The following is a 56,705-nucleotide window of genomic DNA, read 5'->3' on the forward strand; positions in this document are numbered from 1 at the left end:
GGATGAGCAGGAACAGCAGCGCGAGCGGGACGAACGCGATGACCGCGGCCAGTCCGTTCTGCAGAGCGGCGGGGAGATCCATGGGGGAGCCTTTCGGGCACGGTCCGGAGCAGGACGGGTGGGTGGTGCAGGAGGTCGTGCGGAGTGGAGCGGGTGCGGCGGCCGGTGGGCGGTGCTGCTCACCGGCCGCCGCGGGGATCGCTAGGAGCGCGCGTCGCGGTCGGCGACGGTCTCCTCGGCGGAGGTGCGGGTGCCGGTGCGGACGGCCTCGGGCTGGACGAGCTCGATCTCCTCGTGCGAGACGTCGGCGTCGACGGTGCGCTGCTCGGTCACGGTCTCGGTGCCGAGCGACACGCGCTCGACGGGGACCGTCTCCTTCGCGGTGACGACGCGCTCCTCGGTGAGGATCACCTCGTGCTCCTCCTCGCTGAGGTCGGGACCGGCGAGCGCGTCGCCGGCGTTCGCCTCGGTGATCGGCTCACGGGTGAGGGTGACCTCGTCGTGGCTGACCGGGACCGTCTTCGAGACCTGCTCGGTGACGATGTGCTTGCGCAGGCGGGCGCGGCCGGCCTCGACCCGCTCGGTGCCGACGCGCAGGCGCTCCTCGGAGCGGGTCATCGCGTCGTCGGTCGTCGGGCCCGAGGTGTCGTGGCCTTCGGTGCCGCGGTCGCGGTCGGCGGCGCTGTCGGCAGTGCGGTCGACGCCGCTGTCCGTGCCGGCACCTCGGTCGGCGTCCTGGTCGTAGAGGGGCGCCTCGGTCGGCGCCGCGTCGGTGCCGCCGAGCCCGTAGTAGGAGTAGAGGGCCTGCTCCTCGTCGGCGGAGAGCTGTCCGTCGTCCTCGATGCGCGGGGCGTCCTTGACGAAGGCCTTCTCGTAGCCGACGCGGAGGACGCCGCCCTCGTAGCTCGCGTCCGCGAGGGGCGCGAACGACTCCGAGGAGCCGAACAGGCCGGTGCGGACGGTGACCCAGGTCGGGGTCTGCGTGCTGTCCTCGACGTAGACCTGGCCGACGGTGCCGATCTTGGCGTCGTCGCTGCCGTGCACGTCGGCGCCGATCAGGCTGTCGATGCTGCTGCTGTCGATCATGGTGCTCTCTCTTCTCTCCCGGGACGGTGCCGCGGGGTCGCTGGTGCGGGGCGGAGGCGAAACGGGGCGCGGCCACCGGCGCAGCGGGTTCTGCGGGGTGGTGCGCGCTCCTCGGGGAGGCGGACCGGCGCGGGATCCGCGCGGGAAGCGGATCGGACAGCGGCACACTTACAGCGTAAGCCTGCGGCGAGCTTACGGTGTAAGTCGCGTTACGGTGGAGGTGCTTGCCTTTCCGGCACCGCACCTGGTATCCGGGCGAGCACTGCAGGAAGGCGCGGTGCATGACCGACAGCGAGAAGCCGAAGCGGAGCGGCTCCCCCGCCCGCAAGCTCAGCCGGGACCTCATCGTGGAGACCGCGCTCGCGATGATCGACCGCACCGGCCCCGAGGCGCTCTCCATGCGCACCCTCGCGCAGGAGCTGGGCGTCGAGGCGATGTCGCTCTACCGCTACGTGCACGGCAAGGAGGACCTCCTCGAGGGCGTCATCGCGCTGCTGATGCGCGAGCTCACCGTGCGGCTGGACGAGGCCGAGAGCCGGCACTGGCAGGAGTTCCTGCAGACGGCCGCCCACGAGGTCCGGCGCATCGCGACCGACCACCCGAGGGCCTTCCCGCTGGTCGCGACCCGGCACCCAGCGGCGCCCTGGCTCCGCCCGCCGCTGCGCAGCATCGAGGCCGTGAACACCTTCCTCCGCTCGCTCACCGGCAGCGGGCTCACCGACGCGCAGGCCGTCGGCGCCTACCGCTCGTTCAGCAGCTTCCTGCTCGGCCAGCTGCTGCTGCAGGCCGTGGTGCAGGGCGCCGAGACCTCGCCGACCGACCTCCCGCTCGACGAGGGCGACGCGACGATCCCGCAGGGCGACGGGAACGTCTCCCTCGACGTCGCGCCCGAGGTCCGGCGGCTGCGCGGCCTGCTCAGCGAGGACCACAGCGACGAGGAGTTCGAGATCTCGCTCGAGGTGCTCCTCGACCGGCTCGACCGGGAGCTCTCGCAGTAGCCCTCTCCGGCTCCGCGGGGCACGGCGACCCCCAAAGACCCGTTTGACGGTTCGCGGGGCCGGGCGTGACGATGGCCGCATGTCCACTCTCGAGGAGCTGCGCGCCACCGCCCACCCGATCCGGCTCCGGCTGCTGTCCCTGGTGACCGGCGCCGCGGCGAGCGCCGCCGAGGCCGCGCGCGAGCTGGGCCTCTCGCAGGCGACCGCGAGCTACCACTTCCGGGTCCTCGAGCGGGCCGGGCTGGTGCGGGTGGTCGAGACGGTGCGGCTGCGCGGCGGTGAGGCGAAGCGCTACCGGCACGAGTCCTCCGGGCGGCCGTTCGACGTGACCGCGACCGTCGAGGCCGGGCCGGCGGAGGACCGGCAGCTGTACCTGGAGGCGCTGATCGAGGAGCTGCGGCGCCGATCCGCGGCCCGCGCCGACGGACCGCAGCTCTCGACGGACGCCGAGCTCTGGGTCGACCCGGAGACCTGGCGGCGGGTCGTCCGCCACGTCGGCGAGGCGTCGGCGCTGCTGCACGCGGCGGCCCGGCCGCCCCGGAGCCCGGGCACGGTGCCGGTGTCGATGACGACCGCGCTGTTCCCGCTGCGGCGGCCGTGAGCAGGCCGCGCGTGAGCGCGCCCGGGAGCCCGCCTGCGAGCCCCCCGCCCGCGGCCCGGCCGCGCGGCCCTCTCGCGCACCGCCCGTTCCGCCGACTGCTCGCCGCCCGGACGACCGCCGTGCTCGGCAACGCCGTCGCGCCGATCGCCCTGGCCTTCGCCGTCCTCGACCTGACCGGCTCGGCGACCGACCTCGGCCTGGTCGTCGCCGCGCGCTCGCTCGCCAACGTCGCCGTGCTGCTGCTCGGCGGCGTCCTCGCCGACCGGCTGCCGCGCTCCGTGATCCTGGTCGGCACCTCCCTCGCCGCCGCCGGCACGCAGGCGGTCGTCGCCGCCCTGGTCATCACCGGGACCGCGAGCATCTCCGCCCTCGTCGTGCTCGGCGTGCTGAACGGCGCCGTCGCGGCGATGAGCCTGCCCGCCGCGTCGGCCCTGGTCCCGGAGACCGTCCCCGCGGCCGAGCTGCGGCCGGCGAACGCGCTGCTCCGCCTGGGCCTGAACGCCGGGACGATCGCGGGCGCGTCGGGCGGAGCCGGCGTCGTGGCCCTGGTCGGCCCGGGCTGGGGCCTCGCGATCGACGCGGCCGGCTTCGCGCTCGCCGCGCTCCTCTACTCCGGACTGCGCCTGCCCGCGGCGACCCGGGCCGGCGCCCCGGGCTCCGTGCTCGGCGACCTCCGCGAGGGCTGGCGGGAGTTCTCCGGCCGGCGCTGGGTCTGGATCGTCGTGGCCCAGTTCACGGTGCTGAACGCCGCGTTCGTCGGCGCCACCACCGTCCTCGGGCCGGTGATCGCCGATGAAACCTTCGGCCGAGCGGCCTGGGGCCTGGTCGTCGCCGCGCAGACCGTCGGCCTCGCGATCGGCGCCGTCATCGCGCTGCGCTGGCGGCCGCGGCGGGCGCTGGCGATCGGCGTCGCGCTGATGGCGGTCACGGCCGTCCCGGTCGCGGCCCTCGGACTCGTCCCCGCGCTCCCCGCCCTGATCGTCGCCTTCGCGCTCGGCGGCGTCGCGCTCGAGGTGTTCGCCATCGCCTGGGACCAGTCGCTGCAGACCCACGTGCCGCGCGAGGCACTCGCCCGCGTCTACTCGTACGACATGGTCGGCTCGTTCCTCGCCGTGCCGCTCGGCGAGGCGCTCGTCGGGCCGCTCGCCGACCTCGTCGGCACGCGGGCCGTCCTGCTCGGCTGCGCGGCGGTCATCGTGCTCGCGTCGCTGCTCGCCTCCGCCAGCAGGAGCGTCCGGCGCGTCGACGGAGAGGCGCACGCCACAATGGCGGGCATGGACTCCGAGACCCGCACGCCCGACGCACCCGCCGACGCGACCGGCCGCTACGCGCACGGCCACCACGAGAGCGTGCTGCGCTCGCACCGCTGGCGCACCGTCGAGAACTCCGCGGGATACCTGCTGCCGCACCTCGCGCCCGGCGTCTCGATCCTCGACGTGGGCTGCGGCCCCGGGACGATCACCGTCGACCTCGCCGAGCGGGTCGCTCCCGGCCGGGTGCTCGGGGTGGACGCCTCCGCCGAGGTGATCGCGCAGGCCGCGTCCCTCGACTCCTCCGCGGAGTTCGCGGTCGCGGACGCCTACGCGCTGCCGTTCGCCGACGACTCCTTCGACGTCGTGCACGCGCACCAGATCCTGCAGCACCTCACCCGCCCGGTCGACGCGCTGCGCGAGTGGGGTCGGGTCGGCCGCCTCGTCGCCGCCCGCGACGTCGACTACGCCGGCGTGCTGATCCACCCCTTCACGGAGGGCCTGCAGGCCTGGGCCGCGCTCTACCAGCGGGTGCACCGCGCCTCCGCGGGCGAGCCCGACGCGGGCCGGCGGCTGAAGGCGTGGGCACGGGAGGCCGGCTTCGAGAGCGTCGAGGTCACCGCGTCGCTCTGGGTCTTCGAGAACGCCGAGGACCGCGCCTGGTGGGGCGGGATGTGGGCGGACCGCGCGGTCTCCTCCTCCTTCGCCACCACCGCCCTCGAGCGCGGCTTCGCCACCCAGGCCGAGCTCGAGGCGATCAGCGACGCCTGGCGCGCCTGGGCCGCCGACGAGGACGGCTGGCTCTCGATGCCCCACGGCGAGCTCCTCGCGCGCTGAGCGTCGCCGCGGCAGAGGTGCCTTCAGCGTCTGGACTCGTCCGACGTCTTCCGCGGCGCTACGAGCTGGCTCATCCGCTGCGGGGTGATCTGGAGCACTCGTGCCGCCTCCGCTTGCGTCAGCCGGTGATCGGCGAGCAGGGACCGGGCGGCCTCCCGGCGGAGGCGTGCGCTGCGGGCCATCGACGCCCGCCCTTCGCGCTCCGCCGACTCGGCCTCGGAGAGCAGCACGGACACCTCGGCCGGCAGTTCGATCACGACGTCGACCCCGCCGTCCCAGCTCTCGAGATCCAGCCAGAGCGCGGCGACGTCGCGCACGTCCTCGTCGAGATCCTTGAGTGAGCGCGACTGTCCCATCGCGACGATCTCCGCTCCGGTCGGACCGGCGCTCGTCAGCGCGGGGATCGTGAACACCCACCAGCGGCCCTCCCGGTGTGCGTGGGCAGCGATCGTCTCCTCGGTCATGCCGACCGACCTCCTCGTTCTCGTGTCATCGCCAGCTCGGCGGCGTCGCGGGGAAGACGGCGACGATCTGCCGGACCACTCCCGCCGACACCTCGCCGTGCGCTGGAATGCTGATCCGGCCCTTCCCGTCCGGGTCTCCCCACCATTCGTGGGACCCCTTCGCATCGCGGAGCCGTTCCCAGCCCTGCGAGCGGAGGAACTTCGCCACGTCGCGATACTTCTGCGGCTTGGTCATGGAATCTACCCCCGCTTGTCAACGGCATCAAGTGGCGCTGAATTCGATGGCACGACTTCGCACCTCGGATCGGCGCTCTCGGGAGAGAATCCTGACGACGGGAGAAAGGTACCGGCTCATCTGGCGCAGAACGTCGCGCTGCTGGATGAACGGGGAGGCAGAGGGATGACGTTCGCGCTGCTCGTGTGCTGAACCGTTCCGCTGCCGGCGGACACGGCTACGGAGCGGAGCGGTGATCCGGTTCAGTGGGGGCATGCGCAGAGTCCTGATCCTCGGTGGCAGCGGGTGGCTGGGGCGCCGTCTCGCGGAGCGGGCGGTCGCGGCGGGGGACGAGGTCACCTGCGTGGCCCGTGGTGAGGCGGGGGCGGTTCCGGACGGAGCGCGGCATCTGCGCGTCGACCGGCGCGATCCGGGCGCCTACGACGGCCTGCGCGGCGAGTGGGACGAGGTCGTCGAGCTCGCGCACGCACCCGAGCTCGTCGGGCCGGCCCTCGACCGCCTCGCGCCGGCCGCCGCGCACTGGACACTCGTCTCCTCCGTGTCGGTCTACGCCGACGTGCAGCAGCCCGACGCCGACGAGTCCGCCGCCCTGGTCGAGCCGGCGGACTCGGAGCAGTACGCGGACGCGAAGGTCCTGGCCGAGCGCGCCGCCGCCGACGCCCTCGGCGGCCGGCTGCTGATCGCGCGCCCCGGCCTGATCGCCGGGCCCGGCGACCCGAGCGACCGGCTCGGCTACTGGCCTGCGCGCTTCGCCCGGGGAGGGACGGTCCTGGCGCCCGAGACCGACGGCCGTTTCGCGCAGGCGATCGACGTCGACGACCTCGCCGACTGGCTGCACGAAGCGGGCTCGGCGGGAGTGACCGGAGCCGTCGACGCCCTCGGCCCGGCCGCGCCCCTGTCCGACCTCCTCGCGACCGCCGCCGAGCTCGCCGCCTTCCGCGGCGACGTCGTGCCCGCCGACGACGAGACCCTGCTCGCGCACGGCGTCGGCTACTGGGCCGGCCCGCGCTCGCTCCCGCTGTGGCTGCCCGCCGCGGCGGTCGGCTTCAGCCGGCGCAGCACCGCCTCGTACCTCCGCGCCGGCGGCCACCACCGCCCGCCCGTGGAGACCCTGCGCCGCGTCCTCGACGACGAGCGCGCCCGCGGACTGGACCGGCCCCGCCGGTCCGGCCTGGAGCCTCGGGACGAGCGGGCCGTCCTCGACGCACTGCGCTGACGGCGCCATCGGCGAGCCCGTCCACTCGCCGCCGCCGCACAACATCAGCTGAGACGGGTGGGCCTCGCCCCACAGAGGAGGCCTCCCCTTCTCAGCTGATGTTGTGCGCGACTCTCGCCGCCATCACAGCGGTGCGACCGCCCACCGCCCACCGGCCGACGCATCGCGCACACCATCAGCTGAGAGACCCGCTCATCGCCGAGCAGCGATGAGACCCGCTCTCAGCTGATGTTGTGCGCGAGTCCGCCCCGCTCCGCCCCCTCGTTCGCCGACACCCGTCGGCGAAGAGCCGCGGATCAGCGCCGATCCGGCGCCGCGAGCGCCTTCTGTTACGGCGAGCGTCGGCCGCCGTCGCGCCCGCCCGCCGCACCGCGCCATCATCATCAGCACACCGACGCGGACGCCGCCACCGAGCACCCCGCGCCCCCTCTCCCACCCCGCACCGGGCGCTCTCCGGCGCGCCCGCGCACCCTCCCGGAAGGACCGACGCCATGATCCGCCTCGAGCAGCTCACCAAGGTCTACGGGCAGGGCGCCGACGCCGTGACCGTGCTCGACCGCCTCGACTTCTCGGTCGGCACCGGCGAGATCTTCGCCGTCGTCGGGCCGAGCGGCGCCGGCAAGAGCACGCTCGCCGCCTGCGTCAACCTGCTCGAGCGGCCGACCTCCGGCTCCGTCGTCGTCAACGGCGACCCGCTCTCCCAGCTGTCCGAGGCGGAGCTGCGGGTCGCCCGCCGCCGCATCGGCACCGTCTTCCAGTCCGACGGCCTCTTCAGCCGCCGGACCGCGGAGCAGAACGTCGCCCTCCCGCTCGAATACCTGGGCGTCACCGCAGCCGAGACGAAGCGCCGCGTCGCCGAGCTGCTGGAGCGCGTCGGCCTCGGCGACCGCGCCCGGTACTACCCGCACCAGCTCTCCGGCGGCCAGCGCCAGCGGGTCGGCATCGCCCGCGCCCTCGCCCTGCGCCCCTCCGTCCTGCTCTCCGACGAGGCGACCTCCGGACTCGATCCCGCGTCGACCACCGCGATCACCACGCTCCTCAAGGAGCTGCGCGACGACCTCGGCCTGTCGATCCTCTTCATCACGCACGAGATGGAGACGGTCCGCCAGGTCGCCGACTCCGTCGCGCGCCTCGATCACGGACGCATCGTGGAGTCGGGACGCCTCGTCGACCTGCTGCGCGACGCGTCCTCGCCGCTCGGCCTCGCGCTCAACCCGGTGCGCCCGTCGGTGCTGCCGGGCGCGGGGCTCGACGAGTGGGTCGTCGGCTACGCCCGCGACGGAGTGCCGGCCGACTGGGTGACGCGGCTGTCCGACGCGGTCGGTCCGGTCGCGCTGCTCGGCGCGGCCATCGAGACGGTCGACGGACGCGCCGTCGGCCACGCGACGATCGGCCTCGGGCCGGTCGAGGAGCGCCGGCTCGCGCACGCCGCCGACGCTCTCGGACTGTCGGTGCGGCGGGGCGCGGTCCGGTCGGACGCCCTCGTCGAGGAGGCGGCGGCATGAGCGCGCTGATCTCCTCGGCGGCCCTCGGCCCGCTGCACCTCGACACTGTGCACGCCCTCGGCGCCCTGCGCCTCGACAACAAGGTCCCGCTCGCCGACATCCCCGCGCTCGTGCTCCCCGCGCTCGGCGAGACGCTGATCATGGTCGGCATCGTGATGCTGATCGTCGTGCTCGTCGGCGTCCCGCTCGGCGCCGCCGTGCACAACCTCGCTCCGGGCGGCCTGTTCGAGAACCGCGCCGCGCACCAGAGCCTCAGCTGGATCATCAGCATCGGCCGGTCGCTGCCGTTCCTCATCCTGATGGCCTCGATCATGCCGTTCACCCGGCTGATCACCGGCACCAACATCGGCATCGCGGCCGCCGTCGTGCCGATGTCGATCGCCGGCATCGCCTTCTTCACCCGCATCGTCGAGAACGCGCTGCGCAGCGTGCCGCTCGCGCTGACCCGGGTGGCCCGCGCCTCCGGAGCGTCGCGGCTGCAGGTGATCCGCTCGGCGCAGCTCAGCGAGGCGGTGCCGCAGATCCTCGGCGGCCTGACGATCAACACCATCGCGATGATCGAGTACTCCGCCATCGCCGGCACGATCGGCGCGGGCGGCATCGGCTACGTCGCCGTCACCTACGGCTACCAGCGCTTCGACACCACCGTGATGCTCGCGACCATCGTCATCCTCGTCGCGACCGTCGCCGTCGTGCAGCTCACCGGCGATGCCCTGGTCCGCGCGACCACGCCGAGCGCCTCCCGGTCCCGGCGCACCCCGCGCGTCGCCGTCACGGTCTAGCCGCAGCTCCCCTGATCCCGCCCCGGGCCCTCCGCCCGGGCGTCCCTCCCGCGCGCCGCCGCCCGGCCGCGACCGCTCGAAAGGCACTGCCATGTCCACTGAGAACCACGGCCCTGAGAACCCCCGCTCCGAGAATTCCGGCACCGAGAAGTCCGGCCCTGCGAAGTCCGGCCCTGCGAAGTCCGGCGTCGAGGACCTCGGCTTCGAGCTGAAGAAGAAGCGCCGCTGGCCCTGGATCGCCGGTGCCGCCGTCGTCGTGGTCGGCGTCGGCGCGGTCGTCGCCGTGCCGCTGCTGTCGCCCGCCGTGTCGGCGAACGAGCAGGAGGGCGCGACCCTCTACGTCGCGACGGCCGAGGGCAACGCCTCGGAGCAGGCCCTGGTGGACTTCGTGGCGGAGGAGGTGGCGCCGCGCTACGGCATCACGGTCGCCTTCAAGGGCCTCTCGGACAGCAACACGATCAACCGCGCCGTCAGCGAGGGCGAGGTGGCCGCGACGGTCTACCAGCACGAGCTCTGGCTCGGCCAGGTGCTCGAGGCCAACCCCGACTTCGAGGAGGAGGCGGCGACCCCCGTCTTCCGCTGGGGCTTCGGGCTCTGGAGCGACAAGTACGGCGACGTCTCCGAGATCCCCGACGGCGGCACGATCTCGCTCTACTCCGACCCGGCGAACGAGGCCCAGGGCCTCTGGCTGCTGCAGTCGGCCGGCCTGATCACGCTGAAGGAGGGCACGGAGCCCGGCACCGCGACCCAGGACGACATCGCCTCGAACCCGAAGAACCTGCAGTTCACGCTGCTCGACTTCGCCGCCCAGTCCCGCGCCCTGCCCGACCTCGACGCGGCCGTCGGCTACACCGAGTACTACCTCGCCGCCGACATCCCGATCGAGAAGCAGATCTTCGCGCCCCAGGCTCCCGACGACTTCGCCGGCCAGCTCACCATCGGCTCGAAGTACAAGGACACCGCCAACGTCGAGAAGCTCGTCGCCGCCTTCCAGGACCCGGCCGTGCAGGAGTTCCTGGCCACCGACGAGACGGTGAAGGGCATCCTGCTGCCGATCGAGGGCTGACCGGGCGGATCCGCGCGGGGGTGCGGCCGCGGTCCTCCGCACGACATCAGCCGAGAGCCGGACTCATCGCTGATGGGAGATGAGACCGTCGCCCAGCTGATGTTCTGCGCGAGCCCCGCGCCGCCGCCCCTGCCGCCTCCGCACCTCCGGCACGCGGAACCACCCGCGGCACGCCGAAACCTGCAGATCCCGAGAGCCGGAGCAGGAATCGCGAGCCGAAGGTCGACCCACCGGCCACACCCGAACCTCCGGCACGCGAAACCACCTCCGGCACGCTCGAAACCGCAGATCCCGCGAGCCCGAGTCGAAACCACGAGCCGAAGGTCGCCCGACGGCTACCCCGGCACGTCCGGCACGCGAAGCCACCTCCGGCACGCTCGAAACCGCAGATCCCGCGAGCCCGAGTCGAAACCACGAGCCGAAGGTCGCCCGACGGCCACTCCGGCACGTCCGGCACGCGAAACCACCTCCGGCACGCCAGAACCGGCTGATCCTGCGAGCCCGAGCCGGTTCCACGAGCCGGAGCCGACTCCCCGGGCAACCGACCACCCGATACCGCCGCCGCGGGAACACGGAGGCCGCCGCCCGCGTTGGCTCTCTCATGACCGTTCCCCTCTCGATCCTCGACCTCGCCCCCATCGCCCCCGGAGAGACCGCGCGCGACAGCTTCGCCGCCTCCGTCGCTCTGGCGCAGCAGGCCGAGCGGAGCGGGTACCGGCGGGTCTGGTACGCCGAGCACCACAACATGGCCTCGATCGCGTCGAGCGCCACCTCGGTGCTGATCGCCCACGTCGCCTCGCAGACCTCGACCATCCGCCTCGGCTCCGGCGGCGTCATGCTGCCCAACCACTCCCCGCTGACCATCGCGGAGCAGTTCGGCACCCTCGAGACCCTGCACCCGGGCCGCATCGACCTCGGCCTCGGCCGCGCCCCCGGCAGCGACCAGGCCACCTTCCGCGCCCTGCGCCGCGAGCACGACTCGTCCGAGCGCTTCCCGCAGGACGTCCTCGAGCTGCAGGGCTTCCTCGCCGGCGAGTCGCGCATCCCAGGCGTCAGCGCGACGCCCGGCGCCGGCACCCGCGTCCCCCTCTACATCCTCGGCTCGTCGCTCTTCGGCGCCCAGCTGGCCGCCGCCCTCGGCCTGCCGTACGCCTTCGCCTCGCACTTCGCACCGGATGCGCTGCACCAGGCCGTCGCCGAGTACCGCCGCGGCTTCCGCCCCTCGGAGCAGCTCGACGCCCCCTACGTGATCGCCGGAGTGAACGCCATCGCCGCCGACAGCGAGGAGGACGCCCAGGAGCAGTTCGCGCAGATGAAGCGCGCGCGCCTGATGATGCTCCTGCGCCAGAGCGGCCAGATCCCCGTCGACCAGCAGTTCTCCGAGGAGGAGCTCGACCACCTGCTGACCGCCCCCGTCGGCGCGCACGTCGCGAGCATGACCCACTACACCGGAGTCGGCACCGGCGAGCAGGTCGCGGACTACGTGGCCGAGTTCGCGCGCTCGGCGGAGGCCGACGAGGTCATCGTCGCCCACGCCTCGCTCGCGACGCCGGCCCGCCTGCGCTCGGTCGCGCTGCTGGCGGAGCACTCGCTCGTCGCCGCGTAGCCCGCGGAGGTCCTGCCGACCCGCGTCCGATCTGCAGGCGATCCTGCCGACTACGCGCTGACGTCCACCCAGCAGCCGCTCCCGGTACAAGATCACCTGCACAACGGACCGCCACCCACCCCGAGCAGCCCCTAGGTCCGATCTGCAGGCGAACGCGCCCACAACGCGCTGACGTCCACCCGGCAGCCGCTCCCGGTACAAGATCACCTGCACAACGGACCGCCACCCACCCCGAGCAGCCCCTAGGTCCGATCTGCAGGCGAACGCGCCCACAACGCGCTGACGTCCACCCGGCAGCCGCTCCCGGTACAAGATCACCTGCACAACGGACCACAGCGCGCACGGCGGGCAGGACCCGGTCCGATCTGCAGGCGAACGCGCCCACAACGCGCTGACGTCCGCCCGGCAGCCGCTCCCGGTACAAGATCACCTGCACAACGGACCACAGCGCGCACGGCGGGCGGGACCCGGTCCGATCTGCAGGTGATCGCGCGCAGAACCCGCGGAGGGCCCACTCGGCACGCGCTCCCCGTGCCGGATCGCCTGCACAACGGACGGGACCCCTGCATAACGGACCGGTGACCGTCGAATCGGCGCCACGCGGAATGACCGTGCCCCGCCGGAGGTTGCACGGGTGGGCTCCGACACGCCCGATGGAGGCTCCCCGTGCAGATCGTGGACTGGCTGTTCGACGCGCAGATCGTCATCGGCGACCAGACGGTGCTCTGGCGCGAGGTCATCGGAAACGTCTTCGGCCTGCTGAGCGCCCTCGGCGGCATGCGGCGCAAGGTCTGGGCGTGGCCCGTCGGCCTCGTCGGCAACGCGCTGCTCTTCACCGTCTTCATGGGCGCGCTGTTCGACACCCCGAACCCGGTGAACCTGCTCGGCCAGGCCGGCCGCCAGATCATGTTCATCATCGTGAGCATCTACGGCTGGTACCGCTGGACGCACCGCCCCAGCGACGCGACCACGCTGATCTCGCCGCGCTGGGCCTCCTGGCGCACGCGCGGGCTGCTGGTGCTCGGCATGGTCGGCGGCACCGCGATCCTCACCCCCGTGTTCCGCGCGCTCGGCTCCTACGAGCCGGTCTGGAGCGACGCCTGGATCTTCGTCGGCTCGCTGCTCGCCACCTACGGCATGGCCAAGGGCTGGGTCGAGTTCTGGCTGATCTGGGTCGCCGTCGACATCGTCGGCGTCCCGCTGCTCTTCTCGGCCGGCTACTACGCCTCCGGCCTGATGTACGTCTTCTACGGCGCCTTCACCCTGCTCGGCTTCTTCGTCTGGATGAAGGAGGGGCGCCGCCCGTCGGCCGCCCCGGTCACGGTCGGCTGACCCGCCGCCGCGCCACGCCGCACCGACCCGTCACGAACGGTCGCCCGACTCGCGCGGACACCGCCGTTCCTGACGGATCGATGGCGCCCGGCGTCGCGAATCCAAGACGGAGGGAGTTGGATCGACGGATGAGGACGACGATGACTCCCCCGACCGCCTTCGTCCTCGCCGCGCTGTGGGCGGCCCTCGCCGCCTGGGGCGCCGCGATCGGCAGCACCCCCTTCCTGATCGGCGGCCTCGTCATGGCCGTCGCCTTCGCCGCGCTCGGCGTCGTCCTGCGCCGCCGGGCCCGCCGCTGACCGCGGAAGCACATGCTGGTCGAGCAGCCGCGGAACGCGGCGTATCGAGACCCACCGTTCTCAACAGGGCGGGTCTGCAGACTCACCTGCTGACGGCGTCGGATCTCGATACGCCCGCTCCGCGGGCTACTCGATCAGCATGGGAGGGCCGCTCGGTCAGCAGGCGAGCGACCGCGCTCAGCCATGCTGGTCGAGTAGCCGCGGAACGCGGCGTATCGAGACCCACGCCGTTCGGAGGGTGGATCTCGATACGCCCGCTCCGCGGGCTACTCGATCAGCATGAGAGGGACCCGCGACGCCGGCTGCTCGATCAGCATGCGGCCGCGAGCGCCGCATCAGTGGCCGCGCGCGATCCACGCCTCGCGGTCGGGCTTCTCCGTGCCGATCGTGGTCGTCGGACCGTGCCCCGTGCGGACGACCGTGTCCTCCGGCAGGGTCAGCAGGCGGTCGGTGATCGAGTCGATGATCGTCGGGAAGGAGCTGTAGGAGCGGCCGGTCGCGCCGGGTCCGCCCTGGAACAGCGTGTCGCCGGTGAAGACCGTGCCCAGCTCGGCGGCGACGAAGCAGACGGCGCCGGGCGTGTGCCCCGGCGTGTGCCGCACCTCCAGCTCGGTGCCGCCGACGCTGATCACCTGGCCGTCCTCGAGCACGCCGCTCGGCGCGGAGTCGGGGTAGAACGCGTCCCAGAGCACGCGGTCGCCCTCGTGCAGCAGCACCGGCACGTCGACGGACTCCAGCAGCGCGGCGACCGCGTCGATGTGGTCGGTGTGCGCGTGCGTGAGCAGCACCGCGCGCAGCGTGCGGTCGCCGACGGCCGCGAGGATCGCCTCCGCGTCGTGCGCCGCGTCGATCACGACGCACTCCGTGTCGTCGCCGACGATCCAGACGTTGTTGTCCACGTCCCAGGTGCCGCCGTCGAGGGCGAAGGTGCCGCTGGTGACGAGGTGGTCGATGCGGGCGCCCATCAGAGCACCACCACCGAGCGGAGCACGTCGCCGCCGGCCATCGTGGTGAAGGCCTGCTCGATGTCGCGGATGCCGATCCGCTCGGTCACGAACTCGTCGAGCGGCAGCCGGCCCTGCAGGTACAGGTCGGTGAGCATCGGGAAGTCGCGCTCGGGCAGGCAGTCGCCGTACCAGCTCGACTTCAGCGAGCCGCCGCGGCCGAAGACGTCGAGCAGCGGGATCTCGAGCGTCATCTCGGGCGTCGGAACGCCGACGAGCACGACGGTGCCGGCGAGGTCGCGGGCGTAGAACGCCTGGCGCCAGGTCTCGGGGCGGCCGACCGCGTCGATCACGACGTCGGCGCCGAAGCCGTCGGTCAGCGCCTGCACGGCGGCGACGACGCCGTCCTCGTCGAGTCCGCTGGAGTCGATCGCGTGGGTGGCGCCGAGCTCCTCCGCCTTGACGAGCTTCTTCGGGTCGCGGTCGATCGCGATGATCGTGCTCGCGCCCGCCAGCTTCGCGCCGACGACGGCCGCGGTCCCGACTCCGCCGCAGCCGATGACGGCCACGGAGTCGCCGCGGGTGACGTTGCCGGTGTTCATCGCGGCGCCGAGGCCCGCCATGATGCCGCAGCCGAGCAGGCCGACGGCGGCGGGGTCGGCGGCCGGGTCGACCTTCGTGCACTGCTTGGCGTGCACGAGCGTCTTCTCGGCGAAGGCGCCGATGCCCAGCGCCGGGCTGAGCTCGGTGCCGTCCGTGAGGGTCATCTTCTGCGTCGCGTTGAAGGTGTTGAAGCAGTACCAGGGCTCCGCGCGGACGCAGGCACGGCACTCGCCGCAGACGGCGCGCCAGTTGAGCACGACGAAGTCGCCGACCGCGACGTGGGTGACGCCCTCGCCGATCGCGCTGACCCGGCCCGCGGCCTCGTGGCCGAGCAGGAACGGGAAGTCGTCGCTGATCCCGCCCTCACGGTAGTGGTAGTCGGTGTGGCAGACACCGCAGGTCTCGATGTCGACGACGGCCTCGCCGGGTCCGGGATCGGGGACGACGATGTCGACGAGCTCGACGGGAGCCCCCTTCGACCGGGCGATGACGCCGCTCACAGTGGTGGGCATGGGGGCTCCTTCGGGCGGGGGCGGGTGGTGCGGGGAACCGTTCCACAGTACCGAGCGGCGCCTGCGCGGGGGCCGTCGGCGGGCGGCGGGCGGACGCGCGGATCCGGCGCCGACGTCCCACCTCCAAAAGTTGTCGTACTCGACCGCCCAGTACGACAACTCTTGCGTAGAGGCTTCACGCGATATCATTAATAATCGATGTAAGGGTTGACGAGGCCGCGCGGAGGGCTCAGGGTGACCGTGCGGGCGCTCACCGACGAGGGCCCGCGGAGAGGACCACCATGACTCGACGAGGAGTCACCACCCGCGCATCCCGCGCCCGCCGCAGCCCGCTGCGCCGCACCCTCCTGGCCGCCGCGCTCGGGGCCGCGCTGCTCGCACCGCTGGTCACGCCGTCGCCCGACGCGGCGCAGGCGTTCCCGGCGACGTCGAAGGCCGCCGTCCTGCAGTACCTGCAGTCGATCACCGGGACGAGCATCGTCTCGGGCCAGCACAACAAGGAGCCGGCGAGCTCCCCCGCGCAGTACACGCAGCAGGTGAAGGACATCACCGGGCAGTACCCGGGCCTGTGGGGCGGCGATCTGTTCTTCACCGCCGCCGACGCCGCGAACCGCCAGCGCGTCGTCGACCAGGCGAAGACGGAGTGGGCCAACGGCTCGCTGGTCACCCTCGCCTGGCACGCGTGCCCGCCGACCGGGCCGAGCACCTGCGCGTTCGACGGCGGCGTGAAGAGCCGCATCAGCGACGCGCAGTTCCAGCAGATCGTCACCGGCGGCACGGCGCTCAACACGACCTGGAAGCAGCGGATGAGCGAGGTCGTCCCGTACCTGCGGCAGCTGAAGGACGCGGGCGTGCCCGTGCTGTTCCGGCCGTTCCACGAGATGAACGAGACCTGGAACTGGTGGGGCGGCCGCTCCGGTGCGAACGGCGGCGCGAAGATCTACCAGCAGATGCGCGACTACTTCGACTCGCAGGGCCTGACCAACCTGATCTGGGTCTGGAACGTGCAGGACAACCCCGCGGGCGGCTGGGCGGGCTACTACCCGGGCGCGAACTACGTCGACGTCGTGTCGCTGGACGTCTGGTACAAGGGCTTCCCGAGCTCCGGCGACTACCAGCAGCTGCAGTCGATCGCCGGCTCCAAGCCGATCGCGATAGCCGAGATGGGGAAGGTGCCCGACGCGTCGCTGCTGCAGAGCCAGACGCGCTGGTCGTATTTCATGATCTGGTCGGAGCAGCTGCGCGGCAGCAACACGAACGCCGCCATCCAGAGCGCCTACTTCCACCCCCGCGTCCTCAACCAGGGCGAGCTGACGCTCCCCTGACCCTGCGGGCGCGTCGATCCGTCAGGAACGGCTGCCTCCCGCGCGAAGAGGGAGCCGTCCGTGACGGATCGCCGGCGTCGGGGCCGGCGTCGGGGCCGGCGTCGGGGCCGGGGCCGGGGCCGGGGCCGGGGCCGGGAGTAGGGTCCTGCGCATGAGTGCTGCGGACGAGAGCGGGCCGTTCTTCCACGGGACGAAGGCGGATCTACGGGTCGGCGATCGGCTGGTGGCGGGGCGGCGCTCGAACTACCGGCCCGAGATAGTGATGAACCACGTGTACTTCACGGCACTGCCGGACGGCGCCGGGCTCGCGGCCGAGCTCGCGCCCGGCGACGCGGAGCCGCGCGTCTATGAGGTGGAGCCGACCGGGCCGTTCGAGGACGACCCGAACGTCACGGACAAGAAGTTCCCGGGGAATCCGACGCGCTCGTACCGCAGCGTCGAGCCGCTCCGCGTCGTCCGCGAGGTGCACGACTGGACGCGGCTGACTCCGGAGGCGCTGCAGGCCTGGCGCACGCGCCTCGCCGAGCTCCGCGACGACCCGCGCGGCGAGATCCTGAACTGAGCGGCCCGCTCCGCGGTCGCCTAGGACTGCGGAGCGGGCCGACCGGTCGGGCGGGCATTCATGCTGGTCGAGTAGCCGGCCGAAGGCCGGGGTATCGAGACCCACCCCGTCAGCAGGTGGGTCTGCAGACCATCCTCCTGACGACGGTGGATCTCGATACGCCCGCTTCGCGCGCTACTCGATCAGCATGGAGGCCCGCGGCGCGGGTTCCGTGGTCAGGAGTGGAGCGCCCGCGTCGCGGGCTCCGGAGTCAGGAAGGACCGCGGCGCGGGCCGACCGGTCGGGCGGGCGTTCATGCTGGTCGAGTAGCCGGCCGGAGGCCGGCGTATCGAGACCCACCCCCGCCAGCAGGGGAGTCTGCAGACCCTCCTTTTGACGACGGTGGATCTACTTGGAAGAGACACCCGCAGACATGCTGGTCGAGTAGCCCCGAAGGGGAGTATCGAGACCCGCCCACCCCAAGAACGTCGGTCTCTTCCCCGCCCTGCGCTGGCGCCGAAGGCGCCCCCTCCGCTCGATACGCCCGCTGCGCGGGCTACTCGATCAGCATGAGGGGCCCGCACCGCAGGCTCCGTAGTCAGGATTGCAGTGCCCGCGGCGCGGGCTCAGGAATGGAGTGCCCGCCGCGCGGGCTCCGCAGTCAGCACGCAGGCCCCGCCGCGCGGGCTCCGTGGTCAGCGGGCGGCGTCCGCGGACGGCGCCAGCAGTCCCGGCAGGTGCACCAGGGCAGCCGCACCGATCAGCGGGCCGGCGCCGCCGAGGCCGGAGGCGCGGATCGACAGCCCGCGGGCGTAGTCGAAGACCGCGCGCTCGCAGGCCGCCTCGCGCACCAGGTCGAGGTAGGACGCCGTGACCGCCGAGAAGCCGCCGCCGACGGCGAAGTCGCGGACGTCGAGCAGCGTCGCCACGTCGGCGATCGCCGTGCCGACGGCCGCGGCCGAGCGCGCCACCGCGGCGAGCGCCACCGGGTCGCCGGCCGCGGCCGCCCGCGCCAGGTCCTCGCCGGTCGTCCCGGCGAAGCCGCGGCGCCGCGCCCACGCGACGCTGCTCGGTCCGGAGGCGATGCTCTCCAGCGTCCCGTCGCTCCCCTCCTCCAGGTCCGCGTCGCCGACGTGGATCTGCCCGATGTGCCCGGCGTTCCCGGAGCGGCCCGCGATCGCGCGGCCGTCGAGCACGACGCCGCCGCCGACCCCCGTCGACACCACCAGGCTCACCGAGGACTCGGCGCCGCGGTTGGCGCCGACCCAGTGCTCGGCGAGCGCGATGCAGGTGCCGTCGAGCCGCAGGGCGACCGGCCGCCCGGGCAGCAGCCGCTCGACCACCGCGCGCAGGGCGAACCCGTGCAGCATCGGCAGGTTCTTCGGCCGGATGCGCCCCTCGGCGAGGTCGAGCGGGCCGGCGGAGCCGATCCCCGCGCCGACGACCGAGCACCCGCCCGAACCCGGCCCCGCAGTGGCGAGCGCCTCCACGACGCACCCCTCCACGGCCGCGCCGAACTCCGCCGGGGTCAGCGCCGGTCCGGTCGGCCGCCGGCTGCGCGAGCCCGGCACGAGCACTCCGTCGGCGCGCACGAGCGCCGCCTCGATCTTGGTGCCGCCGACGTCGACGGCGAGCGCGAGCTGCGGGGTCATCTCTTCCTCCGGAAGGGTCGTAGCGCGTGAGTCGTGGTTGGAGGGTCGCGGCGGGCGGATCGCGGCGAGCGACTCGCAGACGCCCGCCCCGCCCGCGACGAGTGCGCGAACGGCGCGGAGGAGCCGACCGGGAGGCGCGCGCCGGTCCCGGTCGGCTCCGTCGATCGCCGCGGAGAGCGCCGCGGAGAGCGGCTCGTCAGCCCCAGTCGGCGACGAGCTGGTTGGCGGTGCGCAGCACGCTCGGCGAGACGAGCGCGGCAGGATCGAGCCCGGCCCCGCTCACCCGGAACGTCACCGACTCCCCCGGCAGCAGCGTGACCAGCTGGTCGTCGACGACGGCCGCCGGGTCGACCTTGTCGACGAGCAGCGTCAGGTCGCGCACGAGATTCTCCGCGGTGACCGTCACCTCCGCCCCGCCGTCGACGGCGCGCACCGAGGTCGTCAGCCGCGCCGCCTCGAGCGCCGACTCCCGGTACTCCGCGAAGAACCAGAACGCGCGCTCCCCCGCGAGCTCGGCGACGAGCAGCTCGCCCGCGGCGTCGTCCGCGGCGCCCACTCCGACCGGCACCGTGACGACCGACCGCGCGTCCAGCGACACCCTCTGCCGCTCCTCCGCGAGCACCGTGCCGTCGAAGCGCAGCCGGCGCACGACGAGCTCGCCCGCCCACTCCTGAGCACTGTCGTTCACCGCGACGACCGCGAGCCCCTCGCCGCGCGGCTGCACGGTCAGCAGCCGGTCCGCGTAGACGTGCTTGAGCGCGTAGAGCAGCGGCTTCGCCGTCCCGTCGCCGTCGACCGCCGCCCAGGAGGTGACCGGCCAGCAGTCGTTCAGCTGCCACACCACCGAGCCCATGCAGCGCGGGCTCTCGGAGCGCTGGTGCTCGATCGCCAGCGTGACGGCGAGCGCCTGGTTGAGCGACATCGCCCAGTGCCAGTCCTCGGTGTCGTCGGGCAGCGGGAGGTGCGCGACGAGTCCGTCGGTCAGCTTGTCGTTGCCGTCGGTCGCCTTCTGGTGGTGGATCATCCCGGGCGACTCGGGGGTCAGCGGAGAGTCCGAGATCGAGCGCTGGATGGTCGACCAGGAGGCCGGGCCCTGCCAGCCGAACTCCGCGACGAAGCGGGCGTGCACGTCGCGGTAGGCGGGGTAGTCGACCCGGTTCCACAGCTCCCAGAGGTGCACGGAGCCGTGGTCGACGTCGTTCGCGAAGATCGCGGTGTCGCCGGACCAGGGGCTGCCCGGCGTGTACGAGCGCTCGGGGTCGAGCTCGGCGACCAGCCGCGGCAGCAGGTCGAGGTAGTAGCCCAGGCCCCAGGTGCGGCCCTGCAGGCGCTTCTCCCAGCCCCACTCCTCGTAGCCCCAGATGTTCTCGTTGTTGCCGTTCCAGAGCGCGAGACTCGGGTGCGGCATGATCCGCGTCACGTTGTCGCGGACCTCCGCCTCGACCTCGCTCCAGAGCGGCTCCTCCTCGGCGTAGGAGGCGCAGGCGAAGAGGAAGTCCTGCCAGACGAGGATGCCGCGCTCGTCGCAGAGCTCGTAGAAGTCGTCCGACTCGAAATAGCCGCCGCCCCAGATCCGCAGCAGGTTCATGTTCGCGAACTCGGCCTGGTCCATCCGGCGGGCGAGGCGGGCGCGGTCGACGCGGGTGATGAAGGCGTCGTCGGGGATCCAGTTGGCGCCGCGGATCCAGACCGGCTCGCCGTTGACGACGAAGCGGAACGAGGTGCCCTCCTCGTCGCGGTCCAGCTGCACCTCGATCGTGCGGAAGCCGATCCGCAGCGTCCGGCCGTCGACGACGGCGCCGCCGACGCGCGCCTCGACGTCGAGCAGCGACAGCGGCTGCTCGCCGAAGCCGCGCGGCCACCACAGCGCCGCGTCCGCCACGGAGAGCTCGAGCACCGCCGAGCGCTCGCCGGCCGGCACGGTGACGGAGGCGGTCACGCCGTCGACGCTCGCCGTCAGCTCCACCTCGTCCTCCGTCGTCCGCTCGAGGTCCACGTGCACGGCGACGCGCCCTGTCGTCCCGTCGACCGTCACGACCGGCCGGACGGCGGCGAGCCGCACCTCGCTCCAGGCGTGCAGCGAGACCGGCTTCCACATCCCGACCGAGGCCGCGTCCAGCCCCCAGTCCCAGCCGAAGTTGCAGGCGGCCTTCCGCAGCGCGTTGAAGGGGTGCGAGTAGGTGTGCGGGCGGTAGCCGATCTCGAGGCTGGCCCGGTCGGCCTCGGCGATCGGCGAGGCGAAGCGGACGACGAGCGCGTTGTCGCCCTCCACCAGCAGGCCGTCGACGGCGAAGCGGTAGCTGCGGTGCTGGTTGCGGGTGCTCGCGACGACGTGCCCGTTCAGCGTGATCGTCGCGACCGTGTCCAGGCCCTCGAAGACCAGCTCGTGCCGGTCGTGCCCGTCCGGCGACCAGGCGAAGACGGACGCGTACTCCCAGTCGGTCTCGCCGATCCAGGTGACCTTCTTCTCGTTCTGGTCGAGGTACGGGTCCGGGATCAGGCCGGCGGCGAGCAGGTCGGTGTGCACGAGTCCGGGGACGGTCGCCGGGACCGTCGCGCCCGCGATCTCCGCGGGGATCGGGCCGCGGAGCGCGCGCACGCTCCAGCCGTCGTGCAGGGGGCGGAGGGTGGCCGAGAGTCGCTCGGTGCTGAGGTGGGTCACTTGGTGGCTCCTGAGGTCAGTCCGTTGTAGATGAAGCGCTGGAGGAAGAGGAAGGCGACGAGCGTCGGGACGATGACGAGGATCGTGCCGGCGGCGATGACCTCCCACTGTGCTCCGAAGGGGCCCATGAAGCGGAAGAGCGAGGTCGAGATGACCCCGAGATCCTGCGAGGGCATGTAGAGGAAGGGGATGTAGAACTCGTTGTAGACCGCGATCCCCTTGATGATCACGACCGTGGCGATCGCCGGCTTCAGCAGCGGCAGCACGATCCGCCAGTAGACGGTGAAGCGGCTGGCGCCGTCGAGCATCGCCGCCTCGTCGAGCGAGACCGGGATCGACTGCATGAACTGCAGGAAGATGTAGATCGCCACGATGTCGGTGCCGGTGAAGAGCAGGATCGCCGACCAGCGGGTGTTGAAGAGGTCGAGGGCGTTGATCACCTGGAAGGTCGCCACCTGGGTCGTCACCGACGGCACCAGGGTCGCCAGCAGGAACAGCCCCGTCACGAGCCGGCGCCCGCGGAAGCGGAAGCGGTCGATCGCGTAGGCGGCCATGGTGCCGATCAGGATCGTGCCCGCCACCGACACCAGCAGGATGATGCCGGTGTTGAGGAACCCGGTCACCATCCCGCCCTGGCTGAAGGCGATCGCGAAGTTCTCGAGGTTGAACCAGTTGCTCGGCGGGACGAGCGGACCGGTGCTGCGGTACTCCGTCGACGTCTTGAAGGCGAGCATGAAGATCGTGACGATCGGCACCAGCGCGAACAGGCAGGCGACGATCAGCGAGGTGTACTTGCCGATCGCGCCGAGCGTCGAGCCGCGGCGGGGCCGGCGGGAGCCGCGCGGGGCCGGGGTCACCGGCAGGCCGGTGACGGCCTCCGTGCGGGGCTGCGTGGTGGTCATTCCTGGCCCGCCTTCTCGTCGGGGAACACGCGGCGCTGCACCGCGGTGATGATCAGCACGATCGCGAGCAGGACGACGGCCATCGCCGAGGCGAGGCCGACCTTCGAGTAGCGGAACGCGGTGTCGACGGTCTGGATCACGAAGGTCTCCGACCCGTTGGCCCCGCCGGTCATGATGTACGGCATCTCGAACGCCGACAGGGCGCCCGCGATCGCGAGGATGAAGGACAGCCCGAGGATCCGGCGGATGCTGGGCACGATGATGTAGCGGAACTTGTCGAACGACGTCGCGCCGTCGATGTCCGCCGCCTCGTACTGCTCCTCCGGCACCGACTGGATCGCGCCGAGGAACAGCACGAAGTTCAGCCCCATGTAGCGCCAGACCGAGGTCGCCGCGAGCGAGACGTTGACGACCGACGGGTCGCCGAGCCACTGCGGGGTGTCCTGCACGCCGAAGGCGCCGAGCACGGCGTCGAGGGTGCCGTCGGGCCGGAAGAAGTAGAGGAACATCAGCCCGATCGCGACCCCGTTGATCAGGTACGGGAAGAAGATGACGCCCTTGAAGAAGTTGCGGAACCGGGTCTGGAAGCTGAGCAGCGTCGCGAAGAACAGCGCGAGCCCGAGCTGCGCGACCGCGCCCGCCAGGTAGAAGAGGCTGACGAAGAAGACCTGGAAGATCTCGGGCCGGGTGAAGATCTCGACGTAGTTCTCGAGGCCGACGAACGTCTTGTCCGGGTCGAGGCCGTCCCAGTCGGTGACGCTGTACCAGAACATGTTCGCGACCGGGATGTAGGTCAGGACGACGAGGAACGCCAGCGGCACGGCGAGGAACAGCCAGGGCGTGCTGCGGCGCCCGGTCAGCCGCTGGCGGCGGCCGGAGGGCCTGTCGCCGCGACGGCCGCCGCCGGCCCGCTTGCTCGCTCCGACCTCGAGGGGCGGAGCGTCGGTGATCGCCATGTCGATCCTTTCGGCATCCCGGGGAATGCGGTCATGAGGGGGGTGGGGAGGGGCGACCCGCGGGTGGCGGGTCGCCCCCGGGGCGGAAGGCGGGACTGCTACTCCGCGACGTCCGCGCGGGCCGCGGCCCAGCGCGAGTTGAGGTCGTCGAAGAGCGACTGCTTGTCGCCGTCGCCGGCGCCGCGGGCCGCGTCGATCAGCTTCTGGCGGTAGGAGTTGCCGAAGAGGTCGATCTCGGCCTCGTTGGCGATGTCGTTGATGACGGCCTCCTTGCCGACCGGGTCCGGAGCGAGCTCGAGGTAGGTCACGCCGAGCGCGTCGAAGTCGGACAGGGTGTCGGGCGCCGGGTCCGAGATCACCGGGCTGATCGCGCCCTGGCTGGCGGCGAAGCCGGAGTCCTCGGTGAACCAGTCAATCCAGGCCCGGGCGGTCGCCTTGTTGTCCGAGTTCTTGTTGATCGCGAGGAACTTGTCCGAGGCGGTCACCGAGGTGAACGCGCCGTCCTGCGCCCACGGCATCGGCCAGAAGCCGATCGTGTCGCGCGGCTTGCCGGCCTTCTCGGCGGCGTCCTGCATCTGCGAGACGGCCCAGGAGCCGAGGACCATCGAGCCGATCTCGCCCTGGGCGAGGAGGTCCTTCGACTCCTCCCAGTTCGTGGTGGTCGGGTCGTCCTCGCTGAGGCCGGCGGCGACCGTGTCGTAGAGCAGACCGTCGATGTTGTACTGGTCGTTGCCCTCGGTCCAGGGCGCGTCGTCGGCGATCATCTCGGTGCGGACGTCCTCGCCCTGCACCGTCCCGAGGTTGCCCTCGATGGTCGCGAGCGGCCAGCCGTCCTTGTAGTTCGTGTAATAGGGAGTGACGCCGGTCGCCTTGATCGCCTCGAGGTCGGCCAGGTACTCCTCCTCCGTCTGCGGCGGGTCGGTGACACCGGCCGCGCTCCAGACGTCGCGGTTGAAGACGTAGCCCATCGCGGAGCCGAAGGTCGAGATGCCGTAGGCGGTGCCGTCGAACGAGCCCTCGTTGGTGAAGCGGTACTTCTCGGAGAGCTCGTCGGTCGAGCCGAGCGGCTCGAAGTAGTTCGCGTAATCGTCCTTCGTGACGTTCGAGCTCGGGATGAGCAGCACATCGCCGTAGTCCTTCGAGTTCAGGCGGATCTTGGTGTCGCCCTCGTAGTCGGTGAGCGCCTCGAACTTCACGGTGGTGCCGGGGTACTGCTTCTCGAAGGTGGAGGCGTAGTCGGCGAACGTGGTGTCGACCAGGTCGGTGCGGTTGGTCAGCACGGTGATCTCGCCGGCGGGCTCGCCGGAGTCGTTGCTCGCGCCGGCGGAGCAGCCGGACAGGACGAGCGAGGCCGATGCGGCGACGGCGGCGAGGCCGATCAGCGTGCTGCGGCGAGCGGGCGCCGGGCGGCGGGTGGTGGGTCGGTGCACAGGGTCTCTCCTCGGTGGGCCGTCGCCGCCTTCGGCGACGGGAGGTGGTGAGTGGTGAAGGGAACGGATGGAGGGTGCGGGGGGTGCTGCGGCTCGCGGCTAGTGGCGGCCGAGCCACCACTGCCAGAGGCTCGGCAGGTACTTCTTCACCAGCGACTCGAGCCACGAGGGCACGGCGGGCGCGGGGGTCGGAGTGGGCGACGGGGTCGCGGTGGGCGGGGTGGTGGGCGTGGCCGTGGGAGTCGCGGTGGGCGTCGCGGTCGGCGTCGCGGTGGGGGTGGCCGTCGGCGTCGCGGTCGGCGTCGGCGTCGCGGTGGGCGGAGCGGTCGGAGTGGGCGTCGGCGTCGGCGTGGTCGCCTCCGCCACCACGGTCTCGACGTCGTCGAGCACCAGCGAGCCCGCGCCCGAGCCGTTCACGTACAGCGCGTACTGCGTGACCGAGGTGAGGTCGAGGTCGGCCTGCGGCGCCCAGGCGGGCGGCGCGAAGTCCTCGAACGGGATCCCGATCGTCTGCACGCCGTCGGCGGACGGGGTGACGGTCGCCTCCCAGTACGCGCCGTTCGCGACGAACTGCACCGCGAGCGGCACCGCCCGGTCGGCGTCGACCGTGAGCGACAGTCCGGAGTAGCCCCACCAGTTCTGCGCGGCGTCGAAGGTCCGCACCGTTCCGGCGTAACCGGCCGTGCCGGTGTCGTAGTCGAAGCGAGCGGCGCTCGTGTCGTTCGCGGGGCTCGGCACCAGCGTCGGCGTGATGGACCCGCCGCCGGTGTTCCGGACGTAGGCGGCCTGCAGCGCGGCGTCGTCGGCGTAGCCGTCGAAGTCCTCGACCACGACCGGCTCGGTCGGCAGCGCCGCGGTGCTGAACGTGCGCGTCGCCGACGCCGTGGCGCCGAGCCCGTTCACCGCGGAGACCTGCCAGTAGTACGTCGTCTCCGGGTCGAGCTCGACCGGGGGCCGGTAGCTCGTGGCCGAGAGCCCGGTGGCGGCGACCAGCGGGTCCGCGAGGTCGCTCGAGGTGGAGAGGACGAAGCGGTAGTAGGCGGCGTCCGCGGCCGGCTCCCACGAGAAGGTCGGCGTGGCGGTGACGTCCGCCGTGCCGTCGGCGGGCGCCCCGAGCGCGGGGGCCGCGGGCAGACCGAACGGCGCGGCGTTCGGGGAGGACAGGCTCACCGATCCGATCTGCGGCGTCCAGACCTCGCCCGCACCCTGCGGCCAGGAGATCCGGAGCCGGTCCACGCCGGTCAGGTCGCGGACCGAGTACGTGTACTCGCGCCAGTTCCCGGTGCCGCCGCGCGTCTCGACGGCGAGCGGCGTCCAGGTCGCGCCGTCCGCCGATCCCTCGACCGTGAGCGGCACGACCGGCTGGTCGGGCCAGTACCAGGCGGTGATGTCGGCGCCGCTGATGTCGTCGAAGGCGTACTCGAGGCTCGCCGGGTCGGCGCTGTCGCGCTTGACCCGGGAGGCGTCGCCGCCGAAGAGCGCGGGATTGCCGGTGTCGAAGGAGAGACTGCCGGTGTGGGCCGCCGTCCGGGAGAAGTCGTCCAGCGGGTCGACGAGCGCGACCTGCGCGGCGGCGCTCGTGATCGTCGCCCGCTGCAGCACGCCGGTGCTCCAGCTCACCCGCACCCGGTCGCCGGAGAGGCCGGTCGCGGCGACGACGCTCGCGCCGTCGCGCTCGGTGGTCGTGGTGGCGGCGTCGGTCCAGGTCTGCCCGTCGCTGCTCGTCGCCACGGTGACCGCGGACGGGTCCGAGACGACGAACTCCGCCGCGCCGATCCCGTCGCGCTGCCAGGTGACGCTCGCGGCGCCGGTCGCGCTGACGACGCCGCCCGCGGGGGTCGGCGCGATCTCCGCGTTCTCGTGGCCGGCGGTCAGCAGCCAGCTCTGCAGCGGGTCGACCAGCACGGCACCGCCGGCGGCTGCGACGACCGCGTCGGAGGCGGGACCGCGCTGGTCGTCGTCGCCCACCGGCACGACGCGGTAGCGCGCGCCGGCCGGGGAGTCGTAGTCGGTGACGGGCGAGGCCGAGGCCGAGACGGCTCCGTCCGTGACGTCGCTCCACTCGCCGCCGGTCGAGCGCTGCACCAGATAGCCGGTGGCGCCCGCGGTGCCGCGCCAGGAGATCTCGTTGATCCCGTAGTCCTGGTCGATCGCGGTGATCAGCGGGGCGCCGAGCTCGAGCTCGCCGGGCGTGCTGCCCGTGGCGGTGCCGTACTGCTCGATCGCGTCGACGCTCTGCTGCTCGCGCGGGGTCTCGCCGGGGTAGTGCAGGGTGAAGCCGTCGTCGTGCGGCACGAAGCCGCCGCGGTCGTTGTTGCCGAACAGCGACCAGAAGAAGGTGCCCGAGACGTTCGAGTCGGCCGCGGCCGCGCCGAGGAGGTCCTCGCTCGCGGCCGTCGAGGCGTACTCGCCGGCGATGTAGACCTTGTCCGCGCCGGCGACCGTCGCGGCGTCGGCCGAGACCCGCTCGGCGGTCGGCGGGTAGTAGTGCACGTCGACGATGTCGAGGTCGGGCGCCGCGAGGGTGTCCGGGTCGATGTCGAAGCGGCGGCCGGCGGCGACGAGCTGCTCCGGGGCCTGCTCCTTGATGTACGCGACCTGCGCGTTGATCCAGTCGAGGGTCATCCCCTCGAGCTCGTTGCCCAGCTCCCAGGCCATGATCGTCGGGTCGTCGACGAAGCGCGTGCCGGTGATCGTGTTGGTGTGGCCGAGGATCACGTCGACGTAGTCCTGGTACGCGGCGATCGCGGCCGGGTCGGAGTAGAAGTCGTCCGACTCAAGCCCGAGCGGGGTCGTGAAGTCGCGGTGACCGCCGTGGTAGTACGCCCACTCGTCGGTGAGGGGCAGCACCAGGCGGATGCCGAGGGTGCCCGCGTAGGCGACGGCGAAGTCGATGGTGCGGAACGCCTCCTCGTTGTACTCGCCGAAGCGCGGCATCAGGGCCAGCGGGTCCTCGTCGTTCTGGCCGGTCGAGGTCATCATGTGCGAGCGGACGACGGTGACGCCCATCTGCGCGGCGGTGTCCAGGGCATCCTTGATCCGGAAGTAGGTGGGGTAGTCGACGCCGCCGACGTTCTCGTCGAGGCCGAGCCAGTAGATGTTGGTGCCGCTGGCGCGGAACCGCTCGCCGTCGAGGGTCAGGGCGCTGCCGTCGCGCTGCACGAAGGCGGTGTTCTCGCTCGTCCAGTCGGCGGCCGATCCGGCGGGGGACGTCTCCGCCGATGCCGTCGGCGCCGCGGCCGGCGCGAGGACGACGAGCGACCCGGCCGTGACGGCCAGCAGCGCGGCTCCGGCGAGCGAGCGGCGCAGGGGGACCCGCGAGAACGCGGAGGGGGTGCGGTGGGCACGTGTCATGGGTTAGCCAGGCTCCTTCGACCGGTGACGTGTCTCGGCGCCGCAGCTGATCGGGAGTCGATCACCGCGGCGACGTGCCCAGAGTCGCTGATGCTCCCGCCCCGCGTCAAGTACAAAGATTAATAATTTATGTAAAGATCAGGCATGGCGAAACAGCGTCGACGCGACCGTCCCGGGGGCTCAGGCTCCGCGGGGCCCGGGGTGCGCGGGTGCGCTCGTCGTGCCGCGCGCCACCACCACGACCGGCGGGCTGGCGATCGATCCGCTCGCCGACTCGGCGATCTCGCTCAGCAGCTCCTGGCCGGTCAGCATGCCGATCACCTGCACGTCGTGCGAGACCGCCGAGAGCGGCGGCTCGCTCAGCTGGCACTGCGCGGAGTCGTCCCAGGCCAGCAGCGACATCGCCCCCGGCACGTCGAGCCCGAGCTCCCGCGCCGCGTCGAGCGCGCCGATCGCCATCAGGTCGCTGTCCAGGATCACCGCGGTCGCCCGCTCCGGCTCCTCCGTCAGCGAGCGCAGCGCCCGCCCGCCGGACTCGCGCGAGTAGTCGCCCGAGCGCTCGTCCGCCTCGATCCCCCGGTCCGCGCACTCCTTGAGGAAGCACTCGCGCCGGATCCGCGTGTGCAGCAGCTCCTCCGGCCCGCCGACGTGCGCGATCCGCTCGTGGCCGAGGTCCGCGAGGAACTGCACGGCATCGCGCATCGCGTCGTCGTCGTTCGTCCAGACCGCGCGCAGCTCGCGCGCAGCGGAGGGCGGGCCGACGATCACCGCGGGCAGCCCGAGCTCGCGCACCAGCGCCGGCCGCGGATCGTCCACCTCCAGGTCGACGAGTACGACACCGTCGACCTCGCCGTCGCGGGCCCAGCGCCGGTAGGTCTCGATCTCCGCGTCGCGGTCGGGCAGCACGTTCAGCAGCACCGAGTGCCCGGCCGGGCGGACCGCGTGCTCCACCCCCGCGATGAACTCGTGGAAGTACGGCTCGGCGCCCATGATCTCGGTGGCGCGGACGAGGGCGAGCCCGAGGGGCCGCGGCGGTCTCGGATCGGTCATGGCGGCTCTCTCTCGGACGGGCGGTACCAGCGTAGGCGCGGGCGCGGGCCGCGGCGCCCGGTCCCGTACGCTGGCGGTCGAGCGGTGAGGAGCAGGCATGGCGCGTCGTGAGGCGACCCCCGCGGCCCCGGGCAGCCGCGCCCTCGTCGTCGACCTGATCCGCTCCTCCGGACCGATCAGCCGCGTCGAGCTCACCTCGGCGACCGGCCTGACCCAGCCGTCGATCTCGCTCATCGTGCGCAAGCTGATGACCGACGGAATCGTCCGCGAGACCGGATCCACGGCCAGCGGCGGCAAGCCGCGGCAGATGCTCGAGATCAACACCCGGGCGCGGATCGGCGTCGGTGTCCAGCTCGGCTTCGAGTCGATCACCTTCGTGGCGACCGACGCCGGCGGCGGCGTGCTCGCCCGCCAGCAGATCCGCGGGGCGGCGCTCGCGGCCCCGGAGGAGGTCACCCGGCGGATCGTCGACGGCTACGCCGCGTTCGTCCGCGGCACCGGACTCGACCGCCGCACCATCGCCGGCGTCGCGGTCGTCGCGCCCGGCCCGATCGACCAGGCCGCCGGCCGGATCCTCGGCCCGCCCACCCTGCAGGGCTGGCGCGACTTCCCCCTGCGCGAGGAGCTCGGCGCCGGCTTCGGCATCCCGATCCTGCTCGACAACGACGCGGCCGCCGCCGCCATCGGCGAGTTCTGGAGCCGCGGCGTCTCGCGGCACGAGACCTTCGGCAGCATCTACATCGGCACCGGGATCGGCGCCGGCATCGTCCTCGACGGCGCGCTCTTCCGCGGCGCGAGCTCCAACGCCGCCGAGATCGGCCACATCACCATCGCCCCGGGCGGCCGGGAGTGCTTCTGCGGCAACATCGGCTGCCTCGAGCGCTACGCGGCGCCCTCCGTCGTGGTCGAGGACGCGGGAGCGGACCGCGACTCGTTCGCCGACCTCGACCTCACCTTCGAGGTGGAGCAGAACGCCCGCGACTTCGACGTGCTGAGCCTCGCCGCTATCAACGGCCACCCCGCGGCGGAGGCGCTGCTGCAGCGATCCGCCGGGCACCTCGCCGACGGCGCCGTCACCCTCGCCAACCTCTTCGACCTCGACGCGCTCGTCCTCACCGGCCCCGGCGTCGCGATCGCCGGCTCGATCTACACCCGCGCGCTGCGCTCCCGGCTGGAGGCCCGCCGCTTCGCCCGCCGCGCGCACCCGATCAGCGTCGAGCTGTCCGCGAACCCGCGCGACGCCGCGGCGATCGGCGCCTCCTCCCTCGTGCTGCAGAGCACGCTCTCGCCCGGCCACGGGCCCGTGCTGCACCAGCCGGCATGACCGAGGTCGTCACTCCGGGCGGCACGGTGCGCGGCCGGGTGGTCGAGACGCCGGACGGGGCGGTGCACGCCTTCCTCGGCGTGCCGTACCTGCGGGTGGCGGAGCGCTTCCGGCCCGGCGTGGCGGTGGAGCCGTGGGCGGGTGTGCGTCCGGCCGTCTCACGCGGGCCTCTCGCGCCGCAGCCGTTCGCCGACGCGCCCGTCTCCGAGCGGGACTCCCTGCACGTGAACATCTGGACGCCCGATCCCACCGCCCACGACCTGCCCGTCGTCGTCTGGGTGCACGGCGGACTGCACATCGTCGGATCGAACGCGGAGCCGCTCTCCGACGGCGCGCGTCTCGCCGCCGCGGGCCGGATGGTCGTCGTCTCCGTGGCTCATCGGCTCGGCGCCCTCGGCCTCCTGACCCTCGAGCACCTGCTCGGTGCGGAGTACGCCGACTCCGCGAATCTCGCGCTGCTGGATGTGATCGGCGCGCTCCGCTGGGTGCGCTCGGGCATCGCCGCGTTCGGCGGGGACCCGTCGCGGGTGACCCTCGCCGGGCAGTCCGCGGGCGCGGTACTGGTGTCGGCGCTGCTCGCCGCGCCCGCTGCCGCCGGCCTCTTCCAGCGGGCTGTGCTGCAGAGCGGCAATCCGGAGCGGATCGGGACTCGGGCGTACGGCGAGGGTGTCACCGCCGAGCTGCTCTCGCTCGTGGGCCTGGCGGACGACCCGTCGCGGCTGCTCACGCTGCCCTGGGAGGAGGTGGTCGCCGCCCAGCAGCGGCTGATCGAGCGGCGCTCGGCCGGCCACCCGAACCCGACGCCCGCCTTCCGCCCGAGCCTCGACGGCCGCGTGCTGCCTGCGGCGCCCGTGGACGCGGTCGCCGCCGGAGCGTCCTCGACGGTGGATCTGATCGTCGGCACGAACGTGAACGAGGGCTCCGGCTTCGTCGATCCCGGCGGCCCGGACCCATCGCCGGAGCTCCTCGAGCGCGAGCTGGCGCTGCTCCTGCCGCACTGGCCCGCGTCGCGCGGCCACCGGACGGAGGCGTTCGCCGCCGCCCTGCGCGCCGACCTCGGCCGCGAGGTGTCCGGCGCCGAGCTGCTCGAGGCCTGCCTCGCCGAGACGATCTACCGGCAGCCCAGCCAGCGCCTCCTCGACGCCCGCGCCGGCGCGACCGGCTCCACCCGCGCCTACCTCTTCACCTGGGAGCAGCCCGCCTCGGCCGGCGCCCGGCGGGCCGGCCACTCCCTCGAGCTGCCGTTCCTCTTCCGTCACCTCGACGACTCCGACCTCGCCCGCACCGAGGTCGGCGACGCCGCCCCCGCGTCCCTCCGCGACGCCCTCACCCGCCACTGGTCCGCCTTCGCCGCCACCGGCGCCCCCGGCCCCGACTGGCCCTCGTACGCCCCGTCCCGCGCGACCCTCCTCCTCGCGGAGTTCCCCCGCGTCGCCCACGCCCCCCGCGACGCCGTCCGCCGCCTGGCCGCGTCGTCCCGCCCGCTCCCCACCTGACGCGCGCGCTGCCCCTCCCACTCCTCAAAAGTTGTCGTACTCGAGCACCCACCACGACAACTTCTGCGCACCCGCGGCGTCCGTCCGCCGCTACTCCACTGTGTCGATCACGTCGATCCGCCAGCGGCCGTCGAAGACCAGGCCGATCCGCACGCGGTGGATCAGGTCCGCCTCCTCGGTGCTGCGGAACGTCTACTTGCCGTTGGCGAGGACGCGGATGCCCGTCGTGTCGAGGAGCGCCCCGACGACGGCGTCGGTACCCGAGTTCGACAGCAGCTCGACCTCGGAGACGACCATGCTCCCGACCTGCCTCACCTTGCCCCGCGAGTACCACCGAGCATCCGAGTCGAGATCAGGGAAGAGCTTCTCTGTCACCGCGTCCGCCAGCTCCTCCGGAACACTCGCCGTATAGCCGCCCTGCGCCCACTCGTCGTAGGCGGCCACGAAGGCCTGCACGGCCTCGACCGGTCCCTCTTTCTCGGACTGCACAGCTCCGTCCCTCCTCTTCTCCTCCTCGATGAGGAGAGCGTCGTGACGAGGGTGCCGGAAGCGCCGCACGAGCTGCCGCCGCAGGCGCGGAATCCTCGCCAGGGCGAGGAACATCATGCTGATCGAGTAGCCCGCACAGCGGGCGTATCGAGATCCACCACCGTCAGAACCGGAGTCCGCAGACCCGCCCTCCTGGCGACGCCGGGTCTCGATACGCCCCTGCGCGGCTACTCGACCAGCATGACGGGAGGCCCCACGTCCTCTCCCTCACTGCCCCCGTCACGCCAGCCCCGCGCCGCCGATCGCGAGCGACACGATCACCGTGAGCACCGTCGTCCACAGCGCGATCGCGATGCCCTGCCAGAGCAGGACGCGGCCCTTCGCGACGCCGGCGCCGGCGAGCATCACCGCGGTGAAGTGGGTGGGCAGCAGCAGCGGGCCGAGCAGGCTCACGCCGGGCACGCCGTAGCGGGTGAACGCCCGCTGGAACTTCTCGCGGCGGGCCGTGGCGCGCCTCCGCGGCTTCCCACCGGTGATCGCCGAGCGGACGCCCGCGCCGAGCAGCACGAGCAGCGCCACGCAGAGGAAGTTGCCCGCGGCGGCCGACACCGCGGCGACCACCGGGTGGATCCCGCCGATGATGCCGATCGTTGCGGCCCCTTCGCCCTCGATGAACGGCACGGCTCCGGCGAGCGCCACCACGAGCGGCTGGACGAGGTCGGGGACGTCCTGGATGAGGCCCTGGAATCCGAGGATCGCGTCGCTGACGATGGTCGACATGGCGGTGTCTCCTTCTGGCTGAGCGGCTGAACCGCTGCCCCGTCGATCGGGACGAGTCCATCCCAGCCCGCCGCAGGGGGTGCCCGGCAGTGCCCTCCCGTCACCGCCGCTCGGGAGGAACGGCCGCCCGAGGGGTGACAATTGTCATGGTCGTACCCTGGGCCGCATGCCGACCGCACTGCTCCCTCCCGCCGAGACGACCGCCGCTCCGCCCTCGGGCAAGGGCGTCGCCGCGACCTGGTGGTACACGCTGCTCTCGGCCGGCTCGTTCGTGCTCGCGGTGCTGTTCGTCTGGCTGGTGCCGCAGCTGGTCGGCGACGCATCGCCGTGGCGGGTGGTCGGCTACCTCCTCGGCGCCGCGCTCTGGGCGGCGGTCTTCACCGTCTCCGCGCAGCGCTACCGCCGGGCCGACCGGGACGCCCCGACGCGCGTCGGCCCCGCCACCCTCGGACTCCAGGCCCTCGGTCTCGTCGGCGCCGCGGCGACGGGGCTGGCGGCGGGCAGCCCCACCCTCCCGCTCTCGCTCGCGTTCGTGCTCGTCGTGCTGCTGCCCTGGCCGCGCGGGATCCGCTGGCGGGTCACCACGTTCCTCACCGTGCTGCTCGCCGTCAGCGCCTGGCTCGAGCACGATCGGGCGTCGGGCACCGCGCCGCTCTCGCTCGCACCGGGTGCCGCGCCGGTCCTGTTCGCGTTCGCGGCCGCGCTGCCCCTCGCGATCGTCAGCATGCTCTGGTGGTGGGACATCGTCCGCGAGCTCGATCGCGCGCGGGTCGCGGAGGGCCGCCTCGCGGCCGCGCAGGAGCGGCTGATCCTCGCCGGCGACGTGCACGACCTCCAAGGACACCATCTGCAGGTGATCGCCCTGCAGCTCGAGCTCGCCGAGCGGCTGCTCCGCGACGATCCGGACGGCGCTCTGGAGCAGCTCCGCGCCGCGCAGCGCTCGGTCGACGGCGCCCGCACCGGCACTCGCGAGCTGGCGACGCGCTTCCGCAGCGTCTCGCTCGCCGACGAGCTCGCCAACGCCGCCGACCTGCTCCGCTCGGCGGGGCTGCGGGTCGAGCTGGCCGTCGATCCCGACGCGGACCGCGCCCCCGCCGACGTGCTCGGGCCGGTGGTCCGCGAGAGCACGACCAACATCCTGAAGCACGGCGGCGGCGAGTCGGCTCGGCTGCGGCTGGCGCGCGAGGCGGAGTCGTGGCGCTTCCAGGCGGTGAACGACGTGCCCGAGGGGGCCGAGTCGGAGGGGGCCGAGTCGGAGGGCGTCGAGGCCGGCACCGGCTCCGGCGTCCTCGGCATGACCGAGCGGATCGAGCGGGCCGGCGGCACACTGAGAACCCGCACCGCGCGCCGCTCCTTCGAGCTCGACGCGCGCCTGCCCGGCGGTGCCGCGTGATCCGGGTGCTCCTCGCCGACGACGAGGACATGATCCGCACCGCCCTGGCCGCGCTGCTCCGGCTCGAGCCCGACCTCGAGATCGTCGGCGAGTGCCGCGACGGCGCGGAGGCGGTCGCCGAGGCCGTGCGCCTCGAGCCCGACGTCTGCCTCTTCGACGTCGAGATGCCCGGCATGGACGGCATCGAGGCGGCGGAGCGACTGCGCCGCGTCTCGGCGACCCGGGTCGTCGTGGTCACCCGGCACGCGCGGCCCGGTGTGCTGCGCCGCGCGCTGGCCGTCGGCGTCAGTGGCTTCCTGCCCAAGTCGCGGCGGGTGGAGGACGTGGCGGAGGTGATCCGCCAGGTCGCCGCCGGCCGCCGCTACGTGGATCCCGAGATCGCGGCCGACGCCCTCGCGACCACGCGCAGCCCGCTCACCGACCGCGAGCTGGACGTGCTGAGCGCCGGCTCCCGCGGCGAGACCACCGGCGAGATCGGCAGGGCCCTGCACCTGTCCGCGGGCACCGTGCGCAACCATGTCTCGTCGATCCTGCGCAAGCTCGACGTCGACACCCGCCAGCGCGCCGTGATCGAGGCCCGTGAGAACGGCTGGATCTGACGCCGCAACCCGGCACTGCCCCGTCCGATCTGCAGGCGATCCGCCCCTCCTGCCTCCCGCCCTCGCGCCGGTAAGCGGCTTCCCCGCCGGATCACCTGCACAACGGACGCGCACCTGCACAACGGACGCGCACCTGCACTGCGGAGGGCTGCTGTCCGATCTGCAGGCGATCCGCCCCTCCTGCCTGCCGCCCTCGCCCCGTTGAGTGGCTTCCCCGCCGAATCACCTGCACAACAGAGGAGCACCTGCACAACGCGCGGGCACCTGCACAACGGAGGAGCACCTGCACACCGGCCCGGCACCCTCCCGGAGGGGTGCTGTCCGATGTGCAGGCGATCACGCCGGCACGAGACGCACGGACGCGGCGGAAATCGCGTTCCCGCGCGGATCGCCTGCAGATCGAACCGGCGCCGGGCTCAGAGCGCGATGACCACGCTCTTCAGCTCGCAGAACGAGCGCAGCGCCTCCTCGCCCAGGTCGCGCCCCATCCCGGACTCCCCCACGCCGCCGAACGACAGCGCCGGGTCGAACAGGTTGTACGTGTTGACCCACACCGTCCCCGCGCGCAGCCGCCGACCCATCCGGTGCGCCCGCGCCAGGTCGTTCGTCCACACCCCCGCGGCGAGGCCGTAGGTCTGGTCGTTGGCGAGAGCCACCGCCTCGTCCTCGTCCTCGAACGGGATGATGCCGACGACCGGCCCGAAGATCTCCTCGCGCGCGATGGTCATCGTGTTCGTGACCCCCGTGAACAGCGTCGGCTCGACGTAGTAGCCCGGCCGGTCCGGCACGCCGCCACCCACCGCGACGACCGCGCCCTCCGCCTCGCCCTGCGCGATGTAGCCGAGCACCTGCTGCCGCTGCTCCTCGGACACGAGCGGCCCCACGGTCACGCCGCCGGCCAGCCCGTCGCCGAGCGCGACCTTCCGCACCGCCGCGGTCAGCCGCTCCGTCGTCTCGTCGAGGATCGAGCGCTGCACCAGCAGCCGGCTGCCCGCCGTGCACATCTGGCCGGAGTGGCCGAACGACGCGCGCATCGCGGTCAGCACCACGGCGTCCAGGTCCGCGTCCTCGAACACGATGTTCGGGCTCTTGCCGCCCAGTTCCAGAGTCAAGCGGGTGAAGTCCTCGCTCGCGGCGCGCATCACCTTCCGGCCGACCTCGGTGCTGCCGGTGAAGGACACCTTGCTGACCAGCGGGTGCTCGGTGAGCGCCGCGCCGACCCGGCCGTCGCCGGTGAGCACGTTGACGACTCCCGCGGGGACGCCCGCCTCCTCGCAGATCGCCGCGAGGCGCAGCATGGTCAGCGGAGTCTGCTCCGCCGGCTTCACGACGACGGTGCAGCCCGCGGCGAGCGCCGGCGCCAGCTTGAAGCTCGCCGTCATGATCGGGAAGTTCCACGGCAGGATCAGCGCCGCGACTCCCACCGGCTCGAGCGTCGTGTAGACGTGGTGCTGCGCGTCGACGGGCACGACCGTTCCGGTCAGCCGCGACGGCGCACCGGCGTAGTAGCGGAAGACCCGGGCCGAGGTGGCGGTGTCGGCGCGCGAGCGCTCGATCGGCTTGCCGTTGTCGCGGGTCTCGAGCACTGCGAGATCCTCGAGTCGGTCCTCGATCAGGTCGGCGACGCGGTTCAGGATGCGGCTGCGGTCGTGCGGGCTCATCCCGCTCCAGCGCGCGTCGTCGTGCGCGCGGCGGGCGGCGGTGACGGCCGCCTCGATCTCGGCGGGGCCGGCCTGCGGGACGCGGGTGAGCAGCTCCTCCGTGGCGGGGTCGACGACGTCGAGCAGCTCCGCGCCCTCGGGAGCGAGCCACGCGCCGTCGACGAGGAAGGGCTCGATCGGCGCGAGCGGGGCGAGGGTGTCTCTCATGGGGTCTGCGTCTCTCTCATCGGGGGGCCGGGTCGGGGCCGGAGTCTTCGGGGCCGGAGGGCGGGGCGGGGGGCGGGCCGGAGTGGTCGGTCACGGCCGGTCGAGCAGCCGGGCGGGCTCCTCGACGCTCATCCGCCGCAGCACGTCGTCCTCGACGCCGAGCGCGCGGAGCCCCGGCAGGACGCGCGCGCCGAGGTGGTCGAAGCCGTGCCCGCCGAAGCGGCGCAGCTGGCCCTTCGTCCAGGTGCTGTGGCCGAGCACCCAGCGGATGCCGGGGTCGGTGCCGAGCAGCTCCAGCAGCGCGTCCAGGCGCTGCGGGTCGCTCGCGTTGCGGATCCGGCCGACGTGCGCGCCCTCGTTGCCGAAGCAGAGCTCCAGCACGGCGCCGGCCCGACCGAGGTCGCGGAGGTAGGGCAGGTCGAGGAACTCGTCGACGGTGCTGAACACGACGCGGGAGGGATCCACTCCCTCGGCGACGACGTGCGCGAGCACCTCGACCCCGTTGCGGGCGTCGGCGGCGAGCCGGACGGTGATCGCGGAGCCGGTGGCGGCGGCCGCGCGGGCCGCGGCGGTGAGGCTGATCCGCTCCTGCTCCCCCTCGGGCGTCGCGAAGGCGCCGGTCGTGCCCATCAGGCCGAGGAGTCCCGCGCGGTAGGTCGTGCCGGGGATCGCCTCCGTCAGCGCCCGGATGAAGAGCTCGGTGCGGCCGTCGACGTCGAGGGCGAGGTACCACTCGGGCAGCAGCCGCGGGAGGTAGGCGCCGTAGCCGGCGGCGATCGCGACGCCCGCCTGCCCGGACAGGGCGGGCAGGCGCGCATGGTCGGGCCCGAAGCCGAGCGAGCTGAGGTCGACGGCCAGGGCGAGACCGGCCGACGCTCCCACGCGCAGCTCGTCCGCGAGCAGCTCGACGTCGTCGAGGCGGAGGTTGTCGGCGAGCGCGAGCTGGCTCCAGCGCAGGGCGGCCGCGAGCTCGGCGGTGACCGGGGCGTCCGGATCGAGCGCCTCGACGCCGGGCCGCTGCAGCGCGCTCGCGTCGGTCAGCAGATGCTCGTGCATCGACACGACGCCGAGTTCCGCCGCCTCGACCGGGCCGAGGACCGTCTGGATGGCCATGCGCCGCCTCTCGCGCGGCACGCTGCCGCTGGATCCAATATAGAGCCGGATGGATCCAGAAGCGACGTGTCGGTACTCTCCCAGCCTCGCGATCGCGATCCCTGAGTAGAATCGCAGACAGCAAGGGGAGTACTCCCGACTGCGGTGAGCCCGTCACTACGGACGCGCATGAGCGTCCCGGGCCATCGGCTCCGCCACCACCTCCGAGAGGTCGCGGCCGGAGTGGAGGAGACCTTGGTCCCTCATCGACCGACCCTCTTGGAGCACCCCCGTGCAGATCACACCCGTCATCTGGCTGATCACCATCGCCGTGACGATCGCCTTCTTCGTCTACGAGTTCTTCGCGCACGTGCGGAAGCCGCACGAGCCGACCATCGGCGAGTCCGCCCGCTGGTCGGCCTTCTACATCGGCCTCGCGCTGCTGTTCGGCGTCGGGATCGGCTTCGTCGCCGATTGGCGCTACGGCGGCGAGTACTTCGCCGGCTATCTCACCGAGAAGGCGCTGTCGCTCGACAACCTCTTCCTCTTCCTGATCATCATGACCGGGTTCGCGGTGCCGAAGATGTACCAGCAGAAGGTGCTGATGATCGGCATCGTCATCGCGCTGATCATGCGCGGTGGCTTCATCGCGGTCGGCGCGGCCCTGATCGAGAACTTCTCCTGGGTCTTCTACCTCTTCGGCGCCCTGCTCTTCGTGCTGGCCTACCAGCAGATCAAGGGCGACCACGGCGACCCCTCGAACAACGCCTTCATGCGCCTGGTGCGCCGCGTCCTCCCCGTCACCGACGAGTACCACGGCGACAAGCTGACCGTGAAGAAGGACGGCCGCCGCTTCGTCACCCCGATGCTGCTGACCATCGTCGCCATCGGCTTCATCGACCTCGTCTTCGCGCTCGACTCGATCCCCGCCATCTACGGCCTGACCAACGAGGCCTACATCGTCTTCACCGCGAACGCCTTCGCGCTGATGGGTCTGCGCCAGCTGTTCTTCCTGATCGGCGGACTGCTCGAGCGCCTCGTCTACCTCAGCCAGGGCCTGGCCGTCATCCTCGGCTTCATCGCCGTGAAGCTCGTCTTCCACGCCCTGCACGTCAACGAGGTCCCGTTCATCAACGGCGGCGAGCCCCTGCTCTGGGTCCCCGAGATCCCGATCTGGTTCTCGCTCACCTTCATCGGCGCCACGATCGCCGTCGCCACGATCGCCAGCCTCCTGAAGACCCGCGGCGATCGCTCGAGGTCCGACCGCACCACCGTCCAGGACGCCCCCCTCGAGACCCCGGCCGACGTCCCCTCCCGCCGCGAGCACTGACCCCCTCCGCGAGATGCCACTTGTGCGCGCGACACGCCGCAAAAGGCGTGCACAAGTGGCATCTCGCGGGAGGCGCCTCAGAGGGTGGGCGTCCAGATCCGCATCGTGGAGGGGCCGCGGTTCGCCCAGCGATAGTAGGGGTGGAACTCGGCGGCGAAGCGCTCGCCGAGCTCCGCCGGGACGGAGTACGGCCACGCGGACGCCGGGGCGTCGCGGCGCACGAGCGCCACCCGGGCGCCGTCGCCGACAGCGACCGGCAAGACCTCAGCGTCCACCGCCACGTGCTCCGTGTCGAGGCCGTCCGGCAGCTCCAGCGACTCCAGCGCCAGCACGAACGGCCCGCGCTCCACCGCGACCTGCCCGCGCACCGCGTCGATCCGCGGGTGCGGCGTCACGAAGCGCGCCGGCATCGGCAGCGACAGCCGCACCACGTCGCCGGCTGCGAACGCCCGCCGCACCGTCACCGTCGACAGACCCGCGTCCACCGCCTGCCCGTCGAGCAGCGCCGTCCCGCGCGCGAACGGCGGGATCCGCAGCGTCAGCGCGAATTCCGCGTCCGCGAGGATCCGCACCGCGATCTCGCCGTCCTCCGGATATGCGGTCTCCACCTCGAGCGACACCTCGCCCGTCGTCACCCGGTACCCGCCGTACTGGTGCAGCTGCACCCCGTCGTCCGTCGCCGTCGCGAAGCTCAGCTCGACGCTCGCGAGGGTGCGCGCCGTGTTCGTCGGACAGCAGGACACCCAGAACCACGGCGCCCGCAGGCTCGACTGCGCCCGGTCGGTCTCGACGCTCTCGTCCGGCGCCACCCCGTCGACCCGCTGCTGCAGCGTGTTCGTGTAGAAGAAGGCGCGCCCGTCCTCGCGCGTCGCGGGCAGCACCGCGTTCAGCAGCGTCCGCTCCATCAGATCCGCGTAGGCCGCGTCGTCCGAGCGCAGCAGCAGGCGCCACGACAGCATGTTCGACGCGATCGCCGCGCAGGTCTCGGCGTAGGCGCGGTCCGGCGGCAGCTCGAAGTCGGCGCCGAACGCCTCGTCCTGGTGGTGCGAGCCCATCCCGCCGGTCAGGTAGGTCCGGCGCGCGACCGTCGCCTCCCACTGCCGCTGCACCGCGGCCTCGAGCTCCGCGTCGCCCGTCTCCACGGCGACGTCGAGCGCCCCCGCGGAGAGGTACAGCGCCCGCACCGCGTGCCCGCGCAGCACCTCGGCCGAGCGCACCGGCACGTCGTCCTGGAAGTACTCGGGCCCGAAGGCGATCGGACCGAGCGTCCCCGTCCCGCGCCGCTCGACGAACAGCCGCGCCTGCTCCAGGTACCGCCCCTCGCCGGTCGCCCGCGCCAGCTCGGCGAGCGCCGGCTCGATCTCGGGATGCCCGCAGACCGCGGCACGTCCCTCCGCCCCGAACACCTCGATCACGTGGTCGGCGAGGCGTCGCGCCACGGCCGGCAGCAGGTCGTCGTGCCCGGTGCGCAGCCGCGCCACGGCGGCCTGGATCAGGTGGCCGAAGCAGTACAGCTCGTGCCCCCACTCCAGGTCGGAGTAGCGCGCCCGCTGCCCCGGCCGGCCGAAGCTCGTGTGCAGGTAGCCGTCCTCGTCCTGGGCCCCCGCGACCCGCAGCACCAGCGCCTCGTACTGCGCGGCGAGCTCCGGATCATCGGAGCGGCCCAGCTCCCAGGCCATCGCCTCGAGCAGCTTGTAGACCTCCGAGTCGACGAACTCGATGCCCGCATGGAGGTCGCCGCCTGCCGCCGAGGAGATCGTGCCGTTCGCCGCGCGGTCGAAGTTGCCGGCCCAGCCGACCCGCTCGATCCAGCTCAGGCAGTGGCCGATCACGGCGTCCGCGCCGAGCCGCTGGTAGTGCTGCCAGAAGCCGCCGGTCAGCCGGATCTCGTCCTGGCGCAGCGGCCGGAGCGCGCCCGCGGTCGGGGCGACGGGGCCGCCGAGGGCGACGGTGGTGGTCAGGGTCACGAGGATCTCCTAGGAGGAAGAGGGTCAGTCCTTGACGGCACCGGCGGTGACACCCGCCGAGACGTACCGCTGAGCGACGACGAGGAGCAGGGCGGCCGGGAGCGAGGCGACCACGGCGGTCGCCATGATCGAGTTCCACTCCTGGTTGTTGTTGCCGATGTACTTGTAGATGCCGAGCGTGATCGGCTGGAGCTTCCCGCCGCTGTCGAGGGTCGACGCGAAGATGAAGTCCGACCAGGCCCAGAGGAATGCGAAGAGCGACACCGTGACGACGGAGTTGCGGCTGATCGGCATGATCACCGAGGTGAAGGTGCGCCAGGCGCTCGCGCCGTCCATCCGCGCGGCCTGAGTCAGCTCGTCGGGGATGCCGGACATGAACGCGGTGAAGATCAGCACGCCGAACGGCACCGCGATGGTCGAGTCGGCCACGATCAGCCCGGGGATCGAGTTCAAGAGACCCAGGTTGAGGTAGATGGCGTAGAAGCCCATCGCCATGATGATCGCCGGGATCATCTGCGCGATCAGCAGGACGAACGAGAGCCCCTGCCCGCCGCGCGGCCGCAGCTTCGCGAGCGAGTACGCGGCCGGAGCGGCGATCGCCACGGTCAGCAGCACCGTGCCGAGCCCGACGACCAGGCTGGTGCCGAGGTACGGCAGCTGCTCGCTCAGCACGGCCTGGTAGCCCGAGAAGGTGGGCGCGAACGGGAACCAGTCCGGCGGATCCTTCCGCATCGACCCGGTCTGCGTGAGCGAGACGTTGATCATCCAGTAGACCGGGAACAGCATGACCGCGGTGAGCAGCACGCCCACGAGGGTCAGCCACCAGGGGCGCCGGGCGCTCATGCGTCGGCCTGCTTCCGCTGGACGCGGATGTAGATCAGGCCGAAGACCAGCGCGAGGATGATCAGCAGGTTGCCGACCGCCGCCGCCGGGCCGAAGTCGGGCAGCATCGACCCGAAGCCGAGCTGGTAGGTCCAGGTCGCCAGGGTCGTCGACGAGTCGGCCGGCCCGCCCTTCGTCATGATCCAGATGATGTCGAACACCTTCAGCGTGTAGACGAGGCCGAGCAGGATCGTGATCGCCGACACCGGGCGCAGCAGCGGCAGCGTGATCCGCCAGAACTGCTGGGCGCCGGTCGCGCCGTCGAGCGAGGCCGCCTCGTAGAGGTCCTGCGAGATGTTCTGCAGCCCGGAGTAGAGGATCACCAGGTTGAACGGGATGCCGATCCAGATGTTGGCGATCAGCACCGCGATCAGCGAGGTCGACGGCGAGGTCAGCCAGTTGATCTGCCCGATCCCGAACGACTCGAGGAACGCGTTGACGATGCCGGAGTCGCTGTTCAGCATCCACGACCAGGTCGACGCCGAGACGATCAGCGGCAGCAGCCACGGCACCAGGAACAGCGCCCGGAGCGTGCTCGCGAGCGGGAAGCGCCGGTAGAAGAAGACCGCGAGCGCGAGCCCCAGCGTGAACTGGAAGATGAGCGAGACGCCCGTGAAGACCGCGGTGTGCAGCAGCGCGGGGCCGAAGGTCGGGTCGCGGAAGACCTGCACGTAGTTGTCGAACCAGACGAACGGGGCGTTGCCCTGGACGAAGGAGCGGACCGTGTAGTCCTTCAGGCTCAGCTCGAGGTTGCGGTAGAGCGGGAAGGCGTAGAACACGAGCAGGTAGACGACGAGCGGGGCGAGGAACGCCCACGCCGCGAGCTGCCCGCCCGGCCGCCGCCGCCTGGGCGCCGGGGCCGCGACGGCCGCGACCCCGGGCTCGGCCTCGCGGCGCAGCAGCCGCCCCGTCTCAGTGGCCGTCGTCATCGTTCCTCCCACATGCTGGTCGAGCAGCCCCGCAGCGCGCCCCGCATGCTGGTCGAGCAGCCCCGCAGGGGCGTATCGAGACCCACCACTGCAAGAACCTCGGTTCTGCAGACCACCCTTCTGATGCGGGCGGATCTCGATACGCCCGCTGCGCGGCCTACTCGATCAGCAAGAGCCGCCCCAGCCCGGCGGTCGTCCCCCGCATGCTGGTCGAGTAGCCGCTGCAAGCGGCGTATCGAGACCCGCCCCGCCGGCCGCGTCATGCCGACCACACCGCTCATCACTGCGTCGCGGACTCGGCCGCCGACTGCGCCGCCTTCAGCGCGTCGGCCGGCGACTGCGAGCCGCTCAGCGCGGTCTGCACCGCGGACCAGAGCTGCTCGGAGATCTTCGGGTACTTCGTCCCGAGGTCGTCCGAGGTGCGGCCCTTCGCGGCCTGGACGGCCTCGACCCACGGCGCGAGGTCGGCGTTCCCGGCGACCTGCGCCTCCTGCGCCGCGGCCGTCGGGGCGATGTACGACAGCGTGTCATCGGTCGTCACCAGGTTGTCCGTCGAGGTGAGGCACTCGGCGATCGCGGTCGACGTCTCGTAGCGCGCCTCGTCCTTCTGCACGGGCAGGGTGAGGAACTCGCCGCCGGTCGGCGCGGGGGCCGAGCCGCCGTCCTTCGCGGGGATGGTGAGGATGCCGTAGTCGATGCCGGAGGCCTTGGCGTTCGCGAGCTGCCAGGTGCCGTTCTCGCCGAAGGCGTACTCGCCGGTCTCGAACTCCTGCCAGCTCGTGGTCTGCGTGTTGCCGATCACGGAGTTGGGCGCGTAGCCCTTCTCCAGCCAGTCGGTCCAGAGCGAGACCGCGTCCACGGCGGCGTCCGAGTCGAGCTCGGTCAGCTCAGCGCCGGAGCCCCAGAACCAGGGCAGGAACTGGAAGGTGCCCTCCTCGGTGCCGATGCCGGAGAACGTGATGCCCTTGCCGCCCGAGGCGGTGACCTTCTCGAGCGCGGCGGTGAGGCTCGCCCAGTCGGTGATCGAGGAGACGTCGACGCCGGCCGTGGCCAGCACGGTCTTGTTGTAGTACAGCGCCAGCGTGTTCGCGCCGATCGGGACGCCGAAGGTGTCGCCGCCGACCTCACCCGCGGCCAGGATGTTGGCGTCGATGTCGCCGGTCTCGAGGCCGTTCTCGGCGGTGGTGGTCAGGATGCCCGACTCGGCGAGCGTGGAGACGACCGGGTTGTCGACGAGCAGGATGTCCGGCGAGCTGCCCTGCTGCCCGGCGAGGAGCGCCTTGTTGGTCAGGTCGGTGGTGTCGTAGCCGGTGCGCTCGACAGTGACGCCGGCCTCGGTGCCGCAGGAGTCGATGAGCTTCGCCCAGTCGGACGACTCGTCGAACTGGGGGTACGGGTCCCAGAAGGTGTAGGTGCCGCCGGCGGCGGAGGAGTCGCCTCCCGAGCCTCCCGCGCAGCCGGTCAGTGCTGCGGCTGCGGTCCCGAGCAGGACGGCGGCGGCGAGGCCCCGAGTGTGCTTCCTCTTCATCGCGGATGTTCCCTTCGTCGTTGACGGGTGGTGCTGGCCGATCTCGGCGAGCGCCGGACCGAAACTACTTTCTGCGGGTTCAAAGTAGACACGGCGGGAAGGTCGAGTCAAGAGTTGTCGCGTTTTCGGTGTTTTCGGTTCGCGGAATCCTGTGCGAGGATCGTCCAGGGCGCACCGGCGTCCCGCGGAAGGAGGACGTCATCGCGCCGCGCAAGCCCACGGGCACCATCACGCTGACCGACGTCGCCCGCGAGGCCGGCGTCTCGATCGCCACCGCGTCGAAGGCGCTGAACGGCCGCGACCAGGTCCGTGCCGAGACCCGCCAGAAGGTGCTCGACGCCGCCGCCGCCCTCTCCTTCACGCCGAACCCTTTCGCGCAGGCCCTCAACTCGCGCCGCACCGGCACGATCGGGATGCTCACCAACGACCTCGACAACCGCTTCGTGCTGCCCGTGCTGCTGGGCGCCGAGGACGCGTTCGGCGCCGGCTCCACTTCGGTGTTCCTCTGCGACGCCCGCGGCGACTCGATCCGCGAGCAGCACCACATCAAGAACCTGCTGGCCAAGCGCGTCGACGGGATCGTCGTGCTCGGCCGGACGACCAATCCGCGCCCGTCGATCACCGCGACGATCCCCGTCCCGGTCGTCTACGCCTACGCGCCCTCCGAGGACGAGCGCGACTCCTCGTTCACGCCCGACAACACGCTCGCGGGCGTGCTCGCGGCCCGCCACCTGATCGAGCGCGGGCGCACGCGCATCGCCCTGATCAACGGGGAGCCCAGCTACACCGCCGCGCACGACCGCGCCCGCGGCGTCGAGCGCGCGCTGACGGAGGCGGGCCTCCCGCTGGTCGGCGGCGACGTGCTCTACGGCCAGTGGTCGGAGAGCTGGGGCCGCCAGTGCGCCGAGTCGCTGCTCGCCGCGCACCCGGATCTCGACGCCATCATCTGCGCGAGCGACCAGATCGCCCGCGGCGCCCTCGACCACCTGCGCGAGAGCGGGCACCCCGTGCCGCGCGACGTCGCCGTCGTCGGCTTCGACAACTGGGACCTCCTCGTCGAGGCCGCCCGCCCCCCGCTCACCAGCATGGACATGCAGCTCGAGGCCCTCGGCCGCGCCGCCGCCGAGGAGCTCTCCCACGCCATCCACGGCCGCGCGACGCCCGGCGTCCGCTCGATGCCCGTGCGCCTCGTCCCCCGCGAGTCCTCCGGATGACGCCGGGTCTCGATACGCCGCGTCCCGCGGCTACTCGACCAGCATGCATCCGGTCGGGCAGGCCTCTTCCTGCAGGTCGAGCAGCCCCGTTCACCCTGGTCGACCAGGCCCGTTCATGCTGGTCGAACGGGCTTGTTCATGCTGGTCGAGCGGGTCTGTTCATGCTGGTCGAGTAGCCCCGCAGGGGCGTATCGAGACCTACCCACCCCGACCGATCAGAACGTGTCGCGCCTGGCTGCCGGGCGCAGCTGACCCGCATGGCATCATGCGCTGGTGAGCGCCCCCGACCTGAACGCGGATGTCCTGGCTCCGTTCCGAGACTCCGGCGTCGATCGGCATGTCACCCTGCTGCTCGGTGCCGGTGCGTCGACGTCATCGGGGCTGCCCGGGTGGGACGAGCTCGCCGTTCGGCTCCTCCTGAAGAGCGGGGCCGTCTCCTCGGAGTCCGCCGCGCAGGAGCTCGTGCAGCGGCAGGACCCACTCCTCGTCGCTGAAGCCGCGAAGAGCACTCTGGACCGGTGGGACCAGCGCGTCAGGGCCGCGCTCTACCAAGGGCTGCAGGATCTGTCGCCTTCGTCGCTGCATCTCGCGGCTGCCGGCCACGCCCTCGACGGGAGAACCGACGAGACCACGGTGGCGACGTTGAATTTCGACATCCTCCTCGAGGACGCCATCGACATCGAAGGAACCGCGGAGGGTCGCGTCGACGACGACGAGTCCTCGACCGCGTACGTCGTGCACCACCTGCACGGAATCGCCTCCCCTTCGCGGAGCGAGGGCGTCGTCCTGACCCTGTCCGACTACAACGAGCTGCTCGGCGACCAGGACTGCTGGCAGCAGCGCTTGCTCAAGAAGGCAGCGCAGGACGGCGCCATCGTCATCGCCGGAACGTCCTACCGAGATCCGGACGTCCGGCGCTGGCTCCACGTCGCTCTTGCCGACTCGCCTGACGGCAACGCGGCGCTGGTGCTTCTCGCGCGCCAGGCCTTCGGCGTCTCGAGAGAGCGATTCGACGAGATCAAGAGCGCCCTCGCCGGGCAGTGGAGAGCTGCCGGACTGCAGCCGATCCTTCTCGAGGACTTCACCGATGCCGCGCAGATCATCCGCGAGCTCCGTCATCTGCATCGACCTCGGTACCGCTCGCCGCAGCAGCGGGCGACCGCGCTCTGGGATCTCCACGTCGACGGCTTCGACGTCCGCCAGCCGGAGTACTCCGACGCACTGGACGACGACGCGCGGACGCTGCGCGACGCCTTCGACGTCGAGCAGCTCGGCGTCAGCCTGTGGCTCGCGGACGGAGCGGGCAGCGTCGGACGGTACGCCTCCCAGGACCGGACCTATCGAGCAACGTCCGACATCCGCCTCGTGCCGAGCGGACACGACAGCGCCTGGGTCGCCGGCCGGACCCTCGGTGCGGAGAGCATCGTGTTCCAGAATCTCGACCCGGCCGGAACGAATCGCTGGGGCACGGTGCTCGCCCTTCCGATCAGGGTGTCCTTCGCGGGTCTGCCGGACATCGCGACCGCGGTGCTGAGCGTCGGCCTTCCCGGCACCGCGGAGGCGTTCTCCACGTCGAAGGCGATGTGGTTCGACCAGGTGCTCGACATCGCGAACGCGTGGAGCGAACGGCTGAGCGACTCCCTCGTGTGAGCCGCCTCGCGCAACTACGATCAACGAAGGACAAGGAGACAGCGATGACGAACAGCAGCAGCAACTCGTTCCAGAGCCTCGGCAACGGCGGCTTCCGAGTCAGCGGCGCGCGGATCAGCCCGACCACTGGCCGGTACGTCACCCGCAGCAGTGCTTCCGTCGGGAAGTCGGCTGCGTCTCCCGCCCAGCCGAAGACGCAGCCGACTCCGAAGTAGCAGGGTCGGCCGTCCGCGGACGCGCGGGCACAGCCCGGCACGAACGCGACCGTCCAGCGGTCGCCGACGAAGGCCCGGAGGCCGTCAGCGCTGCGACACCGGCGAGAGCACGAGCTCGTCGATGCGGACGTGGGCCGGGGACTCGAGGACGAACTCGACCGCGCGGGCGACGTCGTCCGGCGAGAGCATCCGGGCACGGGCCTCATCGTCCGGGACCTGCGGCCGGTGGCGGAGGAAGTCCGTCGCGACGTCGCCGGGGCAGAGGTGGCAGGCGCGGATCCCGGAGGCGGCCTCCTGAGCGTTCAGGGTGCGGGCGATCTCGGCCAGCGCCTTCTTGCTCGCGCTGTAGCCGACCCCCGCGATCGGGGCGAACGCCCAGGCCGAGTACGAGGAGACGAGCACGACCGCGCCGGCGTGCTCCCTCAGCTCGGGCAGCGCCGCGTCGATCACGCCCACCGGTCCCAACAGGTTGGTGCGCACGATCTGCTCGAGCTCGCTCAGCCGCTGGTCCCCCCAGGTCCGCCGCGGGGAGTTGAGCCCGGCCGCCAGGACCAGCGCGTCGATGCGGCCGACCGCGGCCAGCACCGCGTCCCGGGCGGCGGGCACCGCCTCCCCGTCGCTCACGTCGAGGGGGACAACGAGGGCGTCCCCGCCGGCACCACCGATCCGCTCGGCGACGGCGTCGAGGCGCTCGCGGGACCTCCCGCTGAGCGCCACCGTCCAGCCCGATGCCGCCAGGCGCTCGGCGGACGCGGCCCCGATCCCGGAGCCGGCTCCCGTGATCCAGGCGACTCTGCGAGCGACTTCGGTGTCCATGGGGCGTCCCTTCGATGCTACGGTGACGATCGATTAATCATACTAATAGGAGGCTGCCGTGCTCATCGATCTCACCGGTCTGGTCGTCGTGGTCACCGGCGGCGGGCGCGGCATCGGCCGCGCGATCGTCGACCGCTTCCTGGCGGAGGGCGCGCGGGTCGCCGCCCTCGACCTGGCCTTCCCCTCCCCCTCGAGCGACGCGCAGCAGCTGGTCTGCGACGTCACCGATCCGGCGTCGGTGCGGACGGCGATCGACGCGGTGGTCGAGCGGTTCGGCCACGTCGACGTCCTGGTCAACAACGCCGGCATCAACGTCGAGGGCAGCATCGAGACCCTCGATCCGTCGCGCTGGGACGCCGCGTTCGACGTGAACGTCCGCGGCACCTTCCTCGTCTCGCAGGCCGTCGTCCCGGTGATGAAGGCGCGCGGCGGCGGTCGCATCATCAACGCCGCCTCGTTCGCGGCGATCGTTCCGAGCATCGGCGCCGCCGCCTACGGAGCCTCGAAGGCGGCCGTCGTGCAGTTCACCCGGGTCCTCGCCGGCGAGCTCGGGCCGTGGGGCATCACCGTCAACGCCTACGCGCCGGGCATGATCCCCACCGCGATGAACGGCTTCGCGGACATGCCGGAGGCGGCGAAGGCGCGGCTCCTCGACACGCTGAGCCTGCGCCGCTGGGGCACGCCCGACGACATCGCCGACCTGCTCTGCTTCCTCTCCAGCGACGCCGCGAGCTACATCACCGGCACGCTCGTCGACGTCAGCGGCGGCAAGCTCGCCACGCAGATCCCCAGCCGCGCGTACGAGGGCCTCGCAGCCGCGGAGTGATCGACGCCGGCGCCCGAGGGCACCACTGACCGCTTCGGCTCAGGCCGTCCCTGGGCCGGTCGACGTCGCCCGGATCTCCTCGGCGGTGTCGCGGACGAGCGTGCGCGCCGCGCTCTCCGCGCGATCGGCGTCCCCGGCGGCGATCGCCTCCGCGAGCCGCCGATGCTGGTCGACCGCACGATCGGTCGCGGCGGTGAAGGTCGGAACGCCGCTGCCGTACCTGCTGTCGAGCGCGGCGGCGAGGGTGCCGAGCAGCTGGGCGAGCACCGCGTTGCCCGACCCCTCGACCAGGATCCGGTGGAAGCTCTGATCCGCGCTCGTGAAACGGGGCAGCGATCGCGCCTCGGCCGCGAGGGCCAGCTCCGCCGCCGCGGCCGACAGCTCGTGCTGCCGGGCGGTCCGGCCGCTCGCCGCGAAGAGCCGGGCCGCGGCGGGCTCGACCGCCTCGCGCAGCAGGAGGAGCTCCTGCAGCTGCGTCTCGCTCGCCGGCCCGGCCGCCCGCCACTGGATCACATCCGGATCGAGGAGGTTCCACGAGCTCTCCGGCTGGACCTGCGTCCCCGCGCGCGGGCGGGCCCGGATCATCCCCCGCGCCTCGAGAGCACGGAAGGCCTCGCGCACCACCGTGCGCGACACGTCGTACCGGCGGCCGATCTCCTCGGGCACGATCTGCGAGTCCGCCGCCCGGACCCCCGACGCGATCTCCCGCCCGAGCCCCTCGGCGACCCGGCGCTGCAGGCGTCTCCCCGAGCCGGAGGCCTCGAGGGCGGAGTCGACGGGCATGATGCGGCTCACGATACCCGCCCGGTCCGCGCACCCCTGCCGGTCGACGAGCCGCGGAACGCGCGCTCCATCCCGGCCGACCGGCCGCAGGCCGCGCGCTTCATGCCGGCCGAGTCACCGCAGGCCGCGCGCTTCAGGCTGGTCGAGTAGCCGCGGAACGCGGCGTATCGAGACCCACCGTCCAGGCCACGGTGGATCTCGATACGCCCGCTGCGCGGGCTACTCGATCAGCATGGAGGGGCCCGCCCCACGGGCTGCTCGGCGCCTCTACGAGCAGGCGATCATCGGCAGCGTGATGCGGATGTCGTCGTTCGCGTCGGTCCTCACTCCTTTTCGTCCGGGAACGATGAAGTGCCACATGAGCTGGACCGATCCCGTGGTGTTCGCCGTCCACCGGGTGGAGTAGTCGACGAACGAGAAGTCCTTGGTCAGCTGCACGTCGCCGTACTGACTCGTGTCGGTGCTGTAGTTCGGCGAGATGGGCACGTCGTCGATCTCGAGCCGGGCGTACTGCGGACCGCGAGTCCTGTCGTCGCCGGTCTGTGCGTACGAGCCACCGGCCCGGTAGAGGAAGGTGTAGGTGGTCCCCGCGACGACCGGCAGCATGGCACCCCACCAGACCTCCAGGTTGAACCCCTCGGCGGAGCCCGAATCGTCCGCCTGCTGGTAGAAGAAGACGGCGCCGTTCTTCTCCTCGATGCCGGACGCCCCGTGATAGCCGTAGCCGTTGTCGTAGCGCCGCCACTGAGCAGGATCGGTGACCGACGGGCAGGGGGCAGGAGACGCCGACGCGGCCGGAGCCGCCGTCGCCAGGGCGATGACGGGCACCGTCCAGACCCCTCCGGCGACGAGCGTCCGCCGGTGCACCGCGCCCTCACCGCTGGGCGTCTGTGGGAGGGAGTCGTCGTTCGTCATATGTGCATCTCCCGTGGTGTCGAGGTACGACCGCTGTCGCAGTCGGCATCGGCGTACCTGCACACCAGGGTGGTGCCCCCACTCCGCGCAGCGAAATTCCGGGCGCTTGAAGCACAACGATGACGCGTTCACGTCACTGCTGACGGAATCGATGCCTCCCGACGTGTCGAGCAGTCCAGCCGCGGATGCGCACTCCCATGCTGGTCGAGCAGCCCCGCAGTGCCCCCTTCCGTGCTGGTCGAGTAGCCGCCTCCGGCGGCCTCTCGAGACCCGACCCGCCGCTACTCCGGCATCGAGAAGTCGGCGAAGTCGAAGCCCGGCGACACCAGGCAGCTCACCACTGCGTCCTCCGCCGACGGCAGCGTCCGCTGCCACACATCGGCCGGCACCAGCGCCTGCACCGGCAGCCCCTCGAACGCCGAGCCGAGCACGACCGTCTCGCCGTCCTCCGGCTCCTCGCCGAGCCCGCCGTACTGCAGCGCCACCCGGCCGGGCCCGTTCCAGATCCAGGTCTCCGCCGACGACACCCGGTGCCAGGCCGACGCCTCGCCCGCCGGCAGCAGGAAGACGATCAGCGTCGCCGCCGGCCGCTCCCGCACCGAGCCGTCTGCGCCGACGAGCGTCAGCCGCTCCGGCGACTCCCACGTCCGCCGGTACCAGCCGCCCTCGGGGTGCGGCTCCAGCCCCATCGTCTCGGCGAGCGCCGGCCGCCGCACCCGCTCGAGCACCCGCCCGTCGACGCTCAGCCGGTCGACGAACCCGCTCAGCTCCGCGCCTGCCATCGGACCTCCCCGGAGATGATCGTGGCGAGGGCGGTCCCCTCGCCGGCTTCGACGACGGCGGCGAGCACGTCGTCGGAAGAAGAGCCCGACACGCCCAGGACCGCGAGGTCGGCGAGCGCCCCCGGCACCAGCGTGCCGAACGACTCCGCCGCCCCCATCGCCACCGCGCCGCCGAGCGTGGCGGCGGCCAGCAGCCGCGCGTGCAGATCCCGCCCCGCGTACCCCTGCGCCCGCGCGATCCGGCACAGCTCGGCCACGTCCCCGAGCAGGTCCAGCGACGGCGTCGACGACAGCGAGTCCGTCCCGACCGCGATCGCGTTCCCCTCGCGCAGGTAGTCCGCGACCGGCGCCTCGTCGAGCCCGATGACCGCGTTCGAGCGCGGACACAGCGCGACGGAGGTGCCGGTGCGCCGCAGCGTCGCGCGATCGTCCGCGTCCACGTAGATCCCGTGCGCGATGTGCACGTCGTCGCCGAGCGCGCCGATCGTCTCCGCGTACGCCACCGGACGCAGCGCACTGCCGCCGTTGCGCAGCAGGTGGAAGCCGTCGTAGCCCCAGCGGCGCCACTGCTCCGCCAGGTCGCCGCGGCCGTGCATCGTGTACTCCGCCTCCCAGGCCGACTCGGCCAGGTGCAGGTGCCGGCGCACGCCGAGCTCCTGCGAGAGCCCGGTCAGGTCGCTCAGCACCGGGGTGTCCAGCGAGTACGGGGCGTGCGGCGAGAGCCCGATGCGCGTCACTCCGGAGGTGCGCACCAGCTCGGCGGTGATCGCGCGCCCGCTGCCGCGCCAGTCGTCCTCGAGGAGGCTCATCAGCTCCCAGTAGGCGATCCCGTGCACGCGGCCGTCCTCGAGCACGCGCAGCGCATCGAGGTCGGTGACGATGTCGGCGATCGCCGTCGTCCCGGTCGTGACCGCGATCTCGAGCCCGGCGGCCGCCGAGGCGCCCCAGTCGTGCGGCTGCTCGTAGACCTCCTGGAAGGCGCGCGACCAGTCCTCGAAGCCGGCGTACCGGCCCCGGCCGACCGCGGACATGCAGGTGTACTGCAGGTGCGAGTGCGCGTTGACGAGGCCCGGGACGATCGCGCCCGGCCACTCCCGCACCGCGGGCGACTCGTCGCGGAGCCCCGCCAGCACCTCGTCCCGCGGACCGACGGCGACGATCCGCTCGCCGCGCACGGCGACCGCTCCGTCCCGCACCGGCTCGCCCGCCACCGGCAGCACCCACGGCGCGCTGTGCACGGTGAGCACCGACGTCGAGCTCCCGGCGCTCTCGCGCCCGAGCGACACCGCGCCGCTCACGGGATCCACGCCGACGGCATCAGTCCCGAGAGACTCGCCGTGCTCGCCGCGACCGCCAGCAGCACCGCGCCGCCCGTCACCGCCCAGTCGACCGGCGTGTACCGGATCTCCCGCAGCCAGGTGCGCTTGCGCGTCCCGAAGCCGCGCAGATCGAGGGCGTCCACCGTGTCCTCCGCGTCCACGAACGACGTGATGGTGACGGGCACCATCAGCGGCGCCACCTCGCGCAGGCGCCGGATCGGATTGCGGGTCTGCGTCCGCTCGTAGCCGCGCAGCCGCTGGGCCGCGGCCGTCTCCTGCAGGTTCGAGGCCGCGCTGGGCAGGAACTTGAAGGTGAGGTCGATCCCGTAGGCGAAGCGCGCCGGCACCCCGAGCCGCGCGAACGCGACCGCGAGGTCTCCCGGGCGGATGGCGAACGCGAGCGGGAACCCGACCGCGACCAGAGTGAGGAAGCGCAGCAGCAGGTTGACCGCGTACGACACCGCCCCCTCCGTGATCGCCAGCCCGACGACCGGCACCGTGAACAGCGTCGCGCCGGCCTCCGGCTCGCCGCTGCCGGTCGCGCCGACGATGAGCCCGTTGATCCCCGCGAAGACCAGCACGAACACGGCCACGACGGCCCAGTTCGAGCGGACCTCGCGGAACGGGATCCGCGCGCTGAGGTAGTACGCGAAGGCGACCACGGCGAGCGCCGCCATCCAGCGCAGATCGCGCACCTGGCTGGCCGTGACGACGAACATCACCGGCACCAGGATCAGCACGCGCGGATCCCGGCGGCCGAGGAAGGAGTCACCGCCGAGGTATCGAGGCGAGACCTCCATCCCGGGCGCCCGTCAGCGTCCGGCGAGGTTCTGCAGCGGCTTCCAGACCCGGTCGAGCACGGGCACCAGGATCACCGCGGTGATGCCGGTGGCGAGGATCGCCAGGAGGTAGGAGCCGAAGAACCAGTACTGGAAGGTCTGGCCGAGGAACAGGAAGTCGGTGGCGGTGAAGAGCAGTCCGACGACGACCGCGGCGACCGCGATGGCGGCGGCCCAGACGAGCTGGCGGCCGGTGGTGCGCGGCTCCTTCGCGTAGTAGCCGATCAGTCCGGCGAGCAGGCCGACGAGGCCGTTCGCGATGCTCCAGTTCCAGTAGGTGAGGAAGCCGTAGCCCATGATCTGGTCGACGATCGCGTTGCCGACGGCACCGGTGAAGAATCCGGCGACCGGTCCGAAGCGCAGGCCCACGAAGGGGATGATCGCGATCGCGGGACGGATCGAGATCATCGTCCCGGGGATCACGAAGCTCAGGGCGCCGAGCGCGCCGTAGAGGGCGGCGCCGACGGCGCCGAAGACGATCGTGCGGGAGGAGACGGCCCAGGGGCCGGTCTTCGCGGCGGTGGAGGTGGTGGCGGTCACGGGTGTGTCCTTTCGAGGGAGGGAGAGGAGCTGCGGGGATCGGCGGTGCGTCCGGCGTCGGGGGTGCTGCCGGGGCCCTGCTGCGCACGGCGGAGGCGCCGGGCGAGGTCGAGCGGGCGCGGGAGGCGGCCGCTCGCGGGTCCGTGGCGCCGGGCGGCGCGCACGAAGTCGGTCTCGCGCAGCACCGCGCGGGAGTGGCCGGGGTCGACTCCCGGGCCGTGCCAGAGCGCCGCGTCGTGCACGACCTCGGCGGGGCTGGCGTCGGCGACGATCCCGCCGCCGTCGACGACCACCACGCGGTCGGCTCGGGCGAGCGCCATGTCGACGTCGTGGGTGATGAAGTAGACGCTGTCGATCCCGTCGATCGCCCAGACCGCGTCGAGGAAGTGGCGGGAGGAGCGCTCGTCCTGCCCCGCCGTCGGCTCGTCGAGGATCAGGGTCCGCGGCCGCAGCGTGAGGGCGAGCGCGACGGCGAGCCGGCGCTGCTGCCCGAAGGAGAGCGTGCGCGGCGGCCGCTGCAGGATCCCCGGCACGTCGTCGAGCGACACGGCCCGCAGCGCGGCGTCGGCGATCGCGGGGATCTCCTCCGCCGGCACCCCGAGATTGCGCGGCCCGAACGCCAGCTCGGCCTCGACCGTCTCGCTGAAGAGCGCCTGGCCCGGGTTCTGGAAGAGGTATCCGCAGGTCGAGACGAGCTCGGCCGCGGTCAGCTCGTGCACCGGACGGTCGTCCAGCAGGACCCGGCCGCGGGTCGGCGCGACGAGGCCGACGGCCGCGCGCATCAGCGTCGACTTGCCGGCGCCGTTCCGGCCGAGGATCGCCACCCGCTCGCCCGCGTGGAAGCGGCGGTCCACGGCGGCCACGATCGTCCGCGCGCCGTAGCCGAGCTCGGCGCCGTCGAAGTGCAGGCGGGCGGCACCGGCCGGGGCCGGACGCGCCTCCTCCTCGGGCGACTCCTCCCCCGCGGCGCCGGCGAGCAGCGCCTCGAACGGCAGCTTCACCGACTCGGGCGATGCGACCTCGAGGAACCCGGCGACACCGCCCGAGTAGACGACCCGCCCCTCCTCCAGGTAGACGACGCGGTCCGGCTCGAGCGCGAGCACCTCGTCGACGCGGTGCTCGACGACCACGGCAGCCCCGCCGCCGTCGACGTAGGCGCGCACCGCCCGCAGCAGCACGTCCGCCGCGTCGGGATCGAGGTTGGCCAGCGGCTCGTCGATGACGATCACCCGCGGATCGAGCACCAGGATCCCCGCGAAGGCGACGAGCTGCAGCTGCCCGCCGGAGAGCTCGTGCGGCGGCGTCGAGAGCAGCGCGGTCAGCCCGAGTCGCTCGGCGACCCGGTGTGCGCGCTCGCGGATCTCGGCGGGAGGCGTCCCGCGGTTCTCCAGCCCGAAGGCGATCTCGGCGAGCACGCTGTGCCCAACGACCTGCTTGCCCGGATCCTGCAGCAGCGTGCCGACGACCTCCGAGATGTCGCGCAGGGCCAGCGGAGTCGCGTCCCGCCCCTCGACCTCGATCCGCCCGGTCACCTCGGCGCGGTAGGAGCGCGGCACCAGCCCGTTCAGCACCCGCAGCAGCGTGCTCTTGCCGCACCCGGACGGACCCGCGACCAGCACGACCTCCCCGCTCGACACCGAGAAGCTCGCGTCGACCAGCGACGGCTGCTCGGCGTTGCGGTAGGTCACTCCGACGCCCTCGAGGCGCAGCAGCTCGGTCACGAGCGCGCTCCGTCCCGCTGCGGCGCGGCCCGGCGGCCGGTCGAGGTCCAGCTGCCGAGGAAGTCGCGCTGCGCGCTGCTCGGCGCGTCGATCCGCAGCCCGAGCGCGTCGAGCTTGGCGCGGGCGACCCGGTCGTCGACCTCGGGCGGGAGCAGGTGCACAGCCGGAGCGAGGCTCCCCGCCTCCCGCGCGAGCAGGTC

General features: G+C 72.5%; 50 protein-coding genes and 1 pseudogene (1 of these 51 running past the window's edge). 22 read left to right on the plus strand and 29 right to left on the minus strand.

Translation table 11 applies throughout. The features are described from left to right. Positions 1-201: 201 nt before the first annotated feature. On the minus strand, positions 202-1,086 hold the full coding sequence (locus EDF43_RS12955) for a PRC and DUF2382 domain-containing protein (protein WP_132437266.1): 885 nt from the start codon (positions 1,084-1,086) through the stop codon (positions 202-204). A gap of 281 nt (positions 1,087-1,367) precedes the next feature. Between EDF43_RS12955 and EDF43_RS12960 the strand changes: the two genes are divergently transcribed. The 4 genes and pseudogenes from EDF43_RS12960 to EDF43_RS21860 all read left to right on the plus strand — a co-directional run bounded on the left by EDF43_RS12960 (position 1,368) and on the right by EDF43_RS21860 (position 4,772). Beyond that, the gene (locus EDF43_RS12960; RefSeq protein ID WP_123706181.1) at positions 1,368-2,084 is read left to right on the plus strand and encodes a TetR/AcrR family transcriptional regulator C-terminal domain-containing protein; all 717 of its coding nucleotides are present in this window, start codon (positions 1,368-1,370) and stop codon (positions 2,082-2,084) included. 79 nt (positions 2,085-2,163) lie between these two features. Beyond that, positions 2,164-2,685, plus strand: coding sequence for a helix-turn-helix domain-containing protein (locus tag EDF43_RS12965; protein ID WP_132437267.1), 522 nt, complete (start codon positions 2,164-2,166; stop codon positions 2,683-2,685). An 11-nt stretch (positions 2,686-2,696) separates the two neighbouring features. Next, a pseudogene (locus tag EDF43_RS21855) lies at positions 2,697-3,941 on the plus strand (MFS transporter); the annotation flags it as partial. Between the two features lie 18 nt (positions 3,942-3,959). Continuing rightward, complete coding sequence (locus EDF43_RS21860) at positions 3,960-4,772, plus strand: methyltransferase domain-containing protein (protein WP_165909128.1); 813 nt, start codon at positions 3,960-3,962, stop codon at positions 4,770-4,772. Between the two features lie 23 nt (positions 4,773-4,795). On the opposite strand, the gene EDF43_RS12975 is transcribed toward EDF43_RS21860, so the two are convergent. Both EDF43_RS12975 and EDF43_RS12980 read right to left on the minus strand, forming a co-directional pair. Continuing rightward, positions 4,796-5,236, minus strand: a complete 441-nt coding sequence (locus EDF43_RS12975; RefSeq protein ID WP_132437269.1) for a hypothetical protein — start codon at positions 5,234-5,236, stop codon at positions 4,796-4,798. A 25-nt stretch (positions 5,237-5,261) separates the two neighbouring features. Beyond that, positions 5,262-5,471, minus strand: a complete 210-nt coding sequence (locus tag EDF43_RS12980) for a type II toxin-antitoxin system HicA family toxin (protein WP_123736102.1) — start codon at positions 5,469-5,471, stop codon at positions 5,262-5,264. Positions 5,472-5,724: 253 nt separating this feature from the next. On the opposite strand from EDF43_RS12980, the gene EDF43_RS12985 reads away from it, so the two are divergent. The 7 genes from EDF43_RS12985 to EDF43_RS21865 all read left to right on the plus strand — a co-directional run bounded on the left by EDF43_RS12985 (position 5,725) and on the right by EDF43_RS21865 (position 13,277). Next, entirely contained in the window at positions 5,725-6,687 is a 963-nt protein-coding gene (locus EDF43_RS12985; RefSeq protein ID WP_132437270.1) for an NAD-dependent epimerase/dehydratase family protein, read from the plus strand. Between the two features lie 491 nt (positions 6,688-7,178). Next, complete coding sequence (locus tag EDF43_RS12990) at positions 7,179-8,192, plus strand: ATP-binding cassette domain-containing protein (protein ID WP_132437271.1); 1,014 nt, start codon at positions 7,179-7,181, stop codon at positions 8,190-8,192. After that, positions 8,189-8,974, plus strand: coding sequence for a methionine ABC transporter permease (locus tag EDF43_RS12995; RefSeq protein ID WP_132437272.1), 786 nt, complete (start codon positions 8,189-8,191; stop codon positions 8,972-8,974). Before EDF43_RS12990 ends, EDF43_RS12995 begins: the two co-directional genes overlap by 4 nt. Positions 8,975-9,065: 91 nt before the next feature. Continuing rightward, positions 9,066-10,040, plus strand: a complete 975-nt coding sequence (locus EDF43_RS13000; RefSeq protein WP_132437273.1) for a MetQ/NlpA family ABC transporter substrate-binding protein — start codon at positions 9,066-9,068, stop codon at positions 10,038-10,040. A 601-nt stretch (positions 10,041-10,641) separates the two neighbouring features. Then, positions 10,642-11,646: an LLM class flavin-dependent oxidoreductase gene (locus EDF43_RS13005; protein ID WP_123736107.1), complete on the plus strand. Its 1,005-nt coding sequence runs from the start codon at positions 10,642-10,644 to the stop codon at positions 11,644-11,646. A gap of 666 nt (positions 11,647-12,312) precedes the next feature. After that, complete coding sequence (pnuC, locus tag EDF43_RS13010) at positions 12,313-12,978, plus strand: nicotinamide riboside transporter PnuC (RefSeq protein WP_127887959.1); 666 nt, start codon at positions 12,313-12,315, stop codon at positions 12,976-12,978. 140 nt (positions 12,979-13,118) lie between these two features. Then, positions 13,119-13,277 (plus strand): hypothetical protein, encoded by a 159-nt coding sequence (locus EDF43_RS21865; RefSeq protein ID WP_165909111.1) that lies wholly within the window; start codon positions 13,119-13,121, stop codon positions 13,275-13,277. A 335-nt stretch (positions 13,278-13,612) separates the two neighbouring features. Here the strand turns inward: EDF43_RS21865 and EDF43_RS13015 are convergent, their stop codons facing one another. Then, positions 13,613-14,242 carry an MBL fold metallo-hydrolase gene (locus tag EDF43_RS13015; protein ID WP_132437274.1) on the minus strand — a complete coding sequence of 210 codons (630 nt, stop codon included), beginning with the start codon at positions 14,240-14,242 and terminating at the stop codon, positions 13,613-13,615. Further along, complete coding sequence (locus tag EDF43_RS13020) at positions 14,242-15,336, minus strand: S-(hydroxymethyl)mycothiol dehydrogenase (protein WP_123731488.1); 1,095 nt, start codon at positions 15,334-15,336, stop codon at positions 14,242-14,244. Before EDF43_RS13020 ends, EDF43_RS13015 begins: the two co-directional genes overlap by 1 nt. Positions 15,337-15,617: 281 nt before the next feature. On the opposite strand from EDF43_RS13020, the gene EDF43_RS13025 reads away from it, so the two are divergent. Both EDF43_RS13025 and arr read left to right on the plus strand, forming a co-directional pair. Then, a complete protein-coding gene (locus EDF43_RS13025) occupies positions 15,618-16,661 on the plus strand; it encodes a glycosyl hydrolase (protein ID WP_132437275.1) in 1,044 nt (347 codons plus the stop codon). A 151-nt stretch (positions 16,662-16,812) separates the two neighbouring features. Beyond that, on the plus strand, positions 16,813-17,223 hold the full coding sequence (arr, locus tag EDF43_RS13035; protein ID WP_132437276.1) for an NAD(+)--rifampin ADP-ribosyltransferase: 411 nt from the start codon (positions 16,813-16,815) through the stop codon (positions 17,221-17,223). A 674-nt stretch (positions 17,224-17,897) separates the two neighbouring features. Here arr and EDF43_RS13040 read toward each other — a convergent pair. From EDF43_RS13040 to EDF43_RS13070, 7 genes are all read right to left on the minus strand, one after another. Further along, positions 17,898-18,854 carry an ROK family protein gene (locus EDF43_RS13040; RefSeq protein ID WP_132437277.1) on the minus strand — a complete coding sequence of 319 codons (957 nt, stop codon included), beginning with the start codon at positions 18,852-18,854 and terminating at the stop codon, positions 17,898-17,900. Between the two features lie 196 nt (positions 18,855-19,050). After that, on the minus strand, positions 19,051-21,516 hold the full coding sequence (locus EDF43_RS13045) for a glycoside hydrolase family 2 protein (protein ID WP_132437278.1): 2,466 nt from the start codon (positions 21,514-21,516) through the stop codon (positions 19,051-19,053). Beyond that, positions 21,513-22,418 carry a carbohydrate ABC transporter permease gene (locus EDF43_RS13050; protein WP_132437279.1) on the minus strand — a complete coding sequence of 302 codons (906 nt, stop codon included), beginning with the start codon at positions 22,416-22,418 and terminating at the stop codon, positions 21,513-21,515. Before EDF43_RS13050 ends, EDF43_RS13045 begins: the two co-directional genes overlap by 4 nt. Further along, a complete protein-coding gene (locus EDF43_RS13055; protein ID WP_123731482.1) occupies positions 22,415-23,374 on the minus strand; it encodes a sugar ABC transporter permease in 960 nt (319 codons plus the stop codon). Before EDF43_RS13055 ends, EDF43_RS13050 begins: the two co-directional genes overlap by 4 nt. A 98-nt stretch (positions 23,375-23,472) precedes the next feature. Next, a complete protein-coding gene (locus EDF43_RS13060; RefSeq protein ID WP_132437280.1) occupies positions 23,473-24,804 on the minus strand; it encodes an ABC transporter substrate-binding protein in 1,332 nt (443 codons plus the stop codon). A 99-nt stretch (positions 24,805-24,903) separates the two neighbouring features. Continuing rightward, complete coding sequence (locus EDF43_RS13065; RefSeq protein ID WP_132437281.1) at positions 24,904-28,158, minus strand: carbohydrate binding domain-containing protein; 3,255 nt, start codon at positions 28,156-28,158, stop codon at positions 24,904-24,906. Between the two features lie 180 nt (positions 28,159-28,338). Then, entirely contained in the window at positions 28,339-29,208 is an 870-nt protein-coding gene (locus EDF43_RS13070) for a substrate-binding domain-containing protein (protein WP_165909112.1), read from the minus strand. A 97-nt stretch (positions 29,209-29,305) separates the two neighbouring features. Here EDF43_RS13070 and EDF43_RS13075 point away from each other — a divergent pair, with 97 nt between their 5' ends. Further along, entirely contained in the window at positions 29,306-30,532 is a 1,227-nt protein-coding gene (locus EDF43_RS13075; RefSeq protein ID WP_132437283.1) for an ROK family protein, read from the plus strand. Beyond that, complete coding sequence (locus tag EDF43_RS13080) at positions 30,529-32,028, plus strand: carboxylesterase family protein (RefSeq protein ID WP_132437284.1); 1,500 nt, start codon at positions 30,529-30,531, stop codon at positions 32,026-32,028. The genes EDF43_RS13075 and EDF43_RS13080 overlap by 4 nt, the downstream gene beginning before the upstream one ends. 192 nt (positions 32,029-32,220) lie before the next feature. Here the strand turns inward: EDF43_RS13080 and EDF43_RS13085 are convergent, their stop codons facing one another. Next, entirely contained in the window at positions 32,221-32,517 is a 297-nt protein-coding gene (locus EDF43_RS13085) for a hypothetical protein (RefSeq protein ID WP_132437285.1), read from the minus strand. A 279-nt stretch (positions 32,518-32,796) separates the two neighbouring features. Continuing rightward, entirely contained in the window at positions 32,797-33,297 is a 501-nt protein-coding gene (locus EDF43_RS13090) for a small multidrug efflux protein (RefSeq protein ID WP_123736113.1), read from the minus strand. Between the two features lie 166 nt (positions 33,298-33,463). Here EDF43_RS13090 and EDF43_RS13095 point away from each other — a divergent pair, with 166 nt between their 5' ends. Then, a complete protein-coding gene (locus EDF43_RS13095; protein ID WP_132437286.1) occupies positions 33,464-34,690 on the plus strand; it encodes a histidine kinase in 1,227 nt (408 codons plus the stop codon). After that, a complete protein-coding gene (locus EDF43_RS13100) occupies positions 34,687-35,289 on the plus strand; it encodes a response regulator transcription factor (RefSeq protein ID WP_132437287.1) in 603 nt (200 codons plus the stop codon). The genes EDF43_RS13095 and EDF43_RS13100 overlap by 4 nt, the downstream gene beginning before the upstream one ends. Positions 35,290-35,705: 416 nt before the next feature. Here the strand turns inward: EDF43_RS13100 and EDF43_RS13105 are convergent, their stop codons facing one another. Both EDF43_RS13105 and EDF43_RS13110 read right to left on the minus strand, forming a co-directional pair. Next, complete coding sequence (locus EDF43_RS13105; RefSeq protein ID WP_132437288.1) at positions 35,706-37,157, minus strand: aldehyde dehydrogenase family protein; 1,452 nt, start codon at positions 37,155-37,157, stop codon at positions 35,706-35,708. Positions 37,158-37,247: 90 nt separating this feature from the next. Continuing rightward, positions 37,248-38,270, minus strand: a complete 1,023-nt coding sequence (locus EDF43_RS13110) for a phosphotriesterase (protein WP_132437289.1) — start codon at positions 38,268-38,270, stop codon at positions 37,248-37,250. Positions 38,271-38,541: 271 nt separating this feature from the next. On the opposite strand from EDF43_RS13110, the gene EDF43_RS13115 reads away from it, so the two are divergent. After that, positions 38,542-39,579, plus strand: a complete 1,038-nt coding sequence (locus tag EDF43_RS13115) for a TerC family protein (RefSeq protein WP_132437290.1) — start codon at positions 38,542-38,544, stop codon at positions 39,577-39,579. A 77-nt stretch (positions 39,580-39,656) separates the two neighbouring features. Here the strand turns inward: EDF43_RS13115 and EDF43_RS13120 are convergent, their stop codons facing one another. The 4 genes from EDF43_RS13120 to EDF43_RS13135 form a co-directional block, all read right to left on the minus strand. Then, complete coding sequence (locus tag EDF43_RS13120) at positions 39,657-41,546, minus strand: beta-L-arabinofuranosidase domain-containing protein (protein ID WP_132962509.1); 1,890 nt, start codon at positions 41,544-41,546, stop codon at positions 39,657-39,659. A 24-nt stretch (positions 41,547-41,570) separates the two neighbouring features. Continuing rightward, the gene (locus tag EDF43_RS13125; RefSeq protein ID WP_123736117.1) at positions 41,571-42,389 is read right to left on the minus strand and encodes a carbohydrate ABC transporter permease; all 819 of its coding nucleotides are present in this window, start codon (positions 42,387-42,389) and stop codon (positions 41,571-41,573) included. Further along, positions 42,386-43,357: a sugar ABC transporter permease gene (locus tag EDF43_RS13130; protein ID WP_123736118.1), complete on the minus strand. Its 972-nt coding sequence runs from the start codon at positions 43,355-43,357 to the stop codon at positions 42,386-42,388. The genes EDF43_RS13125 and EDF43_RS13130 overlap by 4 nt, the downstream gene beginning before the upstream one ends. 280 nt (positions 43,358-43,637) lie before the next feature. Next, on the minus strand, positions 43,638-44,885 hold the full coding sequence (locus EDF43_RS13135) for an extracellular solute-binding protein (RefSeq protein WP_132437292.1): 1,248 nt from the start codon (positions 44,883-44,885) through the stop codon (positions 43,638-43,640). 128 nt (positions 44,886-45,013) lie between these two features. Here EDF43_RS13135 and EDF43_RS13140 point away from each other — a divergent pair, with 128 nt between their 5' ends. From EDF43_RS13140 to EDF43_RS21870, 3 genes are all read left to right on the plus strand, one after another. Continuing rightward, positions 45,014-46,099: a LacI family DNA-binding transcriptional regulator gene (locus tag EDF43_RS13140; protein ID WP_347812542.1), complete on the plus strand. Its 1,086-nt coding sequence runs from the start codon at positions 45,014-45,016 to the stop codon at positions 46,097-46,099. A 273-nt stretch (positions 46,100-46,372) separates the two neighbouring features. Beyond that, complete coding sequence (locus EDF43_RS13145; RefSeq protein ID WP_132437294.1) at positions 46,373-47,749, plus strand: SIR2 family protein; 1,377 nt, start codon at positions 46,373-46,375, stop codon at positions 47,747-47,749. Between the two features lie 44 nt (positions 47,750-47,793). After that, positions 47,794-47,964, plus strand: a complete 171-nt coding sequence (locus tag EDF43_RS21870) for a hypothetical protein (protein WP_159423922.1) — start codon at positions 47,794-47,796, stop codon at positions 47,962-47,964. 84 nt (positions 47,965-48,048) lie between these two features. Here the strand turns inward: EDF43_RS21870 and EDF43_RS13150 are convergent, their stop codons facing one another. Next, the gene (locus tag EDF43_RS13150) at positions 48,049-48,780 is read right to left on the minus strand and encodes an SDR family NAD(P)-dependent oxidoreductase (protein WP_132437295.1); all 732 of its coding nucleotides are present in this window, start codon (positions 48,778-48,780) and stop codon (positions 48,049-48,051) included. 58 nt (positions 48,781-48,838) lie between these two features. Between EDF43_RS13150 and EDF43_RS13155 the strand changes: the two genes are divergently transcribed. Then, entirely contained in the window at positions 48,839-49,606 is a 768-nt protein-coding gene (locus EDF43_RS13155) for an SDR family NAD(P)-dependent oxidoreductase (RefSeq protein ID WP_132437296.1), read from the plus strand. Between the two features lie 39 nt (positions 49,607-49,645). On the opposite strand, the gene EDF43_RS13160 is transcribed toward EDF43_RS13155, so the two are convergent. The 8 genes from EDF43_RS13160 to EDF43_RS13195 form a co-directional block, all read right to left on the minus strand. Then, entirely contained in the window at positions 49,646-50,389 is a 744-nt protein-coding gene (locus tag EDF43_RS13160; RefSeq protein ID WP_132437297.1) for an FCD domain-containing protein, read from the minus strand. A gap of 267 nt (positions 50,390-50,656) precedes the next feature. Then, complete coding sequence (locus EDF43_RS13165) at positions 50,657-51,304, minus strand: hypothetical protein (protein WP_132437298.1); 648 nt, start codon at positions 51,302-51,304, stop codon at positions 50,657-50,659. Positions 51,305-51,585: 281 nt separating this feature from the next. Then, positions 51,586-52,086 (minus strand): cupin domain-containing protein, encoded by a 501-nt coding sequence (locus EDF43_RS13170; RefSeq protein ID WP_132437299.1) that lies wholly within the window; start codon positions 52,084-52,086, stop codon positions 51,586-51,588. Next, positions 52,068-53,393, minus strand: a complete 1,326-nt coding sequence (locus tag EDF43_RS13175; RefSeq protein WP_347812543.1) for an amidohydrolase family protein — start codon at positions 53,391-53,393, stop codon at positions 52,068-52,070. Before EDF43_RS13175 ends, EDF43_RS13170 begins: the two co-directional genes overlap by 19 nt. Further along, positions 53,381-54,205, minus strand: coding sequence for an energy-coupling factor transporter transmembrane component T (locus EDF43_RS13180; RefSeq protein ID WP_123447292.1), 825 nt, complete (start codon positions 54,203-54,205; stop codon positions 53,381-53,383). Before EDF43_RS13180 ends, EDF43_RS13175 begins: the two co-directional genes overlap by 13 nt. Before the next feature lie 12 nt (positions 54,206-54,217). Next, positions 54,218-54,784 carry an ECF transporter S component gene (locus tag EDF43_RS21875; protein WP_123447291.1) on the minus strand — a complete coding sequence of 189 codons (567 nt, stop codon included), beginning with the start codon at positions 54,782-54,784 and terminating at the stop codon, positions 54,218-54,220. Next, positions 54,781-56,505 carry an ABC transporter ATP-binding protein gene (locus EDF43_RS13190; protein WP_132437300.1) on the minus strand — a complete coding sequence of 575 codons (1,725 nt, stop codon included), beginning with the start codon at positions 56,503-56,505 and terminating at the stop codon, positions 54,781-54,783. Before EDF43_RS13190 ends, EDF43_RS21875 begins: the two co-directional genes overlap by 4 nt. Continuing rightward, positions 56,502-56,705, minus strand: the 3' portion of a protein-coding gene (locus EDF43_RS13195) for an adenosylhomocysteinase (protein ID WP_132437301.1). 1,083 nt of this gene lie beyond the right edge of the window; the window shows 204 of its 1,287 coding nt (coding positions 1,084-1,287); the start codon falls outside the window, past its right edge — the gene reads right to left on this strand; it ends in the stop codon at positions 56,502-56,504. Before EDF43_RS13195 ends, EDF43_RS13190 begins: the two co-directional genes overlap by 4 nt.

It is taken from the genome of Rathayibacter sp. PhB179 (genome assembly GCF_004345345.1).
Classification (GTDB): domain Bacteria; phylum Actinomycetota; class Actinomycetes; order Actinomycetales; family Microbacteriaceae; genus Rathayibacter; species Rathayibacter festucae.

Coding starts and splice junctions, on each gene's coding strand:
- EDF43_RS13105 (WP_132437288.1), bottom strand. CDS start 37,157: ATGAGAGACACCCTCGCCCCGCTCGCGCCGATCGAGCCCTTCCTCGTC.
- EDF43_RS13170 (WP_132437299.1), bottom strand. CDS start 52,086: ATGGCAGGCGCGGAGCTGAGCGGGTTCGTCGACCGGCTGAGCGTCGAC.
- EDF43_RS12980 (WP_123736102.1), bottom strand. CDS start 5,471: ATGACCAAGCCGCAGAAGTATCGCGACGTGGCGAAGTTCCTCCGCTCG.
- EDF43_RS13080 (WP_132437284.1), top strand. CDS start 30,529: ATGACCGAGGTCGTCACTCCGGGCGGCACGGTGCGCGGCCGGGTGGTC.
- EDF43_RS12965 (WP_132437267.1), top strand. CDS start 2,164: ATGTCCACTCTCGAGGAGCTGCGCGCCACCGCCCACCCGATCCGGCTC.
- EDF43_RS21860 (WP_165909128.1), top strand. CDS start 3,960: ATGGACTCCGAGACCCGCACGCCCGACGCACCCGCCGACGCGACCGGC.
- EDF43_RS13025 (WP_132437275.1), top strand. CDS start 15,618: ATGACTCGACGAGGAGTCACCACCCGCGCATCCCGCGCCCGCCGCAGC.
- EDF43_RS13090 (WP_123736113.1), bottom strand. CDS start 33,297: ATGTCGACCATCGTCAGCGACGCGATCCTCGGATTCCAGGGCCTCATC.
- EDF43_RS13160 (WP_132437297.1), bottom strand. CDS start 50,389: ATGCCCGTCGACTCCGCCCTCGAGGCCTCCGGCTCGGGGAGACGCCTG.
- arr (WP_132437276.1), top strand. CDS start 16,813: ATGAGTGCTGCGGACGAGAGCGGGCCGTTCTTCCACGGGACGAAGGCG.
- EDF43_RS13040 (WP_132437277.1), bottom strand. CDS start 18,854: ATGACCCCGCAGCTCGCGCTCGCCGTCGACGTCGGCGGCACCAAGATC.
- EDF43_RS13000 (WP_132437273.1), top strand. CDS start 9,066: ATGTCCACTGAGAACCACGGCCCTGAGAACCCCCGCTCCGAGAATTCC.
- EDF43_RS21865 (WP_165909111.1), top strand. CDS start 13,119: ATGACTCCCCCGACCGCCTTCGTCCTCGCCGCGCTGTGGGCGGCCCTC.
- EDF43_RS13050 (WP_132437279.1), bottom strand. CDS start 22,418: ATGACCACCACGCAGCCCCGCACGGAGGCCGTCACCGGCCTGCCGGTG.
- EDF43_RS13180 (WP_123447292.1), bottom strand. CDS start 54,205: ATGGAGGTCTCGCCTCGATACCTCGGCGGTGACTCCTTCCTCGGCCGC.
- EDF43_RS13075 (WP_132437283.1), top strand. CDS start 29,306: ATGGCGCGTCGTGAGGCGACCCCCGCGGCCCCGGGCAGCCGCGCCCTC.
- EDF43_RS13015 (WP_132437274.1), bottom strand. CDS start 14,242: ATGGGCGCCCGCATCGACCACCTCGTCACCAGCGGCACCTTCGCCCTC.
- EDF43_RS13135 (WP_132437292.1), bottom strand. CDS start 44,885: ATGAAGAGGAAGCACACTCGGGGCCTCGCCGCCGCCGTCCTGCTCGGG.
- EDF43_RS12995 (WP_132437272.1), top strand. CDS start 8,189: ATGAGCGCGCTGATCTCCTCGGCGGCCCTCGGCCCGCTGCACCTCGAC.
- EDF43_RS13110 (WP_132437289.1), bottom strand. CDS start 38,270: ATGGCCATCCAGACGGTCCTCGGCCCGGTCGAGGCGGCGGAACTCGGC.
- EDF43_RS13130 (WP_123736118.1), bottom strand. CDS start 43,357: ATGACGACGGCCACTGAGACGGGGCGGCTGCTGCGCCGCGAGGCCGAG.
- EDF43_RS12960 (WP_123706181.1), top strand. CDS start 1,368: ATGACCGACAGCGAGAAGCCGAAGCGGAGCGGCTCCCCCGCCCGCAAG.
- EDF43_RS13070 (WP_165909112.1), bottom strand. CDS start 29,208: ATGACCGATCCGAGACCGCCGCGGCCCCTCGGGCTCGCCCTCGTCCGC.
- EDF43_RS12975 (WP_132437269.1), bottom strand. CDS start 5,236: ATGACCGAGGAGACGATCGCTGCCCACGCACACCGGGAGGGCCGCTGG.
- EDF43_RS13165 (WP_132437298.1), bottom strand. CDS start 51,304: ATGACGAACGACGACTCCCTCCCACAGACGCCCAGCGGTGAGGGCGCG.
- EDF43_RS13055 (WP_123731482.1), bottom strand. CDS start 23,374: ATGGCGATCACCGACGCTCCGCCCCTCGAGGTCGGAGCGAGCAAGCGG.
- EDF43_RS13005 (WP_123736107.1), top strand. CDS start 10,642: ATGACCGTTCCCCTCTCGATCCTCGACCTCGCCCCCATCGCCCCCGGA.
- EDF43_RS13020 (WP_123731488.1), bottom strand. CDS start 15,336: ATGCCCACCACTGTGAGCGGCGTCATCGCCCGGTCGAAGGGGGCTCCC.
- EDF43_RS13125 (WP_123736117.1), bottom strand. CDS start 42,389: ATGAGCGCCCGGCGCCCCTGGTGGCTGACCCTCGTGGGCGTGCTGCTC.
- EDF43_RS12955 (WP_132437266.1), bottom strand. CDS start 1,086: ATGATCGACAGCAGCAGCATCGACAGCCTGATCGGCGCCGACGTGCAC.
- EDF43_RS13150 (WP_132437295.1), bottom strand. CDS start 48,780: ATGGACACCGAAGTCGCTCGCAGAGTCGCCTGGATCACGGGAGCCGGC.
- EDF43_RS12990 (WP_132437271.1), top strand. CDS start 7,179: ATGATCCGCCTCGAGCAGCTCACCAAGGTCTACGGGCAGGGCGCCGAC.
- EDF43_RS12985 (WP_132437270.1), top strand. CDS start 5,725: ATGCGCAGAGTCCTGATCCTCGGTGGCAGCGGGTGGCTGGGGCGCCGT.
- EDF43_RS21870 (WP_159423922.1), top strand. CDS start 47,794: ATGACGAACAGCAGCAGCAACTCGTTCCAGAGCCTCGGCAACGGCGGC.
- EDF43_RS13095 (WP_132437286.1), top strand. CDS start 33,464: ATGCCGACCGCACTGCTCCCTCCCGCCGAGACGACCGCCGCTCCGCCC.
- EDF43_RS13065 (WP_132437281.1), bottom strand. CDS start 28,158: ATGACACGTGCCCACCGCACCCCCTCCGCGTTCTCGCGGGTCCCCCTG.